Origin of the sequence: Bowmanella yangjiangensis (genome assembly GCF_017255015.1) — a bacterium.
GTDB classification, from domain to species: Bacteria; Pseudomonadota; Gammaproteobacteria; order Enterobacterales; family Alteromonadaceae; genus Bowmanella; species Bowmanella yangjiangensis.
This window is the reverse complement of the sequence record NZ_JAFKCS010000006.1, coordinates 171,488-229,158: the sequence shown is the minus strand read 5'-3', so window position 1 is coordinate 229,158 and position 57,671 is coordinate 171,488. Positions and strand designations below refer to the sequence as shown.

50 protein-coding genes and 1 tRNA gene (2 of these 51 running past the window's edge) are annotated in these 57,671 nt (G+C 50.1%); 27 read left to right on the top strand and 24 right to left on the bottom strand.

Annotated elements, in window-relative coordinates:
* The 11 genes from ftsH to J0A65_RS08940 form a co-directional block, all read left to right on the top strand.
* A protein-coding gene (gene ftsH, locus J0A65_RS08990; protein ID WP_269814645.1) for an ATP-dependent zinc metalloprotease FtsH crosses the window boundary here: on the top strand, nucleotides 1-410 show its end. The gene continues 1,525 nt to the left of window position 1, outside the view; only the last 410 of its 1,935 coding nucleotides appear in the window; its start codon lies off the left edge, out of view; its stop codon occupies nucleotides 408-410.
* Between the two features lie 63 nt (nucleotides 411-473).
* Nucleotides 474-1,304 carry a dihydropteroate synthase gene (gene folP, locus J0A65_RS08985; protein ID WP_206593827.1) on the top strand — a complete coding sequence of 277 codons (831 nt, stop codon included), beginning with the start codon at nucleotides 474-476 and terminating at the stop codon, nucleotides 1,302-1,304.
* Nucleotides 1,305-1,343: 39 nt separating this feature from the next.
* Nucleotides 1,344-2,693 (top strand): phosphoglucosamine mutase, encoded by a 1,350-nt coding sequence (gene glmM / locus J0A65_RS08980; protein ID WP_206593826.1) that lies wholly within the window; start codon nucleotides 1,344-1,346, stop codon nucleotides 2,691-2,693.
* 92 nt (nucleotides 2,694-2,785) lie between these two features.
* Nucleotides 2,786-3,532, top strand: a complete 747-nt coding sequence (tpiA, locus tag J0A65_RS08975) for a triose-phosphate isomerase (protein ID WP_206593825.1) — start codon at nucleotides 2,786-2,788, stop codon at nucleotides 3,530-3,532.
* Between the two features lie 13 nt (nucleotides 3,533-3,545).
* The gene (gene secG, locus J0A65_RS08970) at nucleotides 3,546-3,884 is read left to right on the top strand and encodes a preprotein translocase subunit SecG (protein ID WP_206593824.1); all 339 of its coding nucleotides are present in this window, start codon (nucleotides 3,546-3,548) and stop codon (nucleotides 3,882-3,884) included.
* A gap of 15 nt (nucleotides 3,885-3,899) precedes the next feature.
* Nucleotides 3,900-3,984 (top strand) — tRNA-Leu (locus J0A65_RS08965).
* Between the two features lie 167 nt (nucleotides 3,985-4,151).
* Nucleotides 4,152-4,535, top strand: coding sequence for an MmcQ/YjbR family DNA-binding protein (locus J0A65_RS08960; RefSeq protein WP_206593823.1), 384 nt, complete (start codon nucleotides 4,152-4,154; stop codon nucleotides 4,533-4,535).
* A gap of 248 nt (nucleotides 4,536-4,783) precedes the next feature.
* Nucleotides 4,784-6,910: a polyribonucleotide nucleotidyltransferase gene (pnp, locus tag J0A65_RS08955; RefSeq protein ID WP_206593822.1), complete on the top strand. Its 2,127-nt coding sequence runs from the start codon at nucleotides 4,784-4,786 to the stop codon at nucleotides 6,908-6,910.
* A gap of 233 nt (nucleotides 6,911-7,143) precedes the next feature.
* Nucleotides 7,144-8,049, top strand: coding sequence for a lipoprotein NlpI (nlpI, locus tag J0A65_RS08950; RefSeq protein WP_206593821.1), 906 nt, complete (start codon nucleotides 7,144-7,146; stop codon nucleotides 8,047-8,049).
* A gap of 7 nt (nucleotides 8,050-8,056) precedes the next feature.
* Nucleotides 8,057-9,520, top strand: coding sequence for an SEL1-like repeat protein (locus tag J0A65_RS08945; RefSeq protein WP_206593820.1), 1,464 nt, complete (start codon nucleotides 8,057-8,059; stop codon nucleotides 9,518-9,520).
* A gap of 102 nt (nucleotides 9,521-9,622) precedes the next feature.
* Nucleotides 9,623-10,543 carry a TlpA family protein disulfide reductase gene (locus J0A65_RS08940; protein WP_206593819.1) on the top strand — a complete coding sequence of 307 codons (921 nt, stop codon included), beginning with the start codon at nucleotides 9,623-9,625 and terminating at the stop codon, nucleotides 10,541-10,543.
* Nucleotides 10,544-10,585: 42 nt separating this feature from the next.
* On the opposite strand, the gene J0A65_RS08935 is transcribed toward J0A65_RS08940, so the two are convergent.
* Genes J0A65_RS08935 through J0A65_RS08920 form a run of 4 tightly spaced genes read right to left on the bottom strand, consistent with a single transcriptional unit; the run spans nucleotide 10,586 to nucleotide 14,397 of the window.
* A complete protein-coding gene (locus tag J0A65_RS08935) occupies nucleotides 10,586-11,824 on the bottom strand; it encodes an ABC transporter permease (protein WP_206593818.1) in 1,239 nt (412 codons plus the stop codon).
* Nucleotides 11,817-12,485 carry an ABC transporter ATP-binding protein gene (locus tag J0A65_RS08930; RefSeq protein WP_206593846.1) on the bottom strand — a complete coding sequence of 223 codons (669 nt, stop codon included), beginning with the start codon at nucleotides 12,483-12,485 and terminating at the stop codon, nucleotides 11,817-11,819. Before J0A65_RS08930 ends, J0A65_RS08935 begins: the two co-directional genes overlap by 8 nt.
* 43 nt (nucleotides 12,486-12,528) lie before the next feature.
* On the bottom strand, nucleotides 12,529-13,692 hold the full coding sequence (locus J0A65_RS08925; RefSeq protein WP_206593817.1) for an efflux RND transporter periplasmic adaptor subunit: 1,164 nt from the start codon (nucleotides 13,690-13,692) through the stop codon (nucleotides 12,529-12,531).
* A 12-nt stretch (nucleotides 13,693-13,704) separates the two neighbouring features.
* A complete protein-coding gene (locus J0A65_RS08920; protein WP_206593816.1) occupies nucleotides 13,705-14,397 on the bottom strand; it encodes a YIP1 family protein in 693 nt (230 codons plus the stop codon).
* 202 nt (nucleotides 14,398-14,599) lie between these two features.
* On the opposite strand from J0A65_RS08920, the gene J0A65_RS08915 reads away from it, so the two are divergent.
* Both J0A65_RS08915 and J0A65_RS08910 read left to right on the top strand, forming a co-directional pair.
* Complete coding sequence (locus J0A65_RS08915; protein WP_269814644.1) at nucleotides 14,600-16,048, top strand: GGDEF domain-containing protein; 1,449 nt, start codon at nucleotides 14,600-14,602, stop codon at nucleotides 16,046-16,048.
* The gene (locus tag J0A65_RS08910) at nucleotides 16,035-17,282 is read left to right on the top strand and encodes a glycosyltransferase (protein ID WP_232849826.1); all 1,248 of its coding nucleotides are present in this window, start codon (nucleotides 16,035-16,037) and stop codon (nucleotides 17,280-17,282) included. The genes J0A65_RS08915 and J0A65_RS08910 overlap by 14 nt, the downstream gene beginning before the upstream one ends.
* A 14-nt stretch (nucleotides 17,283-17,296) precedes the next feature.
* On the opposite strand, the gene J0A65_RS08905 is transcribed toward J0A65_RS08910, so the two are convergent.
* From J0A65_RS08905 to J0A65_RS08885, 5 genes are all read right to left on the bottom strand, one after another.
* Nucleotides 17,297-17,827, bottom strand: a complete 531-nt coding sequence (locus J0A65_RS08905; protein WP_206593814.1) for a SprT family zinc-dependent metalloprotease — start codon at nucleotides 17,825-17,827, stop codon at nucleotides 17,297-17,299.
* Between the two features lie 71 nt (nucleotides 17,828-17,898).
* A complete protein-coding gene (locus tag J0A65_RS08900) occupies nucleotides 17,899-19,752 on the bottom strand; it encodes a choice-of-anchor I family protein (RefSeq protein ID WP_232849825.1) in 1,854 nt (617 codons plus the stop codon).
* A gap of 186 nt (nucleotides 19,753-19,938) precedes the next feature.
* Nucleotides 19,939-21,492 carry a glycoside hydrolase family 32 protein gene (locus tag J0A65_RS08895; RefSeq protein ID WP_206593812.1) on the bottom strand — a complete coding sequence of 518 codons (1,554 nt, stop codon included), beginning with the start codon at nucleotides 21,490-21,492 and terminating at the stop codon, nucleotides 19,939-19,941.
* A 132-nt stretch (nucleotides 21,493-21,624) separates the two neighbouring features.
* Nucleotides 21,625-22,848: a DEAD/DEAH box helicase gene (locus J0A65_RS08890; RefSeq protein WP_206593811.1), complete on the bottom strand. Its 1,224-nt coding sequence runs from the start codon at nucleotides 22,846-22,848 to the stop codon at nucleotides 21,625-21,627.
* A gap of 69 nt (nucleotides 22,849-22,917) precedes the next feature.
* Nucleotides 22,918-23,943: a site-2 protease family protein gene (locus J0A65_RS08885; RefSeq protein ID WP_206593810.1), complete on the bottom strand. Its 1,026-nt coding sequence runs from the start codon at nucleotides 23,941-23,943 to the stop codon at nucleotides 22,918-22,920.
* 319 nt (nucleotides 23,944-24,262) lie between these two features.
* Here J0A65_RS08885 and J0A65_RS08880 point away from each other — a divergent pair, with 319 nt between their 5' ends.
* Entirely contained in the window at nucleotides 24,263-25,300 is a 1,038-nt protein-coding gene (locus tag J0A65_RS08880; RefSeq protein WP_206593809.1) for an OmpA family protein, read from the top strand.
* Between the two features lie 202 nt (nucleotides 25,301-25,502).
* Nucleotides 25,503-26,129, top strand: coding sequence for a LysE family translocator (locus J0A65_RS08875; protein ID WP_206593808.1), 627 nt, complete (start codon nucleotides 25,503-25,505; stop codon nucleotides 26,127-26,129).
* A 43-nt stretch (nucleotides 26,130-26,172) separates the two neighbouring features.
* Here the strand turns inward: J0A65_RS08875 and J0A65_RS08870 are convergent, their stop codons facing one another.
* From J0A65_RS08870 to J0A65_RS08860, 3 genes are all read right to left on the bottom strand, one after another.
* Entirely contained in the window at nucleotides 26,173-27,534 is a 1,362-nt protein-coding gene (locus tag J0A65_RS08870; RefSeq protein WP_206593807.1) for a DUF1501 domain-containing protein, read from the bottom strand.
* Between the two features lie 4 nt (nucleotides 27,535-27,538).
* The gene (locus tag J0A65_RS08865) at nucleotides 27,539-29,356 is read right to left on the bottom strand and encodes a DUF1800 domain-containing protein (protein WP_206593806.1); all 1,818 of its coding nucleotides are present in this window, start codon (nucleotides 29,354-29,356) and stop codon (nucleotides 27,539-27,541) included.
* A 500-nt stretch (nucleotides 29,357-29,856) separates the two neighbouring features.
* Nucleotides 29,857-30,459 carry a Crp/Fnr family transcriptional regulator gene (locus tag J0A65_RS08860; protein ID WP_206593805.1) on the bottom strand — a complete coding sequence of 201 codons (603 nt, stop codon included), beginning with the start codon at nucleotides 30,457-30,459 and terminating at the stop codon, nucleotides 29,857-29,859.
* A gap of 111 nt (nucleotides 30,460-30,570) precedes the next feature.
* Here J0A65_RS08860 and J0A65_RS08855 point away from each other — a divergent pair, with 111 nt between their 5' ends.
* Together J0A65_RS08855 and J0A65_RS08850 are read left to right on the top strand one after the other, a co-directional pair.
* A complete protein-coding gene (locus J0A65_RS08855) occupies nucleotides 30,571-30,912 on the top strand; it encodes a 5-carboxymethyl-2-hydroxymuconate Delta-isomerase (protein ID WP_206593804.1) in 342 nt (113 codons plus the stop codon).
* 25 nt (nucleotides 30,913-30,937) lie between these two features.
* On the top strand, nucleotides 30,938-31,786 hold the full coding sequence (locus J0A65_RS08850; RefSeq protein WP_206593803.1) for an alpha/beta hydrolase: 849 nt from the start codon (nucleotides 30,938-30,940) through the stop codon (nucleotides 31,784-31,786).
* 1 nt (nucleotide 31,787) lies between these two features.
* Here J0A65_RS08850 and J0A65_RS08845 read toward each other — a convergent pair whose 3' ends face one another.
* From J0A65_RS08845 to xthA, 4 genes are all read right to left on the bottom strand, one after another.
* Nucleotides 31,788-33,035, bottom strand: a complete 1,248-nt coding sequence (locus J0A65_RS08845; RefSeq protein WP_206593802.1) for a GGDEF domain-containing protein — start codon at nucleotides 33,033-33,035, stop codon at nucleotides 31,788-31,790.
* Between the two features lie 216 nt (nucleotides 33,036-33,251).
* A complete protein-coding gene (locus tag J0A65_RS08840; protein WP_206593801.1) occupies nucleotides 33,252-34,568 on the bottom strand; it encodes a hypothetical protein in 1,317 nt (438 codons plus the stop codon).
* 1 nt (nucleotide 34,569) lies between these two features.
* Nucleotides 34,570-35,226 carry an energy-coupling factor ABC transporter permease gene (locus J0A65_RS08835; RefSeq protein ID WP_206593800.1) on the bottom strand — a complete coding sequence of 219 codons (657 nt, stop codon included), beginning with the start codon at nucleotides 35,224-35,226 and terminating at the stop codon, nucleotides 34,570-34,572.
* 6 nt (nucleotides 35,227-35,232) lie between these two features.
* Complete coding sequence (gene xthA / locus J0A65_RS08830; RefSeq protein ID WP_206593799.1) at nucleotides 35,233-36,039, bottom strand: exodeoxyribonuclease III; 807 nt, start codon at nucleotides 36,037-36,039, stop codon at nucleotides 35,233-35,235.
* A 171-nt stretch (nucleotides 36,040-36,210) separates the two neighbouring features.
* Here xthA and J0A65_RS08825 point away from each other — a divergent pair, with 171 nt between their 5' ends.
* The gene (locus tag J0A65_RS08825; RefSeq protein ID WP_206593798.1) at nucleotides 36,211-37,893 is read left to right on the top strand and encodes a carbon starvation CstA family protein; all 1,683 of its coding nucleotides are present in this window, start codon (nucleotides 36,211-36,213) and stop codon (nucleotides 37,891-37,893) included.
* Between the two features lie 59 nt (nucleotides 37,894-37,952).
* On the opposite strand, the gene J0A65_RS08820 is transcribed toward J0A65_RS08825, so the two are convergent.
* Complete coding sequence (locus J0A65_RS08820; RefSeq protein ID WP_206593797.1) at nucleotides 37,953-38,993, bottom strand: hypothetical protein; 1,041 nt, start codon at nucleotides 38,991-38,993, stop codon at nucleotides 37,953-37,955.
* Between the two features lie 377 nt (nucleotides 38,994-39,370).
* Between J0A65_RS08820 and J0A65_RS08815 the strand changes: the two genes are divergently transcribed.
* Together J0A65_RS08815 and J0A65_RS27815 are read left to right on the top strand one after the other, a co-directional pair.
* The gene (locus tag J0A65_RS08815; RefSeq protein ID WP_206593796.1) at nucleotides 39,371-39,697 is read left to right on the top strand and encodes an antibiotic biosynthesis monooxygenase family protein; all 327 of its coding nucleotides are present in this window, start codon (nucleotides 39,371-39,373) and stop codon (nucleotides 39,695-39,697) included.
* Complete coding sequence (locus tag J0A65_RS27815; RefSeq protein WP_332874318.1) at nucleotides 39,663-39,944, top strand: glutathione S-transferase family protein; 282 nt, start codon at nucleotides 39,663-39,665, stop codon at nucleotides 39,942-39,944. The genes J0A65_RS08815 and J0A65_RS27815 overlap by 35 nt, the downstream gene beginning before the upstream one ends.
* 145 nt (nucleotides 39,945-40,089) lie before the next feature.
* On the opposite strand, the gene J0A65_RS08805 is transcribed toward J0A65_RS27815, so the two are convergent.
* Together J0A65_RS08805 and J0A65_RS08800 are read right to left on the bottom strand one after the other, a co-directional pair.
* Nucleotides 40,090-41,031, bottom strand: coding sequence for a GDYXXLXY domain-containing protein (locus tag J0A65_RS08805; protein WP_206593795.1), 942 nt, complete (start codon nucleotides 41,029-41,031; stop codon nucleotides 40,090-40,092).
* Nucleotides 41,028-42,305, bottom strand: a complete 1,278-nt coding sequence (locus J0A65_RS08800) for a DUF2157 domain-containing protein (RefSeq protein ID WP_206593794.1) — start codon at nucleotides 42,303-42,305, stop codon at nucleotides 41,028-41,030. Before J0A65_RS08800 ends, J0A65_RS08805 begins: the two co-directional genes overlap by 4 nt.
* A gap of 311 nt (nucleotides 42,306-42,616) precedes the next feature.
* Here J0A65_RS08800 and J0A65_RS08795 point away from each other — a divergent pair, with 311 nt between their 5' ends.
* Nucleotides 42,617-43,858 carry a glycoside hydrolase family 18 protein gene (locus J0A65_RS08795; RefSeq protein ID WP_206593793.1) on the top strand — a complete coding sequence of 414 codons (1,242 nt, stop codon included), beginning with the start codon at nucleotides 42,617-42,619 and terminating at the stop codon, nucleotides 43,856-43,858.
* Between the two features lie 201 nt (nucleotides 43,859-44,059).
* Here the strand turns inward: J0A65_RS08795 and J0A65_RS08790 are convergent, their stop codons facing one another.
* Nucleotides 44,060-45,403 (bottom strand): hypothetical protein, encoded by a 1,344-nt coding sequence (locus J0A65_RS08790; protein ID WP_206593792.1) that lies wholly within the window; start codon nucleotides 45,401-45,403, stop codon nucleotides 44,060-44,062.
* Nucleotides 45,404-45,575: 172 nt separating this feature from the next.
* On the opposite strand from J0A65_RS08790, the gene J0A65_RS08785 reads away from it, so the two are divergent.
* Genes J0A65_RS08785 through J0A65_RS08770 form a run of 4 tightly spaced genes read left to right on the top strand, consistent with a single transcriptional unit; the run spans nucleotide 45,576 to nucleotide 47,617 of the window.
* Entirely contained in the window at nucleotides 45,576-46,154 is a 579-nt protein-coding gene (locus J0A65_RS08785; protein ID WP_206593791.1) for a TetR/AcrR family transcriptional regulator, read from the top strand.
* A gap of 13 nt (nucleotides 46,155-46,167) precedes the next feature.
* Nucleotides 46,168-46,455, top strand: coding sequence for a YciI family protein (locus J0A65_RS08780; RefSeq protein ID WP_206593790.1), 288 nt, complete (start codon nucleotides 46,168-46,170; stop codon nucleotides 46,453-46,455).
* Nucleotides 46,456-46,464: 9 nt separating this feature from the next.
* The gene (locus tag J0A65_RS08775) at nucleotides 46,465-47,070 is read left to right on the top strand and encodes a DNA-3-methyladenine glycosylase I (RefSeq protein ID WP_332874317.1); all 606 of its coding nucleotides are present in this window, start codon (nucleotides 46,465-46,467) and stop codon (nucleotides 47,068-47,070) included.
* A 1-nt stretch (nucleotide 47,071) separates the two neighbouring features.
* Complete coding sequence (locus J0A65_RS08770) at nucleotides 47,072-47,617, top strand: GNAT family N-acetyltransferase (RefSeq protein WP_206593789.1); 546 nt, start codon at nucleotides 47,072-47,074, stop codon at nucleotides 47,615-47,617.
* 203 nt (nucleotides 47,618-47,820) lie between these two features.
* Here J0A65_RS08770 and J0A65_RS08765 read toward each other — a convergent pair whose 3' ends face one another.
* The 4 genes from J0A65_RS08765 to J0A65_RS08750 form a co-directional block, all read right to left on the bottom strand.
* On the bottom strand, nucleotides 47,821-48,279 hold the full coding sequence (locus J0A65_RS08765; protein ID WP_206593788.1) for a GreA/GreB family elongation factor: 459 nt from the start codon (nucleotides 48,277-48,279) through the stop codon (nucleotides 47,821-47,823).
* A 692-nt stretch (nucleotides 48,280-48,971) separates the two neighbouring features.
* Nucleotides 48,972-49,376 (bottom strand): GFA family protein, encoded by a 405-nt coding sequence (locus tag J0A65_RS08760; RefSeq protein WP_206593787.1) that lies wholly within the window; start codon nucleotides 49,374-49,376, stop codon nucleotides 48,972-48,974.
* A gap of 52 nt (nucleotides 49,377-49,428) precedes the next feature.
* A complete protein-coding gene (ppk2, locus tag J0A65_RS08755; protein WP_206593786.1) occupies nucleotides 49,429-50,196 on the bottom strand; it encodes a polyphosphate kinase 2 in 768 nt (255 codons plus the stop codon).
* 92 nt (nucleotides 50,197-50,288) lie between these two features.
* The gene (locus J0A65_RS08750) at nucleotides 50,289-52,961 is read right to left on the bottom strand and encodes a cation-transporting P-type ATPase (RefSeq protein WP_206593785.1); all 2,673 of its coding nucleotides are present in this window, start codon (nucleotides 52,959-52,961) and stop codon (nucleotides 50,289-50,291) included.
* 177 nt (nucleotides 52,962-53,138) lie between these two features.
* Between J0A65_RS08750 and recC the strand changes: the two genes are divergently transcribed.
* Together recC and recB are read left to right on the top strand one after the other, a co-directional pair.
* Nucleotides 53,139-56,432, top strand: a complete 3,294-nt coding sequence (recC, locus tag J0A65_RS08745; RefSeq protein WP_206593784.1) for an exodeoxyribonuclease V subunit gamma — start codon at nucleotides 53,139-53,141, stop codon at nucleotides 56,430-56,432.
* Nucleotides 56,429-57,671: the 5' end (the start) of an exodeoxyribonuclease V subunit beta gene (gene recB, locus J0A65_RS08740; protein WP_206593783.1), read on the top strand. 2,300 nt of this gene lie beyond the right edge of the window; the window shows 1,243 of its 3,543 coding nt (coding positions 1-1,243); it begins with the start codon at nucleotides 56,429-56,431; its stop codon lies off the right edge, out of view. The genes recC and recB overlap by 4 nt, the downstream gene beginning before the upstream one ends.

The following is a 57,671-nucleotide window of genomic DNA, read 5'->3' as shown; positions in this document are numbered from 1 at the left end:
CCCAATGGGGTCTATCGGACAAGATGGGTCCTATGCTGTACGCCGAGGAAGAAGGCGAAGTCTTTTTGGGACGCAGTATGGCGCGAGCCAAGCATATGTCAGATGATACGGCGCGTGCCATTGATGCTGAAATCAAAGCCGTAATTGATCGTAACTATGACCGTGCTGAGCAGATTCTTCGCGACAATATGGATATCCTGCATACCATGAAAGACGCGCTGATGAAGTACGAGACTATTGATGCTAAACAGATTGATGATCTGATGGCGCGCCGCGAAGTTCGTCCCCCTGCAGATTGGGATAATGACAACAAGCCTAAGGGTGATACGTCAAACAAACCGGAAAGCAAGGCCGAAACGAAGAAAAGTTCAGATGCGGACATCAGTAAGCCGGGCGACTTACCCAGCTAAACTGCATCGTTATCTTTAAAAGGCGCTACATAGCGCCTTTTTCTTATTGGGAACATTTATCCAATGAAATTTGCTGACAAAGTTGTAGATCTTTCCACCCCAAAAGTAATGGGGATCCTCAATGTTACCCCTGATTCTTTTTCTGACGGGGGCCGTTTCAATAAGCTGGATAGCGCCTTATATCAGGTAGAGAATATGCTGGCTGATGGTGCAGCCTTTATCGATGTTGGGGGGGAGTCTACCCGCCCTGGTGCTGCTGATGTGTCGGTTGAGGAAGAACTAGCACGGGTGGTGCCGGTTGTAGAGGCTATATCACAGCGATTTGATACTGTTGTTTCGGTTGATACCAGTAAAGCTGAAGTTATGTTGGAAGCCTGCCGCGCCGGTGCTGGATTGATCAATGATGTGCGGGCATTGCAGGAAACCGGAGCACTTGAAATTGCAGCAAAAACGAGTGCTGCGGTCTGTTTGATGCATATGCAAGGTCAGCCTCGTAGCATGCAAAATGAACCTCATTATCAAGATTTGTTCATGGATGTTTTTTCATTCCTCGATGACCGAATCCAAGCTTGCACTGATGTGGGCATTGAACGTAGCCGTATTCTGCTCGATCCCGGCTTTGGTTTTGGCAAAACTTTGCAGCATAATTATCAGTTGTTACAAGGGATGGAGCGCTTCCATCACATGGGCTTGCCGCTTTTGGTGGGGATGTCGCGCAAGTCGATGCTGGGAAATCTTCTTGGTCGAGGCGTAGATGAACGCTTGGCAGGCAGTCTCGCCTGCGCGACAATTGCCGCGATGAAAGGAGCACAGATTATCCGTGTGCATGATGTGAAACAGACAGTGGACGTGTTAAAAGTGACGATGGCTGTGCTTGACCCAGATTCAATATAAAGACCGGAAATTATCCGGCAAAGCAATACAAGGAACACTATGAGTCAAAGAAAGTATTTCGGTACCGACGGTATCCGCGGCAAAGTAGGCGAGAGCGCCATCAACCCGGAGTTTGTTACTAAACTAGGTTGGGCAGCTGGTAAAGTGCTTGCTGGTCGCGGAACTAACAAGGTGTTGATTGGGAAGGATACCCGTATTTCTGGTTATATGCTCGAATCGGCGCTGGAAGCTGGTTTGTCTGCTGCAGGCATTAATATTGGTTTGTTGGGGCCTATGCCAACACCGGCAATTGCCTATCTGACCAAAACATTCCGTTCGGAAGCCGGCATTGTGATCAGTGCATCACATAATCCTTATTATGATAACGGCATTAAATTTTTCTCAGCCGATGGCTTCAAATTAGACGATGATATCGAACAGGCTATTGAGGATATGCTTGAGCAGCCAATGGTTTGTGCTGCCCCTGACAAATTAGGCAAAGCCACTCGCATTAATGACGCAGCTGGTCGCTACATTGAATTTTGCAAAGGTACTTTTCCATCAGACCTGTCATTAACCGGCATGAAGATTGTGGTGGACTGTGCCCATGGTGCTACTTATCACATCGCACCGAATGTGCTCAGAGAGTTGGGGGCAGAGGTGGTTGAACTTGGCACTACCCCCAATGGCTTGAACATTAACGACGACGTGGGAGCCACGTCAATGCAAGCTATCACGGAGCGAGTCCTGGCCGAAAAAGCTGATCTCGGGTTTGCTCTGGATGGTGATGGTGACCGCATTATGATGGTAGACCATAAAGGCAACGTGGTAGATGGTGATGAAATTGTTTACATCATTGCCAGAGATGCTCTGAAGTCAGGTCGCTTGAACGGCGGTGGTGTTGTGGGTACGCTTATGAGCAACCTTGGCCTTGAAGTCGCATTAAGTCGCCTGTCAATTCCCTTTGCTCGCAGTAAGGTAGGTGACCGCTATGTAATGGAGCTGCTGCAGGAAAAAGGCTGGAACATCGGTGGAGAAAGCTCTGGTCATGTGCTTAACCTCGCAGTTGCTTCAACCGGCGATGGTGTTGTATCGGGGTTGCAGGTGCTGACATCTATGTTACGTGCCGGCATGAGTCTGTATGAACTGCGCCGCGGTATGGAGAAATTCCCACAAACCCTGATTAACGTCAGATACAGTGAAGGCAAGTCTTCACCGCTGGAACACACGGATGTGCTTGCTGCTGTAAAGGCGGCGGAGCAAGATATGGGCGATGATGGGCGCGTGTTATTGCGGAAAAGCGGTACTGAGCCACTAATTCGGGTTATGGTTGAAGCCACCAAAGACGAACTGGCGAGCAAGTGGGCCGAGGCTATTGCAGAGTCGGTACGAAAAGTAACCGCACAGTAACATTTGACGCGCGAGCCACTTGTAACTTGTTATGCGGTTGGTTACACTCTCGCGCGCTTTGAATTGACTCGCCAGACGAGCCAGGAGTCACAATGGCTGCGAAGATTAGACGCCCCATAGTGGCAGGTAACTGGAAAATGAACGGTAACCTGTCTCTGGTTAAGCAAATGCAGGAAGCATTAGGACAATCTCAGTTAGAGAATATGGATTCGGTTGTATGCCCTCCTTTTACTTTACTGAGTGGTTTCGATGCAGAACTGATTAAACTGGGCGCTCAAAACCTCAGTGTGTATCCAAACGGAGCCCACACTGGCGAGATTTCCGCTGCTATGCTGCAGGATCTCGGTTGCCAATACGTCATATTGGGACATTCTGAACGCAGGGCGGAACAGTTTGAGTCAAACGAACTTGTCGCTGATAAAGTGCAAGTTGCGTTAGCGGCAGGTCTGACACCTATTGTTTGTGTTGGTGAGCCCCTTGAAGTGCGGCAAAGCGGCAAAGTGTTTGATTATGTTGCTTCCCAACTAGATGCCGTCACACAGGTTATTAGTCAACAAGACCTGTTAAATGTGGTGATTGCCTATGAGCCCATTTGGGCTATAGGTACGGGAAACACCGCAACGCCTGAGCAAGCACAAGAAGTTCATGCGTTTATTCGTGTCCATCTGGGCAAGTTCTGCCAGGATGCGGCAGCAAAAATAAGAATTTTGTATGGTGGCAGCGTAAATGCCGCTAATGCAGCGCAGATTTTTGCGCAACCCGATGTGGACGGTGGCCTGATAGGCGGAGCCAGTCTGAAAGTCGAGGATTTTTTAGCAATTTGCCAAGCGGCAAACTGAATTGAGGTAAAGCATGCTTTACGAAGTATTGATGGTGATTTATCTGCTGATTTCATTAGCCTTGATTGGGCTGGTGTTGATTCAGCGCGGTAAAGGTGCCGATATGGGTGCATCTTTTGGTGCTGGCGCATCTAACACTGTATTTGGTGCTTCTGGTTCTGGTAATTTCCTGAGCCGCTCCACTGCCATTCTGGCGACGCTGTTTTTTGCAATCAGTTTGATTCTGGGTGCAATGACGGCAGGGAAAGAAAAGCAGGTAGACGAGTGGGAAAATTTGGAAGTGCCTGTTACTCAGCCAGCTGATACCGACGTACCTGTTGAGAAAACACAGCCTACTGACGTGCCTAACTAAAAACGTTAAAATTTCGCGGATGTGGTGGAATTGGTAGACACGCCATCTTGAGGGGGTGGTGTCGCAAGACGTGCGAGTTCGAGTCTCGCCATCCGCACCAAATTAAAAGAACCCGGCCAGGCCGGGTTTTTTGCATTTGCGAATCTGATCTGGTTCGCTGTCACAGGGTTAATGCAATGTAAGGCCTAATCAAACTGTGCCAACCTAGTTGCAACTTTGTCTGTTTCCCGCCAGCATTTGACTCTCAAAACCCACTGAGGATAGATCATGGACTATCTGCAAGCTCGTAGTTACTTACTTGGTAAGCCTGAAGCCGTTGAGGATTTTCCATTCGGGCCGGATGTTGCCGTGATGAAAATTCGCGGCAAGATGTTCGCGACCCTGGCAAGTGAACAGGGGGAAGGGCGCATGAATCTCAAATGCGAGCCTCAGCAGGCTATGATGCTCAGAGACATGTTTAGTGCGGTCATTCCCGGCTACCACATGAATAAATTGCATTGGAACACTATCCTACTGGACGGCAGTATCCCCGTTGGGGAAATTCAACGTATGATTGACCATTCCTATGCTTTGGTGGCGAAAGGTCTTAAAAAAGTGGATCGTGTGGGGCTATTGGCGAAATATGGAGAAGCACTCCAGCTCGATGTATAGCAATTTGTAAGTGCAAGCAACGTTCAAGTTACTCATGAATATCGACTTAAACTAACCCCAAGCTAAATAAATGTTTAATGGAATTGGTAAATCTTCCTCGCTATACTATGCGCCGCGTTAAAAAGCGAATATATGAACATTCAATGTAAGAAGCCTCTGCCATGAGACAAGGGGCTGTACTGGTGAAATCAATAGTTTCCAGTCGCAGTCACTTTGTTGGGCATCAGGCTTAATGTAAGGAAAATTAAGTGACTCCAATTACTAAAACCTTCCAATATGGTCAGCACAAGATCACACTGGAAACCGGCGTTATTGCCCGTCAGGCTACTGCTGCTGTTATGGCCAGCATGGATGACACTGCGGTATTAGTTACCGTAGTAGGTAAAAAAGAAGCCAAAGCCGATCAGGATTTCTTCCCTCTGACGGTCAATTATCAAGAGAAAACCTATGCTGCCGGTAAAATCCCTGGCGGTTTCTTTAAGCGTGAAGGCCGTCCTTCTGAAAACGAGACCTTAACTGCTCGTCTGATTGACCGCCCTATTCGTCCGCTGTTCCCAGAAGGTTTCAAGAACGAAGTTCAGGTTGTTATTACTGTGATGTCGGCTAACCCTGATATCCCAACTGATGTGATCTCCATGATCGGTACGTCTGCTGCGTTGGCTATTTCCGGTATTCCATTTAATGGTCCAATTGGTGCGGCACGTGTAGGTTATAAAGACGGTCAATATATCCTCAATACCCGTAATTCTGAGCAAGCTGACAGCCAGCTAGACTTGGTAGTTGCTGGTACGCAAAGTGCGGTATTGATGGTTGAATCTGAAGCCAGCGTATTGTCTGAAGAAGTGATGCTGGGCGCGGTAATGTACGGCCACGACGAGCTGCAAGCCGTTATCAACGCGGTGAACGAATTTGCCGCTGAAGTAAATACACCTAAGTGGGATTGGCAGCCAGAAGCGGAAAATACAGAACTGAAAGCTAAGGTGAAAGCCCTGGCCGAAGCTGATATGACTGCCGCTTACCAGATTTCTGACAAGCTGGCCCGTAAAGACGCAGTCACTGCTGTGACTGATAAAGTGGCAGCACAGATTCTGGAAGAAAGCCCAGAGCAAGATGCAAAAGAATTGAAAGAGTTGCTACACGATCTGGAAAGTGACGTAGTGCGTTCACGTATTCTGAACGGTGAGCCACGTATCGATGGTCGTGACCCGCAGATGATTCGTGCTCTGGACGTAGCCACCGGCATCCTGCCTCGTACTCACGGTAGTGCCTTATTCACCCGTGGTGAGACTCAGGCGCTGGTAACAGCGACTTTAGGTACAGAGCGTGATGCGCAGATGATTGACGAGCTGGGTGGTTTAACCAACAGCCGTTTCATGCTGCACTATAACTTCCCTCCATACTGTGTTGGCGAGACCGGTATGATGGGTTCACCCAAGCGTCGTGAAATCGGCCATGGTCGTTTGGCTAAGCGCGGTATTCAAGCGGTAATGCCGTCTGAAGAAGAATTCCCGTACGTGGTACGTGTGGTGTCTGAAATCACCGAGTCAAACGGTTCTTCTTCTATGGCTTCCGTATGTGGTAGCTCGTTGGCACTGATGGACGCCGGTGTACCAATTAAGGCATCTGTTGCTGGTATCGCTATGGGTCTGGTAAAGAGCGACGACAAGTTCGTTGTTTTGTCTGACATTTTAGGTGATGAAGATCACCTGGGTGACATGGACTTTAAAGTCGCTGGTACTGCCGAGGGTGTTACTGCGTTGCAGATGGACATCAAGATCGAAGGTATCACTAAAGAGATCATGCAAATCGCTCTGAAACAGGCCAAAGAAGCCCGTTTGCATATCCTGGGTGTGATGGATAAAGCCATCAATTCACACCGTGAAGAGATGTCTGAGTTTGCTCCACGCATTTACACCATCAAGATCGATCAGGACAAAATCCGTGAAGTTATCGGTAAAGGTGGCGCGGTTATTCGTTCTATCACTGAGAAGTCTGATACCAACATCGAGATCGAAGATGACGGTACTATCAAGATTTTCGCAACCGAGCGCGCTAAGGCACAGATTGCTATCGATATGATCGAAGGCATCACTGCTGATGTGGAAGTGGGCAAAACTTACCATGGTAAAGTAACCCGCTGTGTAGACTTCGGCGCCTTTGTTGAAGTACTGCCAGGTAAAGAAGGTCTGGTGCATATCTCCCAAATCGCTCATGAGCGTGTGGCCAAGGTGAGTGATTACCTGAGCGAAGGTCAGATGGTGGATGTGAAGGTCATGGAAATCGATCGCCAGAACCGTATCCGTCTGAGCATTAAGGAACTGCTGGAAAAACCTGCAGCCCCTGCTGAGTCTCAGGCAGAGCAGCCTCAGGACTGATAATCTTTCATAACTGATTGATTAAGAAAAATAAATGGCACCCAAGGGGTGCCATTTTTCGTTTTAATTTGTGCCATGGCCTTGGCATTACGCATGCCTGCAACAATAATTTGATACAGCAAGGGGCTTTAAGCGGACAGCCAGAACAGGTATAACTGGCTGCCGGTATTTGGGCCGGAGTCTTAACAGGTCTCCCGCATTAAGGCGCACCTAAAAGGAAAGCGACAGGTTAGATGATCATTAAGCTATCAAGATTATTTTTATTAGTGGCTGCCGTCATCGGTAGCAATGCCTGCAGCACAGTACCTAATGGTCAGTCAGGTAATGGGCAGATGGGCAACCTTATTTTGGTTGAACCTATGCCGGCGAATATGCGTAGCCAGATGGCGCTGGCAAGGTACAGTCAGATTTTGGCTCAGGTCGAGCTGGATAATTCGCAGCGTGCCGATCTGCTTTATCAGCGAGGCATGTTGTATGACAGTGTCGGTTTAGATGGCCTGGCGCAATTTGATTTCAGTATGGCGCTGAAACTGCGCCCTGATATGGCCGAAGCCTATAATTTCATGGGAATTCACCACACCCAGAATATGGAATTTATCCAGGCTTATGAAGCCTTTGATGCGACTTTGGATATTGACCCCAATCACGACTTTGCATTTCTGAATCGCGGCATCGCGCTGTATTACGGTGGTCGTCCAGAACTGGCGGTTGACGACTTAAATCGTTTTTATCATCGTGATGAAAGTGACCCTTATCGCGCTGTATGGGCTTATCTGGCTGAGACGGAAGTCGATGCAACCCAGGCACTTAAAACGTTGCGGGATAGCCGCAGCAAATTAAAACAGGACAACTGGGCGGTTGCCTTAGTGGATCTGTATCTGGGGGATATCTCTGAACGTCAGTTGTTGTCCGAGTTACTGGTGGGTGTGCGCAGTCAGCAGGAGCTGGCTAATCGCTTGTGTGAAGCTTATTTCTATCTGGGTAAATACCATATGGCTAAAGGTCAGAAAGGGGTGGCGTCAAACTACTTTAAGCTCTCTTTAAGTACCAATGTTTACGAGTTTGTCGAGCACCGTTATGCCAGACTAGAGTTAGATTTGTTACGCGAGAAAACACTGCAAGACGAACCGGTACGATAAGCAAAGTATGTTGAAGTATTTGCGTTTGTTGATTATTGCTGTTGGCGGTGCCTGTTTGTCGGTAGCCAGCCAGCAACAATATATTCCCATAATGCTCAAGCAGGGGGAAAGCGACCCTGCCTCTTTGTTCCGAGCTGTGAATGTAGGCTCTGATGAAGCGCTCAGTGCACTGAGCGAATATGCACAGCAAAATCAGGATCCTTATTGGCTTAGGCAAGCAGCACAGCTTGGTGATGCACGTTCTTATTATCGTCTGGCATTAAACGAGACAGAAGAAGCGCCACATAAACGTTTGATGGCAAAGGCGGCATTGGCTGGCTTTGCTGCCGCTCAGCATGAAATGGCCTTACTCAGTGATTCTGCTGAGAACAAACGTCGCTGGCTGGAACTGGCTGCCGAGCAGGATTACTTGCCCGCGATTATTTCATTGTATCAATGGCTGCTGATTGAGGAGCAAGCTGAGCAAGCCGAAGTCTGGCTGGAAAAGGCCGCTCCGCGGGACGCTAACAGCGCACTACTGTTGGCCAAGCTGGAGTGGCGGATTGGTAAGTACAAGCAGGCTAAAAGTTGGCTTAGCCATGCCCGGGATAACGGCGTTGCAGCAGCGGGGGACTATCTAAATTGGATAAACCGTTACTGGCAGCGCAAAGGTAATGGGCTGGCCGTGGCCAGGAATCAATGTGTGATCCGCCTGCAGCCTGTGGTGATGTCATTAGAGAACATGCAACAGATGGCGCAATTGAGCCAATCCTTTAAACAGGATGAGCGACTCGAATCTCTCCCCATATGTCTGCTGGAGCCGGTTTGGGTGAAGCCCAAACAAGTAAAGTGTGATGAAAACTGGCAAAGCCATCGACGTTTGGGATGTGATGTCAGACAGTTGTCCAGATTACCCCTGGCTGAGGATTTTACCCACTTAATGGTACTGGCACCGCGTGGCAAGGCTAATGTACACAATGGCATTATGTATCTTGATCAAGGCGACACCTATTCGGTGTTTGTGCATGAATTGGCACATTTTGCCGGCTTCGTGGATGAGTATCCGCTGTCTACAGATATGGCCGAAATGGTCTGCCATCCTTATAGCGATGCACCGAATCTGGTTTTTGTGACCGAAGCAGAGGAACTACCTGAGAAGCTTGACGGTTGGCGTAAAACTGGTGAGGAATGGTCCATGGCTAAAGCCAGGACTTGCAACAATCATCAGATGCAGGCCTACAAGGGCAGCGACCGCTTAACCTTTATGGAATATCACGACCAAGCCTACATTCCGCCGTTGTATATGGCGCTATGGAAGCAGCGTCTGGAGAATCGTGCCGAACTTTTACCTGCCTTTGTTAATTTTGCCCAGGCCTGGGAAGCGGCAGGCAATGCTGAGCTTGCCGCACAATGGCGCCAACGAGCCAACCTGTATCAGTTTCCTGCGCTGGCTGACAGTTTTCAGGTGGATAGCGTCTTAAGCCCGCTTTGATCCGCGCCTGTGTGGATAGAAAGGGGAATGTCTGTTTTTTACAATTTCCACGCTTAGCATTTCACTAAACTGGTCATAGATGTTTGTTTAAAAGGACGATTTATGACCAGTTTTAAATATATTCCCTTGCTACTGCCGTTACTCTACACAGGTAAGCTGTATGCAAGCGAAGCCCTTGAAGTACTAAAGAGTAAAAACTATACGGCGGTGAGCGGGGAATTATTGTCTTATGCTGACGTAGTTGGTGAATCGCCCATGTATGTCAAATTCTGGGCAACCTGGTGTGTACCTTGTATGCAGCAGATGCCGCATTTTCAGCACGCCTATGAAGAATACGGCGATAAGGTAAAGTTCGTATCCATTAATTTGGGCGTGAATGAAACACCGGATGCTCTGGCTGAGGTTATAGATAGATTTGAACTCACCATGCCAATCCTTCAGGACAATTCGGGGGAGCTGGCGCAGGCTTTTGGACTAATGGGTACGCCCTGGCATATTTTGGTTACTCGTGATGGACGTATAGTACATAAAGGCCATGACGCCGATGCCACATTGGATAAACGTCTTGCATTAGTCTCGGCTCGCCAGCCCAGCGAGCTACCGGCGATTACGCTGGTTGATGGAGAGCAACAAAATCTGGACATCCAGAAGCAGGGCACGCAGATGCTGTATTTTACTGCCACTTGGTGTGATTGGTATCTCAAAGACTCCAGACCTGAGCAAAGCCAGAATTGCATCGCAGGCCAGCAGTTTTTCAATCAACTAAGCGAGGCATATCCTACTGTGCATAGCCTGGGTATCGTATCTCGGCTATGGACCGGGCAGACTGACTTGAATGAATACAGAGAGAAGTTCGCGGCTAAACATCCTCTTGCCATCGACACTAGTCTGGATGCGGCAATCGGCTACGGTATTAATCAAATGCCAACGCTGGTGATCATTAAAGAGGGTAAGGAGGTTTTGAGAATTAACTCCTTTGCTTCTCCTGATAAATTGTTACAGCAGATACAAGACGTAATGTAGGTCGAAAAAAATGCCGCGCTTAGCGTGGCATTTTTATAAGTGTTATTCGTAACGCAAGGCGTCGATGGGATTGAGCTTGGCGGCTTTGACCGCTGGCATCAGGCCGAATATCACGCCGATCGCCGTGGTAAAACCAAAGGACAGGGCAATTGCCCAACCCGGTACCAATGCCCCCGGCATGCTGGGCATCAGCATGGAGATAAAGACTGCCAGCCCCCAGCCGAGCAACAAGCCAATAATGCCGCCAAATAATGATAAGACCAGGGCTTCGACCAGAAACTGCAGCATAATAAAGTTGGGAGTGGCCCCCAGCGCTTTATTGATACCAATCTCACGAGTCCGCTCGGTAACCGATACCAGCATAATATTCATCACACCGATACCGCCCACCAGCAGGCTGATACCCACTACACCACCGGCTACCAAGGTTACCGAGGTTGTGACTTTGGCAAAGCTCTCTTTGGTTTTCTTGGCGGTGATAAATTCAAAGTCATCCTTATCGTCACCGGAAAGATGATGGCGTTTACGCAGAATTTGCCGGATTTGGGTCTGCACATTGTCCAGATCCGCTCCCGCTGCGGGTCTGAACAGAATATCAATGTTCTCTGTTACTCTGGCGCCAGCCAGGGATGCCATAGTAGAGAACGGAGCAATAATATAGTTGTCCTGATCAAAACCAAACAGTGAGCCTCGCTCTTCTGCTACACCGATAATGCGAAACCATTCCCCAGACAGGCTGATAAATTCACCTATGGGATTATCCGGAAGTTTTAGCTTCTTCCGTGCTGACTCGCCAATAAATACCACTCGGCGGCGACGATCATCGTCCGTGCTACGAATAAAACGTCCTTGTTGGGGGAACACTTTAATCACCTTCTGATAGCCAGAGTCGGTGCCTATTACCTGGGTTTGGATGGTTTCACGACCGTAGCTGACGGTGCTACCAAAGCTAAACGCCTGCATACTGGCGCTCATATCCTCCACGTCTTTGACCTTGGCTTTAAGCACCAGAAAGTCGTCGTAGCTCAGTTTGTTAGAAAACCCCAGCATGGCTTGTTCCTGCGACGTGGTGGCACGTAACGTCACCATATCGCTACCAAGATCATCAAGCTGTGCATCAATACTGGAGCTCAAACCTTCCATGACCGCCACTACGGTAATCACTGCCGCCACACCGATAACAATGCCTAAGGTGGTAAGCGCACTTCGCATGGCATGGGCACGAATGGAAGCAAGCGCTGCCCGGGTGCCTTCAATGGCGGCATGTAGTCCGCTAAACATGCAGTCTCTCCCTCTGTGCAGCGTCATTGCGACTGTCTTTGGCCACCTTGCCGTCCACCAAGCGGATGACCCTTTGACAATGGTCGGCAATTTCCTGCTCGTGGGTTACTAGCACTATGGTATGGCCTTCCCGATGCAGTTCATCAAACAGCTTCATAATGTCCTGGGTGGTTTTACTGTCCAGATTACCTGTCGGCTCATCACCCAGTAAAATCGCCGGCTTGGTGACCAGCGCGCGCGCGATGGCTACTCGCTGGCGCTGACCACCGGATAGTTGGTTGGGGAAATGCCCGAGTTTATCGGCCAGCCCGACCCGCTGCAGGGCCTGTTTAGCCATATTCTGCCGTTCCGACGTTGGTAGCATGCGATATACCAGTGGCTGCATGACATTAGCGAGCACAGTGGCGCGAGGTAACAGATTGAAACTCTGAAAAATAAAACCGACGCTTTGGTTACGAATTTTCGCCAGCTCAGCTTCATCCATACTCGCCACGGGCTGGTCGTCCAGCAGGTATTCGCCGCTGCTGGGAATATCCAGACAGCCAAGTATATTCATCAGGGTCGACTTGCCTGAGCCCGACGGACCGATGATCGCCACATAATCGTTGCGAGTGATATGCAGATTGATGTCACGCAAAGCGTAAAACTGCTCACCGCCCATCTCATAGCGCTTGCTGATATTGCTCAGCTTGATTACCTGGTCGTCATAGGTCACTGTCAGCACCCTGCTTAAGTTGTACCTGCTGTCCTTCCTTAAACTGACTGAATAGCCGCGATGGTCCCACCACCACTTTGTGCATGTCCTGCAAGCCGGATAACACAGCCTGCTGGATGTCGGTAGCCATACCGGTAGTCACCCACACCTTGGCAAGGCGGTTATCATCATCTACGCGCCAAACAAAAGACTTACCTTGCTCTTCCTGAATAGCAGCGACAGGTACGTTCAACGTTGCTTCCCCCTGACTGGTGATGATTTCTGCCCGACAGCTCATTCCGGGATACAATTTATGCTCACCAGGGTTAAGCAATACCTTGACCCTGAAAGCCAGTCCTTCGCCGCTGGATAGGCGCTTAGCCGACGTGCCGATGGAAATGACTTCGCCGGTAATGGGGGTTTTGGGCAGAGCTGCGGCAAAAATTTCTGCTGTTTGTCCTAAGGCAACCCTTGAAATATCCGCCTCATCGACCCTAAGCTCGGCCAAAATGGCACTGGGATCAGCCAACACCATGAGATCTGAGCCTACGATATTGGTGGTGCCGGCAATCACGGTTTCGCCGGTTTTAATATCTACCGAGGCTAACAGCCCATCCATGGCGGCGACGAATACGGTTTTGCGTAGTCGGTCTTTGGCCAAAACCAATGCGGCTTCGGCTTGCTCAAGTTGTGCCTGGGCAGCCTCTGTATTGATATGCGCAATATCCAGTTGGCTTTGCAGGGCATCCACGGTTTCCTGCTGAACCAGCTTTTGCGCCAGTAAACTGCGATTGCGTTCAACCTGGCGCTGCAGATCGGCTTCTACCGCCTGAGTGCGCTGAATTTCTATGCGCCGCGCATCAACAGCAGCCTGGTAACTTTCCACATCGGCATTAAAAGCGGTAGGGTCGAGGCGCATCAGCACCTCGCCTTGTTGTACTTGCTGACCTTCCTCTACCAGTACGTTCTGAACCGTGCCTGTTACTTCAGAACGGATCTGAATTTGTGATTTAAACACCAGATTTCCTGAGGCCAGAATGGTATCACTCAGTACTCCCTGGCTGACAGAGGCAGCCTCTACCGTTACCTGGCCCTGATTGCCGACAAAATGCTTATAGGCAACCAAGGCTCCCAGACCGCCAATAATGGCGGTCAGGATGACTAATTTTTTCATATTGGAATCCGCTTAGATCAAGGCGAACAGTAGCCAGATACCCATGATCAGGGTGAAGGGCAGTCCGGCAAACACATAAGCGGTAACCGGCTTCATTTTCGCCCAGATCTGTAAACCCGCAGCAGCAACCACTATGCCCCATACACTGAACAGGTTTAAGGCTTCGGTCCATGCGTATAGAGCATGCTCAACAGGTAAGTTCAGTACAAGTTGATTTAAAGAAGCATAGTTGGCGAAGTTCAGCGGAAGGTCAGGGCTGTCTGCCAGTAAAACCAACAGTGCCAAGCCCAAGGCATTGAAAAACATTGGCATCATGGCCCACAGACTAAAGCTGTACCAATCACCATAGCTGAATTCATCGGTGCGACTGACCAGTTTCAGATAGCCGGCATATAAGGCATTCATTATCAGGGTAACCAAAATAATGCTAATGGCGGCAATAGGTGCAGTGTAAGGTGCACTGTCCTGCATAAAGTTGCGAGCTTGATCTGCTTCGGCGGGGCTGACATCCCCCATCTGCGCAATTTGTTGTTCGACAATCCATTCCGAGCTCATGCCACTATATAGCCAGTAGGTGACTAGAGCGTAAAAAACGGTTGAAAAGATAAGTGCAATCCATCCCCAGCCTTTGGCTTCTTTTAAGTCCTCAAACAGGCTTTTGGGGGCCACAAAAACGTTGATTAATGCATTGGAAAGTGTTGCCACAAATTGTCTCCCTTGATTTCTTATACTGGGCGTTTTCCTGAAAGGTGTGTCGATGAAGTTAAGCTTCAAAATCACTGAGCACCCTATGCTAGTCGCCAGCAAAGCAAATTTATAACAAAAAAGATGTAAAAAGTTTTCTTGGTTTTTCAAATACCTCTTTGCTGGTATTGGCAGCTATGGCAAGGTGCCATTACACTTAAATATGTCGTCAGGTATCAGGGAAGGGCTTGTCCGCCAAATTTCTCTTGTTTTGAAAGGTGGTACTCTGAAGTTTCCTCGACTCAAATGGTTGCTATCTGCGGCCGTCTGCTACTACTTGACCGCGTTGTTGGGCATGACCATCTTGTCCCTTCCTCCCGGCAACATCAGCTTGTTATGGCTGCCTTCCGGTATCGGACTCATAATGTTTATGCGTACCGGTTTGCTGGCAATTCCTTTCGTATTTATTGCCAGTCTGGCTGCCAACCTGCCCCAGATGGATGCCGCTATGTTAAATCACGGCGCATATCATGCCGTTGTGGCAGCCTTCATCGATACATTGTCATCTGCTTTCACTGCCTTTTTAGTACAGCGATTTTTACCGCAAGGCCTGCGTAAAAGCTGGGATGTGGCAGTTTTTGTTCTGTTCGCTTGTATTGTGCCAATGGGAATGACCTCGCTGCTGCTATGCGTCAACCTTTGGTGGGGGGGCTATATCGGACTCGAGCAAGGAATGGACTATTTCCAAGCGTTGTTTCTGGCTGATAGCCTGGGAGTATTGTTGGTTTATCCCCTGTACCTGAGCCTGCAAAACCTTTCATGGAAGGCGTTGAGCTGGCCAAAATCAATTCTGCTTGTTCAGTTGTGTGCATTATTGGCCGTGGTGGTGGCATTTTTATGGCTGCCCGGTGTGATTTATTTGATATTCCCATTACTGACCTTCATTGCACTGCGTGGCTGTCCTTATCATTTGGGTATAGCGCTTATGTTGAGTGTCATAACCTCTCTAATGATGGCATCAATGGGTCTCGGCCCCTTCGCACTGGCGGAGCAAAACGCTGGCATTGTATTGTTGATGTCTTTTGTATTCTGCATTGCTTTAGTATCGCTGGCGGTAATGCTACATCAGCAAGAGCTGAATGACGCCAATCGAATTCAGGCATTCTGGCGTGAAAAAGCCATCCATGATGACCTCACTGGCTTATACAACCGGGTGCATTTTATGCGTCGGCTGGAAGAGGAACGCCAGCGCTGTGAGCGCACTGGCATTCAATACGTTGTGGCTCTGATGGATTTGGATTGGTTTAAAAAAATCAATGACCAGCATGGCCACATTGTGGGAGACAGGGTGTTAGCGGGGGTGGCGGCATTACTACAAAAGCAGCTACGACAAATTGATGTGCTGGCCCGTATTGGTGGAGAAGAGTTTGCCCTGCTGATGCCTGGCATCAGTATTGAGCAGGCTGGCCAAGCCCTGGAAAGACTGCGCAGTACTCTGGAGTTGCAGGGAATTAGTGTCAATGGAACGACCCACAATATCACGGTGAGTATTGGCGCGATGCAGGCAGATGGTACGCCGGTAGAGATACTGCTGCAAAAGGTTGATAGACTGCTGTATCACGCTAAGCATCAAGGGCGAAACAGAGTGGAGATGTATCTTGCCGGGCAATAGTAAAACCTTGTTGGTGATTGGCTATGTGTGGCCAGAGCCTAATTCTTCGGCTGCCGGCAGCCGCATGTTACAACTGTTATCTGTGTTTCGTTCGGCCGGCTATCAGGTGGTGTATGGTTCGGCTGCAGAAAGCAGCCAGCATGCGGTAGACTTGGCTGAGCTGGGCGTAGAGGCGGTTACTCTGAGCCTTAACTGCGCGTCTTTTGATGATTACATTCGCCATCTTAACCCGGATGTGGTGATGTTCGACCGCTTTATGATGGAAGAACAATTTGGCTGGCGGGTGGAGCAATATTGTCCCGGTGCCTTGCGTATTCTTGACTCCGAAGACCTGCATTTTCTCCGCCATGCCAGGCATATGGCAGTTAAACAAGGTGAGGAACTGAGCAACGCGCATTTATACAATGAGCTGGCTAAGCGTGAAATCGCCGCCATTTTACGTTGTGACATCACCCTGGTTATTTCCGAATTTGAATGGTCTTTGCTGCGTGATGTCTTCAATATTCCGGCTGAGATTTTGCATTACTGTCCCTTTATGCAAGGGCAAATGTCTGTGCTTGAAACATTGGAGTTTGAACAGCGCGAACACTTTGTCAGTATTGGCAACTTTCGTCATGCGCCTAACTGGGATGCCGTGCTGTATTTGAAAGAGCAGATCTGGCCGCTTATTCGTCAACAACTTCCGCAGGCAGAGTTGCATGTTTATGGTGCTTATCCGCCACCCAAAGCAACGGCTTTGCATAATCCAAAACAAGGTTTTCTGGTTAAAGGCTGGGCCGAAGACGCGCTGAGTGTCGTTGGGCAGGCGAGGGTGATGCTGTCTCCGCTGCGATTTGGGGCAGGATTAAAGGGCAAGTTGATCGATGCGGCGTTGTGTAAAACGCCGGCGGTCACCAGCAGTATCGGGGCGGAGGGCATGTATGGCGCGCTACCGCCTGGATTGCTGGTGGCCGATGATGCCCAGGCCTTTGCTGAGCAGGCCATTGGTCTCTATCAACATAAAGCACAATGGCAGGTGCTAAGCGAATATGCTGGTCAATTGTTACCAGCGCGCTTTTCTCAAGCGGAACACGGCCCCAGATTGTTGGCCTGTATGGAGCATGTTGCGAGCAATCTGGAGGCACTGCGTCAGGCTAATTTCTTTGGCAGCATGCTGCGTCATCACAGCCTTAAGAGTACCCAATATATGGCGCAGTGGATTGAAGCCAAGAACCGTCTGAAATCTCTGTCATAGTATTTGAATCAAGCTTAATGGTGTGTCGCCACCAAGGCTTGTTGGCAGCGACGACAATGATAGACAACGCCCTTTTGAATGCGGTTGTGGCGTCTAATCGACAGTTGCACAGGGCCGCACTGACAATGATAAGGAAATTGCCGGCCTGCCACTTTGCTGATATCCATTCGATGGGTAGATGTGCCATTAAGATTAAACAAAGACTTCATCAGGCCTTTCCACTGCGGGCCATGTGGACGCACCCGTCCAAATAGTGAGCCACGTCCATGCAACTGCCAAACCAGTAAATGGCAGAATTCATGGGGGATCACTTCATGCATAAATTCATCTGGATTGTCCGCCAATAACACGGCATTCAAACGAATATGGTTGCTTTGCAGGTGAGCGCTGCCGGCAATTCGACCGCGTTGGTCAAAGCTCAGGGTGGGCAAGGGAAAACGCCGCTGTAATTGCTGTTCAGCTAACTGATGACAATACTGAAGACGTTGCTGTGCCTGTAATTTGAGATCGTTATCCAAGCGAGAGAAAACCCAAAACCATGACATTCTGGATCTAAGTGTATCAAAGCGGTGTACGGTAAGGCCAACAGACCAGCAAGCTGTTGGCCTTTGGGCGGTTATTTTTCAGTGACTTGATAAACCGTTACAGAACCACTGACTTCGTTACCTATCAGCAGCAGTGGATTGCCGTTGGGGCTGTGCTCTGCACTGATAAACTTGATACTTTCCGGTCCTAGATCGCCAGCATTGGGGACTTCGCTACAATCCATGCCTTCGCCTTCATCGCAGGGATTATCCAAGTCGTCATCCAGTTCAAAATCGACATCGAAATTACGATTATTGTAATGGGCAACAAAGGCAGCCTGAAATGGGTTGGTAACATCATAAACAAACAAGTCGCCGGAACGCTCCTGGCCAATAAAGGCATAAGTGCGGCCTTCAATTTCACCCACATCAATGGCCTCAGGTTCACCGCCTTTATCGTCTGAGCGGTTGTCACCCTTATTCTCAGTATGGGCGCTGTTGAAGTTGTTACCTAACACGGCGGCACTGATTCGACCAAAATCGTCACCAGAATCAAATACCAGGTTAATGTTTTGATCCCAGATTGAGAAAGAGCGGGCGCCATAAGCGTAGAGTTTTTCCACGACTCCGTCGTTATTGGGATCGAGCCTGGCGGAAGTCACCTTCAGACGTCCCAGACCGTCTTTACCGCCGGTTTCATCATATAGCGCCTGTAATGCGGTGGAGAATGTCAGGTTGAATTCGTCCGGGTCGACAATATCCTTCACCCGGATATCTTCTGAATAAGCATCCCAGTCTCTGGAGTCCCCTTCATTAGCGGATAGGATAAAGGTCGCGCCATTCCAGCGATAGGTGGCGATGCTGTCCGGCTGGTACATACCGTATACATTGGGGAGGGTTCTGAACGATGCCACTTCATCTTCATTGGTAAAGTCAATGCCGTATAAACCCCAGTCTTTAAGGCCCAGTGCTTTGACTTCAATGCTCATCTTAGTTAGGTCCAAGATACCAATGGCATTTGCTTCCTGCAGTGATACATAAGCGGTTTTACTATCCGCGGCAACGGCAATGTACTCTGGCTCAAGGTTTTGTGCCACTGTGGTGCCGAGTGGACCTGCAAACTTAACTCCGCTGGCGCTAAGTAAACTGCGACGTTTAGCATCCGTGTCGTAATCTTCAGCGCTGAGAAGATCCGAACTGAAGGTCATATCTGTGCTGAGGTTGATCTCATCTGCCAGATCGGCGGGCGTGCCGCCAGTCATGCTGATGACACTGATAGAACCCTCGGGATCAAGGTTGTAATCCGTATCGGGCTCTCCCTCATTGGCAACCAGAAGCTTGCTGCCATCCGGCGTAAAGGTGAGCATATCCGGCAATGCACCGGCCGCGACGGCTTTTATGAAACTGCCCTGACCTGTGCCATCCAGGGTGTAGAATAAGACAGCACCTGTGGCGGTTTTCTCTTTACCGGCCACGGCAATGGCCAGAATGTCATCATAAATGGCAATGGAATTAGCCTCACCCAGAAGAAGATTTACTGTTGTGCCTGCCGAATTTTTTACTGACACGGTATCCGGGAAGGTAAAGGCGGTGGACGACAGACTGCTGTCATTTACCGGGCTGCCTACAGCGGCAGTGGGCAGGCTGGCCAGTGAAATAACTTCAATGTGGTTGTCGTCGGCATTAATGGCAAACGCCGATTTAGAGGCAACGTGAAACTGCACGATTTCAGCCGCAGACTTGCCGTAGATGCCGGTGTTGAAACGCCCAACCACGTCAATGTTCAGGTCTCTGGGCAGATCCTTACCTGCATTACCATCCTGACCTGGGGCACCGTCCTGACCCGGTGTGCCGGCAGGCCCTTGGCTGCCATCGTCGCCATCCAGCGAACAGCCCGTCAGTATCGACATTAAGGTTAAGGTGAGTAGCGCGTGTTTTAGTGTCATTCGTGTTCTCATGCTGTTGTTTTTAGAGAACAAAATCTAACCGTGGTGAAATGACCATAGGATGACAGTTATATTGCCGAAATATGACGTGTTGGCGTTTAGGTGGTGACAAGATAACCGAGAGAGACTGATGAGACAGCCCGTTAAGTTTCAGTAGGCTAAGGTGATTGTCCTAGTTCAACCTCATTACCAAATACTCGCCAACTTGTAGCTTTGCTTTTGCTTAAGTTCAGCACGACCAGAAATACTTAAGGATGTGTAAGGGCGCGAGGGGAAAAACCGCTCTGTCATACTAAGTTGTCCATCATTGACAAAGACTTCCACGGCGCTGTGATCCAAAAACAGTCGGATTGACAACGCGTTGTCTGAGATTATCAGCGGTGCCCTATGCTTGGTGGCAAACACCTCAGAAAAATCCGCGCGTCCAGCTTGCGAGCGGTCGATGTAAAACTGTCCTTTATCTACCCCCAGCACTAGCTTTTCGCCCAATTCATTGCTGAAGATAAGTTCAAGGATGCTTTCCTGCTCAGGCAGCCTGAATTCAAACCACCATTCCGATTGCATGATGTCGGTTTGACTTTGCATGGTCAGGCGGTTGGCCTCACGATGTTCAGTCAGGGATAAGGGCTGTCGCAGGGATTCCAGTTCTGCGACTGGACGAGATTTAAGCCTTAGTCCTTGTGCGGTACTGACCATATCCAGCGTTCTTGGCATAGTCATACTGCTTCGCCAGGGATGCGTTGGGAGCTGTTGTCCATACAACCAGTTGCTCATCCAGCCAATAAATAGGGTGCGCCCGTCTTCTACCCCTGACCAGGTTACGCCGGCATAGTTATCCGCACCATGGTCAAGCCATACGGCCTCCTGGGACTGCAAGGTGTTGGCAAAGTCCGGATCCAGAGAAAAGGTCTTACCATCAAAATCACCGATAAAATATTGGATCCCCGAACCCCCTTGTGGGCCGCCGGGGTTTAGGTTCAGCAGCAGTGCCCAGTGGGTCTGATCAGAGCCGGGCAGGGTAAAGGGCAGCAGATCTGGGCACTCCCATACACCGCCTTGGGCGCCCAGTCCCTTGCCAAAACTACTTTGATACTGCCAATCAATCAGATTTTTTGAGCGCCAGAACTGCACATGATCTGTCACCGATAATGCCATGATCCAATGCTGACTGGGTGCATGCCAGAATACCTTAGGATCACGGAAATCCTGGGTTTCGCCAGGGTTAGGTATCACTGGGTTGTTGGCATACTTTTGCCAGCTACGGCCATTGTCCAGGCTAAATGCCAGCCCTTGTGACTCATGGTTACGAGTGTTTTGAGCTGCCGCTTTTGGGTCATGGTAGGTAAAAAGGGCGACCAAAGGGATAACCCCATCTTTGCCCAGACCGCTGGTATTGAGGCGGTCAGCCACAATACTGCCGGAAAATATATAGCCCTTATCATCAGGTGCCAGTGCGATTGGCAGATGTTGCCAATGTACTAAATCTCGACTGACGGCATGACCCCAATGCATTGGGCCCCAGCGGGTGGCATCGGGATAATACTGGTAAAACAGGTGATATTCACCCTGGTGATAGACCAGGCCATTGGGATCATTCATCCAGCCGGATGGCGGGGAAAAGTGCCACTGAGGACGATAGGGCTCCTGATAATCACCAGCCGTAAGCTCTTGTGTATGGCCAGTCAGACTAACCAGCCATACCATCAATATAATGACGCCCCACCGCAGCTTTGGTTTCACTTGTTGCCTTTACGCATTTACTAAACAGACCTACTGCCAATATTGAGTACGGAAAGCCGGTTGTCTAGATTTTGGGCAATGAATACGAATTCATCGCCCAAATGAAGCGAAGGTGGCCTGTGATCTGCGCGTCTACTCTGGTTTTGGGATCTTAGGTTTCTTTGGCTTCTTGGGCTTTTTCGGTTTCAGGGGGCGTAAGTCCAGCTTGGACTCAGGTAAGGGCTGTTTGGGTTCAAAACCCACCACGGGCTGACGCGGGATTAGCTGGCCTATTAGCCGTTCGATGGCACTTAGCTCAGCAAACTCTTCAGCACATACCAAAGAGATCGCCTGACCGGCGACACCGGCGCGACCTGTCCGGCCAATGCGATGCACGTAATCCTGGGTGATATGTGGCAGATCGAGATTGACCACGACGGGTAATTGTTTGATATCCAGTCCGCGTGCGGCCAAATCGGTCGCTGCCAACACCCTTACTTTACCCTGATGGAAATCGTTGAGCGCACGGATTCGGGCACCCTGGCTTTTGTCGCCGTGAATAGCGGCGGCAGAGATTTGCTGCGCCGTCAGGTTTTTGGTCAGGCGATCCGCCCCTTGCTTGGTGCGGCAAAACACCAAGACCTGCTGCCAGTTATGTTGCTGGATTTGGGTAATCAGCAGCGCATTTTTTCGCGCCTTATCAACGGGAATCAGCCACTGTTCAACTTCTGTTGCTGCGCTGTTGGACGGGTGAACCGATACTTCCTCTGGGGCCTGTAATAAGGTGGCGGCCAGCTGGCGGATATCTTCTGAAAAGGTTGCCGACAACATTAGGCTTTGGCGCTTACCCGGGAGCAGGTGCAACACCCTTTTTACCTCAGGTAAAAATCCCAGGTCCAGCATACGGTCAGCTTCATCCAGCACCAGAATCTGCAGCTGTTTAAAACCGATAGCATTGCATTGGTGTAAGTCCAGCAAACGCCCGGGTGTCGCCACCAAAATGTCGCAGCCTGAGCGCAGCGCCTGCATCTGCGGGTTAATTTTCACCCCGCCGTATACCGCCAGCACTTTTAAACGGTTTTGTCCGGCGTAGGATTTCATATTGTCGCTGACCTGGATGGCCAGTTCTCTGGTCGGCACCAGAACCAGTGCTCGGGTCTGATTAGCCCGTACACTGGGGCCTGATAGTAAGCGTTGAATAACCGGCAGCGCATAACCTGCGGTTTTACCCGTGCCCGTTTGCGCGGAGGCGAGTAAATCTTTTCCAGAAAGTACCACGGGAATGGCGAGCTTTTGAATCTCGGTGGGGGTTTGATAGCCGAGTTCTGCCAATCTGTGCAGCAGGGCCGGTGTCAGGCCTAACGCTTCAAATGTCATAGATGTTCAATGCCTTGCTGTATGTCATGCACTAAGTTCAAAATGGGATGGCTGAAGTGGCCTTTGCGATCAGTTCGCCAGGATTTGCATGGGCAACTGCAAAATAGGATGCTCTGCATCGGCAAAGGCGTAAATCACCGCAACATGGCCGGCCAGTGTCAGTATGTACCAGAGCGCGGAAAATATCCGGCCATAGCTGTCCAAAGGAACTAACACAGATTGGTGGCGGGTGCGCCATTCGAGCAAGATTTCAATCGCGCCAAAGAAGATGAAGAAAACCAGCAGTGCCAGCCCGAATATCCATGCAATACCCAGTCCCAGCGCCATACCTGCGATACACACACTCAAGCCCAGCCAGGAGCGCATGGAAAAGCTGATGCTTTTGATCACATGGCCGCCATCCAAAGGCAGGATAGGCAGCAGGTTAAACAGATTTAACAATGAGCCTATGACTGCCGCCCCGGCAAAAAGCTCCTGGCCGGTCAGGGCATAGAGCAGCAAACAGCCAAGCGACATCAGCAATCCAAATACCGGTCCCATGATGGAAATCACCACGTCCTGCCAGCGGGTGGTAAGTTTGTCATCAGACAGCGCCAGCCCGCCAACAAAGGGGATAAGGTAAATGCCTTTGGTTTTGATACCGAAATATTGCATAGCCCGCACATGGCCATATTCATGTACAACCAGGCAGGCAACTAACACCAGGGCAAACTCGATACTAAACAGCCAGCTATAGCCAGCCACAGAGGCAGCAGCCAGAGCAGCTTTCACCACCTTGGCACTTTTAAACAGCTTAAACCCCAGCGCCAGTAGGCCAATGGTTCCTTTGCTGGTCGGTTCCGAAGGTAGCAAAAACTCCTCACTTTGCACCTCCTCACCATCCAGGCTCAGCTGGTAACGCATCTTTGGGGTACCCGCAAGCATGGTCAGTTGCAGTGCTACCCTTACGCCATTGGCCGCGACAAAATGATGCTCGGTCAGTTCTTCATGAGACGATGTGCTAACTACCTTACCTGAATAGCTCAGATACTGCTGGTTATCGCGAATTTCCAGACTCAGAGGCTGATCATACAAAGTGGCGTGAAGTAGTTGCATCTTATGTTTCCGAACTGAAGGGGCGCTATGGTAGCCAAGTTCATTTGAATGGGAAAGGCGTTGTGTTTGCTAAGGGGTTGCACGAATAGCTCAAAATATCGTCTTTTGCGCTTTTTGAGACCCTCTTTCTGACGCTGTAGACGTTATGTACAACTTATTGATTTGTAATTATTTCCCTTCTAGTGGTCAGCTTTGATACAATCTCGCGCCGAATTTTTCGGTTTGTCGGTTTTTTGCACGAAAATTATTACAACAGAGGCTGATACCGGCTTGGTTAATTGGTATTTCTGCTTATTACGCGCACTGTAAAGGGATCATCATGAAATTGAACACCATTGTTAAGGCTGCATTGCTTAGTCTGTTACCTGTTTCCAGCTTGCTTGCTCAGGAAGCGCCGCAATACGGTGCCTGGGTTGCAGGCTTTGGTGAGTACTATAAAGTTGATAACGACAAACCCAACGCTATGGATAATTTTGAGGATGCGTCCGGGGTTGGTGCGGAATTAGGTTTTCGTTTTACTCCTGAGTGGGGCGCCCGCTTGGAATGGTCTCGTTTGAATTTTGATTCCGAGTCTGGCCTGAACGATCGTGATGGCGATCGTTTTGGTATTGATGCTTTGCATTATTTTGATAAAAAGCAAACCTACCTGTTTGCTGGTTTTAAGCACCAGAATCTGGGTGAGAACTACCGTCTGGTGAACTTTGGTCTGGGTCGTCACTGGGATCTGAGCCAGGACTGGAAACTGGTTACTGAAGCGGCAGCTTATTATGACTTCGGTCAGGATTTCACTGATTTTGGCGTGAAACTGGGCCTGGCTTACACCTTTGGCGGCAATAGCAGTGGCGGCAGCGCTGGCGCGAATTCTGCTGCTCAGACCGTGGCTGAGGTGGATAGCGATGGTGATGGTGTAAACGACAGTCAGGATCGCTGTGCCAATACGCCAAGCACAGACAGAGTGGATGCCTTTGGGTGTACTTTGTTTGATGAAAAGACCGTGTCCAGTGCCTTGGACATGTTGTTTGCTCACGACAGCTACAAGATTGCCAATCCGCAGTCTCAGCAGGTAAAGAACTTTGCCGATTTTATGCAGCAGTATCCAGATACCCGCGTGACTATTGAAGGCCATACCTCATTGGTCGGTACCGACGCCTATAACCAGACACTTTCTGAGCGTCGTGCTGATGCGGTGAAACGTCTGCTGGTGGAACAATACGGTATCACGGCTGAGCGCATTCAAACAGTTGGTTATGGTGAAAGCCGCCCACTGGACAACGCCGATAATGAAGCGGCGCATAAAGCGAACCGCAGAATTCATGCGCAAATCAGTACTACCAAAAAGGTTAAACTGAACCGCTAAGAGACAATAGAAAGGCGCCGAAGGCGCCTTTTTTATGCCCCTCAGATAATCTCTTATCGCATTGAACTAAGCCACTTCGGGCTAATTTTGCCCGGTACAGTTACCTTGCCTAATATGCAAAGGTGGATGGTTGAGCATAAAGCGGGAACCAAATCCCTATTCAAAAGGTCCACCCAATTTATTCACTAACAAGGAAGGTATGATGTTCCCCATCGATGTTTGGCTGACCTACAGTCTGGCTTGTGTTTTGCTGGTACTGTCTCCTGGCCCGGATAATCTGCTCGCCATTGGCCGCGGTTTAAGTCAGGGCAAGTTGGCGGCGGTTTTTTCTGGTTTATCTTCCGGTACTGGGATCCTTTTTCATGTGCTGGCCGCTACCTTTGGTTTGACTCTGCTGATTAAAACCTCGGCTCTGGCGTTCTACGCGGTGAAGATTGTCGGGGCCGCTTATCTGATTTGGCTGGGGATTAAGGTACTTCGCTCACGCAGCCTGTTTAGCTTGGAGCCGGTAAAAAAGCAGTCCCTGACCACCATCTTCAGTACTGGCTTTTTATCCGCCGCGCTGAATCCTAAACCCGGTATGTTTGTACTGGCCTTTGTACCCCAGTTTGTAAACCCTGAACTCGGTTCTGTTACTGCACAGATGCTGGTTTATGGCGCTTGGTTTGCCCTGTTAACCGCCGTTGGATTTGCCTTAATGGGGATCTTTGCAGCCCGGCTTAGCCATTGGCTGCAGGCCCGTCCCAAAGTAGTGAACGGTTTAAATATTGGCGCAGGTATCACCTTTATCGGCTCCGGTCTGGCAGTGGCCGCCATGAAGCAGCGTTAATCTTAGCGCTCTGGGTCGTTGTTTTCGTTGCCCAAGGACGCAGTTAGTTCAAAAAACCAAGATCTGAAAGGTTAAAATTGCGCAGATTGGGTAGCAATTGATGCAAATCCTGATTGGCAATACCAAACCAGCGGCACAGTGTGGCACTGTATTGCTCAAAACTGGTGGTGGGAATAATCCTGCCGCGGCCGAGATCATCGTCACTGTCAATTTCCAGGGTTGGTAACTGACCATAAATTTGCTGGCCATCTACCGCGCCACCCAACACCATATGATGGCTACCCCAGCCATGATCGGTGCCATCACCATTACGGGTCAGCGTACGCCCAAACTCTGACATGGTGAACGCCGTTACATTGTTTTCAAGGCCCAACGCTTCGAGGGCCTGATAAAAGAGCCCAAGACCTTGGTCTAGTTGCATCATTAATGGTGCATGCTGGGCCAATTGGTCGCGATGGGTATCAAAACCACCAAGATTGACATAAAAGACTTGCCGCTTAACCTCAAAGGCATCCCGCGCAGAAATTAACCGCACAATCATGGCCAGGCTTTGTACAAAACTGCTGGTGTGAGTCGTGGCAAACAGGGGCAGTGCTGGCAAGATCTGACTATCGAGGATATCAGCCACGTATTGCGCAGTCCCCCAGGCATCCATTTGCAACTGTGAGTAATAGCGATGTAAAAGGTGCACTCGCTCACTGCTGAGGAACTGCCGATAAAGCTTGGCGCGTGAAGCCGAGAAGGACGCCGGATCAGTTTCTGACAACTGTTCTATCATGTTAACGCCGCTGCTGCGGACTGTGTAAGGCAAGGTGTCAACACCGCGCTGTAAATAGTTGTCACCGGATAAACTTATGTTCATGGCCAGGTGCTGGTTAATATTGTTGTGCGCCATAAGTTCCGCTACTCTGCCAGCCCAGCCACTGCTTAGTTCACCTTGGTTTAGGGTGTGAGCATACAAAGTTTGGTCATGGTGGGAAAACAAATGCGCTGGCGGTAATGCAGTCTTCTCAAAAAACGCTTGTTTGTTGATGGGTTCATGTAAATTTCCCACATTAGACACTATGGCAAGCTTTCCCCGATTAAACAGTGACTGTGTTTCACCGAGCAGATTGTTGACGCCATAGGCTTGTTGGCCTTTGCTGTTAAGCGTTAACAAATGCTCGTGTGGTACTGCCAACTCCTGACGAATTGCCGCATAGCTGTTATAAGCTGACTTACTCATTGGTACGAAGCAGTTAAATGCATCGTTGCCCCCCTGCAGATTTATGCATACCAGTGCTTTATAACCATTTGTACTTTGCGCATTCGCAAGCAAGGGCAATAAGCTACTGCCTATCGCTGTACCAGCCAAGCCTTTGGCCACAGATTTAATGAATTCTCGACGCGGGTTATTGGTTTTCATGGCCTTACCTTTGGATCGCATATTCAGGCGAAATGGCTATCAGGAAAATGCTTTCATAAACACGTTCTAAGGGATCATGTAGCAAGCTGATATGCTCAGCAATCAATCTACTGTGTGGTTCGCTGATCTGTCCCTGTGTCAGTAACAAATTGACCCGGTCAACCAGTGCGATGGGGTTGTCGGCCAAAGTCAGCTCAACGTCCAGGTTCAGCAAGGCTTTAACCGGCATATTGTTCCAAAATATATTTCCTCCCCAATCTTGCCCCGTGCCTCGGTAGCGCTGCTCGTCAGCGTAGTGGCGGCGGTAAATCAGATTAGTTAACAAATTCGCCTGGTTGATTGCTGCTGCACCTCCAAAGACCTGAAATTCCGGCGCGTACAACTTTCTCTGTGCCAACACGCCTGGCGGAGCGTAGTCGGTCTGATAAAAATTGAATACCGTGGGTGCATATAAAAACGTTTCTTCTGTGGGTTCGTTAAGCAAGTACTGTATGGTTTCTACTGCTACGTTGTTGGGACCTGTGACCGGCGTGCCGCGCGCTTTAAAACTTCGCCAGATCCCGGCTATTACCAAGGGAGATTCTTTACGTTTGCCAAAGTATTCATGGGACTGGCCTGGGTTTAACAGTAGTTCTTCATCCAAATAGATGGCCTTAATTACGGCCTTCATATCGCCTTTGACACCAGAACCATTGTCGTTAAATACATTGGCTACCCGTTCAACATAAGCCGGGCTGGGATTACTGGTAATCAAATGCTGGATTAGTTTCTTACTAATAAACGGCGCGACATTTGGGTGTGCCATAATATTGCCGATGGCTGAGCGTATATCTTGGATGGGCGTTTGTCCGGAGGGAATAATTTCACCATTCAGCAAGGTTTTTGGCCCTGAATCGTGATACTCGGCGAATGCCTTCATGGGCTCGACATTGCTGATAGGTGTGCGCCAATAAGCAAACTCTCCACCTTCAGCAAACTCAGTATTGGTGGAAAAGCTCCACCCGGTAAATATCCGCGCAAACTCATTGATAGTGTTCTGATCATAGGTGGCAATACTGTTACCCTTCGAATCCCGCTTGACTGAACCATCCAGATTTAATTCCTCTAAACCTATACTGAACAACTGCAGAATCTCCCGCGCGTAGTTTTCATCAGGATAAATGCCACGTTGTGGATCGGCTTTAGGATTGTTAATGGCGCTGAGGTAAATACCCATAATCGGATTTAGACTTACCTCCAGCAACAACTGTTCGTAGCTGCCAAAGGCTTGGTCGGCAAGAATGTCGGTATAGTTGGCAAAGCCGCGTTCACGGGCGTACATGCCGGCCCCTTGATGCGACACCACTAGAATTTGACTCAGGGCCAGCACGACGCGCTGGCGCAGTTGATCCGAACCCCACACCACAGTTTCCCACCACACATCCTGTTTGGCGACCATACGGGCCCACTCACCGTTGCTGGCCGAGTCGTAATACATACTAGGTGGTACGGCAAGGTAACCATAAGCTTCAACCCGCTTATCCAACTGCTCAACCTGAGAGGTTAGGGGGGTTGACAGTTGTTGTTCCAGCCAGGCTTCTTTGCCCTTATCGAGGATAAATTGAATATCCTTGGCCGTGACACCAAAACTAGCCCTACCTAGAAAATGTGCTGCCTCGACGGCCCTTTGCCAATCCGCTGCTTGTCGAGAAGGTAAAGCCGGGTCTGGCTGGGTATCTGGTTTCAGTACCAATGTTTCGCTGATTGGGGGCGTCGGGGGCGTGACGACATGGTCGTTTTCCTTGATGTCAGTTTCGTTGCCGCTTCCGCCGCAAGCTGCCATAAAAACGGCAGCACTAATAGCTGTGATTAGTTGTTTTCTGTATCTGATAAACATAAAAACGAAATGTTAATAAATAACAAAAATTATTGATTTTGTGTGATAATAATTACCATAATTTGTGTGTATTGCAATCAGTTTTTTGCGCTTCATAGGACGGAATTTTCTTCGTTAACTGCTTTGTTGTTTTGCCATCAAGGGAAAAACCGGGCAATACTTGCTGTTAAGGATATTGAAGCGCAGCTATTCGTTAGCCTAGTGCCATGCATTTGTCGCGGCAGGTAGCAAAGTTTCGTATGATTCTCAACTTTCAGCCAGACTTGCGGCACAAGGGGTCTCAAGACGTTGATCGTCCTGCTTCAGTGGATATCAGTTTCTGGTAAGGGGTTGGTACCTGAGGGGACATCGTGATTTATTGTATTCGGGGTAGAGCGCCCCGATTTCTTATTACAGCCAGCGGTGGGTTTGCTGGCGGATAAAAAGAAAGCAGTAAGCTTAGATCATCAAGCGCTTTCCTTAACCTCGGTTAAGCCCATACGGGCGCGAATGCGAGACAGTGCGACATCGGTAATACCTAAGTACCGGGCGACTTGATAGAGGGGGAAATGCTGGGCGTCGTTGCCGTATTCACGCAAGAATCCCTGATAGCGCTGCTGCGCGTCCTGCATTAGAAAGCTGGCTTCACGGCGCTCTTTTTTTATTGCCAGCCCTTCCAACAACATGCGGGTTAAATGATTCCAAGCGCTGTAATTGTCCGCCAGTTTTGTCATGTCACGGTAACTGATACAGGCGGTGAAGTTGTCAGTTAGCGCCTGAGTGGAGAATGGACTGGGTTGATTAGCGATCAAACTGTGCATACAGGCAAACAGACTGCCAGGACGGGTTAGCGACTTATTGCACTCTTTGCCTTGTGGGGTCAGGTAGTAGTAACGACCAAAGCCTTCGAGAATAAAATACAGGCGTCTGGGTGTTTCACCGGCGCGGAAAATATGTTCACCGGCCTGCCAGGGTTTGATTTTGAACAGTTCACTGGCGGCATGCCAGGCAGAATCGTCCATTTGTAAGTGACGACCCAGAGCGTGGCGAAGTTTTTCCAGCTGCGGCATAGCGATCCTAATTGTTTGATTTTTGATCCGCGGCCGTACAGCTTATGTCAGTTGCCAAACGCTGTCATTGGATTTATGTTGTGGCTCCGTTTTTCGACCTGAGATCTCCACGTGCCGCATTGTATTGTTGAATATTCCAAGGCTTTAGAAGCCCGTATTATGCCGGAAAGCTTGCTACAGGCTGTTTATCAGGGGGCCGTAGACTCCGATTTGTTTACCCCCTCCGCCATTAAAAGCCGCGCTATTGCCTGTGATTACTATTTAGTTGGGGATCAAGTTGCGGATTTTATTCATATCAGCCTGCGAATTTTATCCGGCCGGACTGATGAGCAGAAAAGCCGCTTAAGCAGTGCGGTCTTGGCAAGGGTCATGGCATTGAATCTAAGCCAGCTATCGTTATCGGTTGAAGTGCTGGATATACATACTGAAAGTTATGCTAAGGAATTGCTGTAATTTCACTGCAACAAGGAGTTGTCATATGAAGAAAGTCTTATTCAAACGTTCCGCGTTACTTTTGGCAGGCCTGTGGTTTTCAGCGGCGCAGGCATATGTGGTTGAGGTTGTAGAGATCCCCAGTCAGAGTATGGCTAAAGCCCATAAAGCCACAGTGGTGCTGCCTGACAGCTATCAAGATTCTGCTAAATCTTACCCGGTGTTATATCTGTTGCATGGCCATGGTGGTGACTATAGAAACTGGGCCGAACGCACCGAGGTTGAAGCCCTGGCCGATAAACATCAGATGCTGATTGTGATGCCGGACGGCAATATCAACAGCTGGTATGTGGACAGCTCGTTTAAACCCAACAGTAACTACCAGCGCTATGTTGGTGAGGAGATACCTGCCTACCTGGACAGCCATTATCGTACCTTAGCTCAGCGCAGTGGCCGGGCTATTACAGGGTTGAGTATGGGCGGATTCGGTGCGTTGAATATTGCGCTGGCTTATCCCACGCAGTTTATTGCCGCTGGCAGCACCAGTGGTGGTGTTGATCCTCGTGGCTTTGAAGGCAAGTGGGGGCTCAATGAGGTGTTAGGTGATCCATTGGTGCATCAGGATGTCTGGATGCAAAAAGCCATCATCAATCGGATTGACGGCTTTAAACAACATAACCTGGCCTTGATTGTGGATTGCGGTGTGGACGATTTCTTTGTGGCTGCCAACCGGCGTTTGCATCAGGCTTTATTGGATAAAGGCATTGCTCACACTTACATTGAACAGCCCGGAGGTCATAACTGGCCATACTGGGCAGCGAGTATAGGCTTGCAGGCCGAGTTTTTGTCCCGCTATTTTGCTGTTTTTGACAGCCCTAAAAACCCCGCGCCCTGATTCAGGCGCGAATTTTGACACAGTTCCGACCGGCTTTTTTTGCGTCATATAAGGCCAGGTCGGCCTGTTTCATTACGGCCATAAACTCGCTACTGGTTTGACTGCGCTGCGCTGCGCCGAAACTACAAGTCACTTGCACGCTTTGTTTGCCAGATGAAGTCGTGGGTTTAGGCTTGGCCTTGCTGCGAGACTGAGCGGTTTGTTTGGTTTTCTTTGCCGGACGGTCCGGGCTTCGGATCACCATCTGGTAATTGGCAATGTCTTCGCGCAGGGCTTCAAGATGGGCCTTAATCTCACCTGGCTCTTTGCGTGGGAAGATAATAGTAAATTCCTCACCACCGTAACGAAATGCTTTGCCTCCGCCGGTAACTTTGGTCATACGGCTGGCAACAAGGCGCAGTACCTGATCGCCCACATCATGGCCGTAGGTATCGTTAAATGACTTAAAGTGGTCAATATCCGCCATCACCACAACGTATTTTTTGCCCAGGGTTTGCACATATTGCATTAAGGCGCGACGTGAAGGGATACCGGTTAACTCATCACGAAAAGCCATATTGTGGCTGTCCATAATCACGCCGATTAAGAACACGATGGCTATTGTGAGTATGGCTAACTGCCCGATTAAAAGTTGTTGTTTACCGGGATATTGCAACATGGGCAGCAGCAACAGACTGACAAACAGCGCACAATGGTTGTTGCTTGGGCTCAGTGCAACCCGGACAAGGGCTATCATCAGTAAGCCTGCATATAGCCCTGTTTCCAAGGGACTGAAGGCCGACAGATGGAGCTGCGGAAGCCAGGCAATTAGATTTGCCAGCCAATCCAGTGGTTGAGCACTAAGTTGCTGGAATACAAAATAAATAACAGCCGCAGCCAGACTTATCTGGGCAATACTCAATAGCGCGTTGGGTAGGGCAAATCCGCGGTCTTTATCCCAGATAAGCCACACCATACAGGCCATAAGCAGTAAAGATAGGGGCGGGGCCTGTAATTGCAGCCAGCTGATCTCGGGCCATAACTGGGCGGCGTAAGGCAGCATCAGCATCAGGCTGAATAGCGCCATACGACTGCGTGAAAACTGCAATGCGATAAGGCCGGCAATCGCCAACGCGATCAGCGGCAGATAACTGAGTTGGCTGGACCATTTAATCAGCAAGGGATGGGCGCTTTGCGCCAGCAGGGTGCTGATGTACAGCAATATCAGGGCAGGGATGGCGCGTTTGGCCAATAGCTGCAGCTTTTGCACCAGGCTCTCCTTAAAGCTTCACGGTTCGCAGGGGCATAATGCGGCCTCATTTTAAAGTAAGTGCGAAAATAGTCTAACCACTTCGTGTGACTTGACGGGTACCTGAAATGCCAATTTCATACCCTTAGGCGTGATATTCCCTTGACCTTAGTAGCGTTTAACAATCTGGCGCGCCAAGAAACCAAGGGATAACGCACTTCTGCCTGAATAAAGGGGCTAAGGTCGGGCGAGCAAGGTAGCCATGCCGTTGTCCAGCAAGGCCTGCAATTTCATGGCCGCCTGGTTAACCTGCCATTCTTCGTCGCCATCTACCCCAGCTTGTGCTGCCAGCGTAAATGCGCGACCGCCTTGGTAGTCGGGTAGGCATACCTGGGCCAGCATCACCATCTCTGCACGTTTGCGTGTCTCACTGGGACCCGAGCCTAACTTTTGAAAAATCCGCCATTTGCCGTCGCTAATTTGATTGAGCTTGCTGTTACTGTCACCAGGGCCATCTATTTGCTTGGCAATGGCATCGGCCAGCAGGTTTGAAATCCCCATCAACATGCCGCCATATTGGTGCGTCACATCAGAGTGTCCCACCCCATAAAACAGCGTGCGGATGTCTTCTTCTTCAAGGCCCGGATGACGTGTTGTTGGCTCGGCAACATGACTGGCCAACCGTTTTAGCCATTCAGCCTGGGCTAAAGTCGTCATGGGTTTATTGCCCGTCAGGCCACAGTTATCACAGCGATAGGGCAAATAGCCAGGATCCTGCTGATTGTCGGTCAGGCGAGACATGCTCACGGATTTTTTGGTGCTTCTGTCCTGCCAAGTATCGCTGCCGGGATCAAACAACACACTGCCATAGGCCCCGCGCATAAATATGTTCGGATTACTTAGCTTTAACCAGGCATCGTGGAATAGGCTGGTCAGATAATCCCGGCCACTGACATTAATAAAATATGAGGCGATAGCATTGGAATTGCCATCGGCCATACCAAAAGGGAAATAGGTGTGGATACTGGTGATCAAATCCGCTATAGGCACGTCGCCAGCCAGGCTGTTTGCGCCAACGCCGGATTGACGGGCTTTACTGACCGCCCCCGTAAATGCCATCACCTTGGAAGAACTCCACGGCTCGTAGAGTTCGTTTTGGCTGTTGCCGTTGGCCAGGTATCGATAGCTCAGGTCATTTTCTGTCAGTCTGTGATCGATAACCAGTAGGCGGCCATTCTGACTGTCATTGCCAAAAAACTGCCAATCAGCGGCTATGCGTTGCTCCCAGCCCGGCGTTGCGTAGTCGGTTTGCGCCGCGCTTTGGTATTGTTCCGAAGGCGCTTGCACAGTAAGCGGGCAATCAATATAAGGCTCACTCAAGTCGGCCGGCAAATAAGGAAAAACATCCACGCTTTGTTGATAAAAGACTTGGTCTTCCAGACGGGGAAGGGGGGATGTCTGTTGCTCCTGTGGTTGCTGCGTGGTTTGCGGTGAGGGTTGGCAGGCGCTCAGTGCAAGCAAGCTGGAACACAGCAACAACGGGCGTTTCAACATGTCATTTATCCTTAATGTAATATTTATCGTAAAAGGTGTAGACCCAGGTAGGGCAATAAATGATAAGCAAGGTAATAGTCATACCATTAAGCATGGCTTCTGGGAACAGCATTAGTGGGATCAGCAACAGGTAGTTATCTACGACTACGTCCCAGCTATGAATGCCGTCCAGAACGAAGTAACCGCCCATCAGAAACATCTTTAAGGTGATAAGCATTGCGCCGGGAATAAAGGCGCACAGAAATATATAGATAAAGACGTGTCGTGGTAGCTTGTGAAACGACAGGTTATATATGAGGTACGCCAGTGCCAACGGCAGGCTAATGCCCAGTAGGCCGTTAACCCCGAACATGCTCCAGCTTTCTTTACCCACTAAGGTGATACCGGCCAAGGCTAAAAAACTGCTGAGCAGGGCGCGTCTGAGGCCGAGCACTAGGGTGAGGGCCGACAACCACAAAAAGTGCACGCTTAATCCGTCATAGATACCGGCGCGAAACAGCCACAGCACAAACAAACAGGCTGCCGAACCAAAGATCAGGTGCTGACTATGCTTGTCATGCAACAACTGGCGAAGCGGGGCATTTTTAAACAGGCTTAACATCAGGCCCAGGTAAGCCACCCAGGCCAGGCTTTGCAGTGCGGTCAGATTTTCTAACACTTGATGTTACCGATACACAGCCCAAATGGGCGCATGGTCAGATGGCTTGTCGATACCGCGCAATTCGTAGTCAATACCCGCTTCAACCAATTGTGTGTGCAAACTGGGCGTGGCCAGAATCAGGTCAATACGCAGACCGCGATTGTCATCAAAGCCTTTGGAGCGGTAATCAAACCAGCTGTATTGGTCCACAACTTCCGGGTGCAGACTGCGAAAACTGTCGGTCAGTCCCCAACTTAACAGTCGGTTTAGCCATTCCCGCTCTTCAGGCAGGAAGCTGCACTTACCGGTTTTCAGCCAGCGCAGACGATTGGGCTCGCCAATGCCGATATCCTGATCCTGATGCGAGATATTTACATCGCCCATCACAATGAGTCGTTCCTCGGGGCTGTGATTGTTAGTCAGGTAGTCTTGCAGGTCAGCATAAAATTTGCGCTTGGCCGGGTACTTGGTTTCGTGATCCTGACTTTCTCCCTGTGGAAAATAGCCATTTAACACCCGTACCTGAGCGCCATCTTCCATCTGATAAGTGGCCATAATCATGCGACGCTGAGCTTCGGGATCATCACCGGGAAAACCGTATTGTACTGCCAGTGGTTGCTGCTTGCTGAGCAGCGCCACACCATAATGACCTTTCTGGCCGAAGAAGTTTACGTGGTAGCCCATGGCTTCAACTTCCTCGCGGGGAAACATATCGTCATGTACTTTGGTTTCCTGCAAACCGATAACATCCGGCTGATGTTTGTCGATTAATGCCTGAAGCTGATGAAGTCTTGCGCGTAGTCCATTGATATTAAAAGAGATAAATTTCATGGCGTGGTCACTTGGAAAAGGATGGGCCTATGTTAGCAAATCCCGTCGGCGCCAGTCACCCCGAAAAGCCGTTGAATCAGCTCTTGAGCGTTCAGCAGGTATGACCAAAGCAGCAGAGACATTTTTGCTTAACCTGATATGGTTAATTCAGGCTTTCACAGGAATGTTGTTATGCAATCCGTCACTATCGTGTTACTCGGCTTGGTCGGCATGTTGTTCGGCTGGCTGGTTTATTCCAAGTTCATTGCTGAGAAAATCTTTGCCATGGACGACAGATTTATCACCCCTGCCCATGAATTGCAGGATGGCGTGGATTATGTGCCAACCAATAAGGTGGTGCTTTGGGGCCACCATTTTACCTCGGTAGCCGGGGCCGCCCCCATTGTCGGTCCAGCCATCGCGGTTTACTGGGGCTGGGTGCCCGCCGTGCTATGGGTGGTGCTGGGTACTATCTTTTTTGCCGGCGTACATGACATGGGTGCGCTGTGGGCCAGTGCCCGTAACAAGGGTAAGTCCATGGGAGCCTTGTCTGAATCCGTGATTGGCAAGCGCACCCGCTCGCTGTTTATGGTGGTGGTGTTTCTGGTCTTGCTGATGGTGAATGCGGTGTTTGGGGTGGTAATTGCCAATTCCTTTGTTTCACAACCTAACTCGGTATTTCCTGCCTGGGCCGCTATTGTGGTGGCCCTGGTTATCGGCCAGTTGCTAAAACGCAAGGTGCCGTTGATTCCGCTTTGTCTGGTCGGGGTCGGGATACTTTATTACAGCATTGTGGTGGGCAGTGACATGCCCCTGGCGCTGCCTGCCGAGATGTTTGGTCTGAGTGATAAAGCCAACTGGATCATTATCCTGTTTGTTTATGCGGCCATTGCTTCCTTATTGCCGGTGTGGATGCTGTTGCAGCCGCGAGATTTTATCAATGGTATGCAACTGTTGGTGGGCTTAGTGCTGTTGTATGGCGCGGTGTTTGTGTCCATGCCCGACATCACCGCACCGGCCTTTAATACCCAGGTGGCGGTGGATACGCCCAGTATTATACCCCTGCTGTTTGTCACTATAGCCTGCGGGGCGGTATCGGGCTTTCACGGCATAGTGTCATCCGGTACCAGTTCCAAACAGCTGGATAAAGAAACCGATGGCCGCTTTGTGGGCTATCTGGGGGCGGTTGGTGAAGGTTGCCTGGCCCTGATTACGCTAGTGGCAGTAAGCGGAGTGATGCTGGCCGCGTCACCCGAGGAATGGCACGAGGTATACAGCCATTTGGGCGCCGGTAGCGTGAATGCCTTTATTACCGGCGGTGCCAATCTTATTCAAAGTGGTTGGGGCCTGTCCGTGGAAATTTCCTCCACCTTACTGGCGGTGATGGTGGTGCTGTTTGCTGGCACGACCATGGACTCAGGTGTACGCCTGCAGCGTTATATTATTCAGGAGTGGGGTGAGATTTATCAGGTAAAGGCACTCAGAAACGGCATCGTTGCCACCTTGCTGGCGGTAGCCTGCTGTTTGCTGCTGGCTTTTGGTGCTGGTGGTTCTTCTGGCAGCGGCGGCATGATTATCTGGCCGTTGTTTGGTTCAACCAATCAGATCCTGGCCAGCCTGACACTGCTGGTGATTTCGGTGATGCTGATCAAGGCCGGTCGTCCCGCGATTTATACCCTTATTCCCATGAGCTTTGTGCTGGTAATGGCGTTTTTCGCCGGAGTAATTAAGCTCGGCGAATACTACCAGCAAGGTAACTGGCTACTGGTAGGGCTGGATTTGATCGTACTAATCGTTAGCGTATTGGTAATGTTGGAAGCCTGGTCGGTGATTGTTAAACACAAAGCCAGTGAGGCGGCGACATCCCAGGAATAACCTGTTTTAAATGCTGGCCTACGGGAAGGTGAGATGGCTCACCTTCCCCTGATGCTGACCTAATTGTAGTGATATCCCTGCAGTGTGCCTCTGATTGTCTGCGCATCCTCGCTTCGATACACCACCACCACCTTGCCACGTAAACCGCCTATTATCATTCGGTCTCGGCCATCTAGCTGATCAGCGCGGCCTTCCGGCGCCCTGCCATTTTCGGTGGGATCATTGAATTCAGGATTATGCAGGCGTGTATGCTTAGTGATATCCCGCTCCAGCTTGAATTGTAGATCGCCTCCTTCCTCCATTTCTTCTCGCTGCCAGCTGCGCACAGTTCTCTGCATGGCAGAACGACGTGCATAATCGCTGATGTAAACGTTTTGATGTTGATCCACTATTCGGTATTTGGCGAAGGTGAGGTGGCGATTGCTGGTTAGCTGCGCATTGGACACCGCAAAGTCCTGAAGCTTTGCTGTGTAGAATCCTCCCCAGTTGTAATAGATTGCGTAGTCATCCTGGCCTTCACGATAGTAACCAATAATGGCAATCCAGTGAGCGGCTTCTCCTGTTTTCTGGGTGGGTTCGCCCTCAGTTACGTCATCCACCGAAACGTCATAGGGCACGATAATCGGGCATTCCCATTCAAGCAATCGCTTCACCAGTGTAGTGAAATTCTCGACGCTAACATCTACGACATTACCATCAAACTGACCCGCATACTGCGAGTTTTGGCCTTTAGCTACGCGGACCAAATCCATGGCATTAAATACCGAGCCTAACACTGTTAATCCATGGTATTTACCGTATTGCCTTAGGGATTTAAATTGGCCTTTGGCTGCCAGTTGATTTCTCTGCTGCCTCTCAGTGTTAGAGCTGGGAGTTTGCTTTGGTCCGTCCATATTGCCGCGCGGTGGAAGAGGGGGTTGTACAAGGTAGTCCCCGCCAAACTCTTCGAAGCGGCTATGCCAATAATTCAGTACATAACCCAGGGCGTAAAATCCGCAACTTGGCCCCCGTTGATTGGGTAGTAATTCGGGGATGGGGTAGATAGCCTGGGCATGCTTTTGCGCAAGCAGATCAATGATATCTCCCTCGTATTTGCTCATACCTGCCTTCTCCTGTTTTCTGCGTCTGAGCTGTTCCGAAACGTTGTCGGGACAGATAACTTTGCTGGAAAACGGATGATGACGGCCATAAAACCAACATCCATTTCGGTTATGTCAAGCCTGATGGCTGACTTGCTAACTATAGCTGAAGGCGCGACGAGTAGTTGAGTTGTTGAGTGAATTACTCCGATAACTTCTCATAATCACCTTGAAAGCCAATAGACGTGATGGGTGAGCAGAGACAGGGTTTGTGACGTAACTGGTAAATACTGGCTACTTCACGTAGTTTGAGGTTTTCCTGAAAATTAGCTGAAAGATAAAGCATTAAAAGCCGTTCAAAACTTGCAATAACAACCTTTCAATAAGGGAACAATGTGATGTCGGATAATCAGTCTGTGTTTCGTGTCGATAAATTTATTGTGCCTCAGGCCTCGAAGCAGGAGTTTCTGCAGCGGGTGTTGGCAACCCACGAGATTTTACGCAAGCAGCCGGGCTTTATTCAGGACCAACTGCTGGAACAAGTGGCCGGTCCGGGCCGTTACAACATAGTGACTATTGCCCAGTGGCAAAGCCAGGCCGCCATCGATGCCGCCAAGGCGGTGGTGATGGAAGCCCATCAAGCCATGGGATTTAGTGCTCAGGAGACCATGCAAAGGCTGGGAATAGAAGGTGACATCGGTAACTATCAGGTTATCGGGGGCTAATGCGTTGCAGTTGTATATTGCCAATAAAAATTACTCGTCCTGGTCATTACGCCCATGGCTACTGATGTCGACACTGGATATTCCATTTGAGGAAGTGCTGGTGCCATTTGGCGGACAGACCGCATCACATGCGTTTCAGCGTATCGACGGTCTTTGGCAGCAGGGCTTGCACGCGTACGGCGGGCCATTTTTAGCCGGTGAGCAGTTTAGTGCGGTGGATGCGTTTTATGCTCCCCTGGCGAGATGAAGTGCATGAACAGGAAGCCAGACAAGCCGGGGTGTGGCTGGCTGATTTGCGCGCCTCCTGACAAAGCTGTGACTTTTTGCCACGCTCGGGCATGCCGGTGGCCACTCACGTGGCCGCTAAACAGGAACAGGTGGATAAGGCGGCATCAGTCGATGCCGCCTCGTCTGAAAAAGCGAGCCGATATAATTTGTTCGCCGTCGTCTGCACCACTTTGGTCACGATAGAGCAAACGGAATCCCTGCCAGGCACCGTCTACACCCGCTAGTGATAAGGGATCAGATTGACCTTTAACCTGCCATTGAGGTTGCGAGAGGTCGATAGTGACCTGATAGGTCGCCCCGGCTGATAGTTCGGTTCTCTCCAGCGCCGCTTCGCTGCAATCCCGGTTCAATGACACCGGTCTCAATGTCTCGGCGTGCACCAACGTAAACCCACAGTGTATTTTATTGTCAAAAACTGAAAGCGTGGCTAGGTTGTTGTTTTCAATGCTGAATTCAAGATGTTGGGGCGACCTATCCCGCTGTGGCAGCGTATCTTCCAAGTCGGCAAAGCGTGTGCGGGTACGAATCGGACTAAAGCGATGGCCGGTGATCACCGGTGTACCGTCTTCACCCAGCGCCACCTGCACCTCCAGCGGTGTTTGCCAGGACTGTGCCTGACCGCGGAGCGCTTCCAGTTCTTTTCCCGCGCCCTGTTCGACAAAGTACTTTTCAATGCCCAGCCGTAATTGCGGTATTTCACTGTAATTAACCGTATTTGAAAATCCTCGAATAAACAGCCCTTCTTGTGGCTTATTGCTATCCACCGAAACCAGTTGGGCCACACCACGCTTGTTGGGCTGCAGCCTGAGATAGGGGTTGTCGGTGCTGATGTTGTTGTTCTGTATCACTCCCTTTGCCTGGTGCACTAGTTCATAATCCAACACCACGTAGTCGCCACGAAAAATATCCCTGGGGTCCACCGGCATGGTTTTCAGATAAACCACGTCACCGTTTGCCATAATACGTTCACGTTTACCGACAATGGCACCCAGTATCAGTAGCTGCGCGACTAGTACCACCGGCAGCCAAATATGTGCTTTTTTCATGCCTTTACATCCTTGTTTCTTTGATAGTACCAACCCACCAAGAACAGCCCCAGCCCCACTGCAACAAAGGCCAGGGAACGCAGTAGCAGGCTATCAAACAGATCCATAAAGCGGGCAAAAACCACAATGGCCAGCAGCAGGGCAAAGAAGCCAACCATCAGGCCGCGTTGCTGGCGATTGCCCTGACGAATAAACAATATCGAGTGTGTGGCAAGGATCAGACTGAACAGCAGATCCAGTATCTGGCCGGATAGCCACTCAGGGAAGTAGGCCAGGCTCAGAGCCAGGGCATTGCTTATGGCTAGCAAAACCAGATGCCAGCTTTTCTCCAAGGTGCTGTTGTCTTTCTGATTTCGCAGCATAAACAAAGTGACGAAGGCCAAAACGATGGCGGCTATGGTGAGCAGGCCAAGCCAATGTGCCGGGGTTTCCCCTGGGCTCCAACCTGGTTGCTTGGCGTCAAAACCAAAGGCCAGCAGCCACAACAACACCACAGTGTAAGCTGGATATAGCAAACCCAGCCGCAATTGGTATTGGCTGGTTGAAGTGCCTCTGGCATAGCCCAGGCTAATCACTAGGCTGCAGGCGGCCAGCACCATAAGTTCGGGGTACTCGCCACTGGCATTATAAAGGCCGGACAGCAGCATCAACAGGTTGACGTATGCGCTAAGTAACAGCAGCCAGGCTGGTTGAAAGCGCCAGCAAAACACGTAAAGCCCCAATAGGGCTGCCTGTGCGGGGTGCAAGGTGGCATTAAATTCCCAAACTTCAGCACCTGCCCAAACGCTTAACAATATCAGCGCCAACAAGCTGTGCATCCAGTTATTCAGGATAATAGCCAGGGCTAACGCTGACAGCCCCCACAACATGAAGAAGTTCGGGTAATGTTCATCAATATGGTAAATCTGCGACACCAGCCAGATAGCCGCGCCAAACAGCATACTCCAGAGTAGTCCCATGCCGTTGGCCAAGGGCGGGGGCGGATTTTTTCGTTGTAAAGTCCAGGTGAGGGTGGCTACACCAATGCAGGCTGCGGCTATTACCAGTAACTTGAGGTAACGATGCATATCCTGCCAGTTGTAAGCAAAAAACAGAATAACCCCCAGGCCAAGGATAACGCCGGCAAAGGCATTGATAAGCCACTGGCCCCAATTGCTGTTGGGTGGTTCAGGATAAAGAGCCAGTATGGCCTGTTGTTGCTGTTCTGAGATGATGCCGCTGGTGTGCCATTGCAGTGTTTGCTCACGCAGCCAACGGATATAAGCATTCTTCATTGTCCTCAATCCTTTTGCTTCAGGGCATAGGGGCATTCCAGCTTGGCTGGCTTGCTGCCAAGCCGATACTGTTACCCAGGTTTTGGCCTGTCTAGTGTCGGCTTTGTCTTCCCTGACGTCATGGTGGCAGCCCAGAATGAACCCTGGCTGACTTATTGTTCCTGTTTAGACTTGTTCTTAAAACCGGTGCAGGTTATCACAATCAAGAGGTATCTGATTGGTGTAAGAGGATTTTTAGCCAACACGCCCTTGCTATTTAACATTAAACTAATTTATTTTGGTTACTTATTAACATTTGATTGAGGGACAATATGCGTGTGACTAACAGGATACTAAGCGTTCTATTTTGTGCTGTGTTACTAGCCTGGTGCAGTGAATCTGCTCTGTTTGCCGCTGACAAGGACTCGTCTGCATTATTATCAACATCGGCCAAAGCCGAGCAAAAGGTTGTCGGCTACTTTCCACTTTGGGAGCCTGAACGGGGCTATCGGGTTAAGGACATTGTGACCCGTGGCGCAGCCGAGCAGCTTACTCATATCTTGCTCGCCTTTGGTGGGCTAGCCGAAGGTCAATGTGTGCTGGATGAGATACCTGCCAGCATTGAACATCACTATAGTGCACAAGACAGCGTGGATGGTGTGGCTGATAGCGAGGATGCCAAGGTTAAAGGCGTTATTGGCCAGTTGATTAAGTTCAAAGCCATGTATCCAGATGTGAAGCTGCTGTGGTCTATTGGTGGATGGACAGGTTCGGTCGGTTTCATCGAGGCCGCTAAGGATGTTGAGCGATTCGCCGATTCATGCCATGCGCTGCTTAATGACCCACGCTGGGCGGGCTTGTTTGATGGAATAGACATTGATTGGGAATACCCCAATGCCTGTGGCGTTGAATGTGATAAAAGTGGCCCAGATGGCTATTACACCCTTATCAAAGCGGTACGGGACAGGTTTGGTCGCGACAGCTTAGTTACCTCGGCCATTGGGGCGCCGCTATCTATCCTAAGCGCTGCGGACTATGCTAAGGCTGCGCCTTATCTCGATTTCTTTATGCCCATGACTTACGACTACGCTGGTGCCTGGTCGCCGCAAGGGCCAACCTATCCCCATTCCCCTTTGTACCCGGTTGATGTTGCCAAAGGCACCACTCATGAGAAAAACAACGCTGATGATTCTATTGCTTACATGCTAGCCCAAGGTATTCCGGCAGATAAAATTTTGCTGGGTATCGGCTTTTACGGTCGCGGCTGGGCAGGTATTGAGCAAACAGAAGCGTTAGCAACCGCGACAGGGCCTGCTCAAGGCGCGAAGGAGCCGGGTGGTAACGCCTATCATGTGCTGAAAACACATTGTCCCGCTACGGGGATTTTGGGTGGCACTGCCTATGGCTTATGTAATGGGGAGTGGTGGAGCTATGACACGCCACAAACCATTTTGGGTAAAATGGACTACGTGAAACAAAATGGCTTAGGCGGTGCGTTTTTCTGGCAACTTAGCGGTGATACTGAACAAGGAGAGTTGCTGGATGCCATTGTTTCCGGACTGAGAGCAGAGTGAATGAGCCAAGAGTTAGCGCGCTGATCATCCTTGATATTGTTATGATTTGTTAAAAATCCTTCCGCTAGTGTTGGAATATCTGCTGTCTAACATAAATTAGCTAGGATTGACGTCTGGTTGAGTAAGGATATCCCCCCCAAGGATAACGCCACCTGGTAACTTGTGCAGTGGCGGTTTCCTGCCCTGGGGGCTTACAGGTTTTTATTCTGTCAGCATCTTCAGGGTAGCTTTGGGGTCATCCAGCTTTTGCTCGGTAAGCCCTAATAATTGATTATATAAGGGGGCGGGCAGATATTGCTTAGCTACTTGCCAAAAGGTGACAGCGCCGGCTTTTTGACCTTGACCGACCCGTTTCCGATAATCTTGCCATAAATCGAAAGTCGTCAATTTATCCGCGCTGTTGTTCTGCCATGCTCGGTCAATGGCTTGATGAATCAACATGCCACAACTGTAGTACAAGTGAAATTGTCCCTGCTCAGCAGCGTCATGCAGTCCTATCTGGGCCAGACCTTTCTGACAGGAGGTCCTGGCCTTGGCAAAGCGCTCGCTGACATAATCTGCGAGTTGTGGATGCTGCGCCAGCAGAGCCTGAGACGCCAGATAATCAGCATGGCCTTCATGCAACCAGGAGGCTTCGGCATCTGCATACACCTGCTCTTGCGAGCCATGCTGGTATAAATGCGCCACTTCATGGGCGAAAAACCACAAGGTATTGTTCTGAAACTCAGGGGTGGCATCCTGCGCGCTTAGATCATCACGATTCCAGTGCATAAATATTTGGTTAGGTAAGGTACCGCCTTGGGCGCTGCCATCCTTAACTTTGGCATAGGATGCAAACAGCATGGGCTTTTCTCCCATGAGTTTACCCAGTTTAGCCGCAAAAAAGTCCATAAAGGCCGGTATGTCGCCGGCTAAGGTGCCTTGTAGTTGAGGCGGTAAGCCTGAATCTACTTGGGCAATGACGTGCGATGTGATGATCGGCATCTGGTTGCCAACATAGACATTTCGGCCATCGTCGTAATCCTGCCAATGTGCCTCGCCACTGATGACTTGTCCAGCCAGCAGCATGTGCTCATTTGGGGGGATGGTCAGGCTGATTGACCAGCCGTTGATATCACTGGTGCAACGCTCAATACAGGCAAATAACCTACCCGTATAAATAAGATTTCCGCCATCAGAATAGGGGGAAAAAGGCGCATAATCCTTACTCAGGTGCTTATAGGTAGGGGTTAGCCTCAAACTCACCTGGGTAAACGGGCTGTTATCCTTGCGTTTAATAAACTCTTCATCTTGTTCGTAGATGATCTCAAAATCACTTTGTAGCGGCTGCCAACGTTGGGTGCGCGATGCATCGGGATTGCGCACAAAGGCCAGGCGTGAGGCTGGACGCGTGGTTTGGTAGGTCAGGATCCAGGAATTGGGCAGCGACTTCTCTATTTGAATCGCCACATCGGCTTCTTGGCGGGCCTGAGTTATCGCGCTAAAAAGGCATATGCCAAGTATCCAGCGCCAAGTGATTAAGTGCGATAGACGAAAATTAAGCATGTCTATTTCCTGAATGTTTTTGGCATTTTGCCCTAGGTAACTGGTTTTTCCATTGGCTTGAATTGCAAGTAGATGTGTCGACTGTATCAAACAGATAAACAGCGATTAGGTTTTTTCTTGCAAGTCTAGGGCAGTTGTCCTAATTTCTAGGTCAAATGTCCTAGAGGGAGTCATGTTGCTATCCAAACGTGAGCAAATAGTGGCCGAAGCAGACCGACTTTTTTACCAACAAGGTTTCGAGTTCACTTCTTTTGCCAACATTGCCGAGGCGGTGCAGATTTCCCGTGGCAATTTCTACTATCACTTTAAGTCTAAGGACGAGATCCTCGAGGCGGTTATAGCCCGACGGTTGGCGAATACCCAGGCAATGCTGGACAGCTGGCAGCTACAGGGGGATTCGCCGCGAGCCAGAATCGGCTGTTTTATCCAGATTCTGATCGCCAATAGTAGCAAGATCTTAAAATTTGGTTGCCCCATAGGCACGCTCAGCACTGAATTGGCCAAACTGAATCATCAGGCCCTGGACCGTGCCAATGGCTTGTTCAGTCTGTTTCGCCAATGGTTAGGTGAACAGCTTATGGCCATGGAATTTACCCCACAGCAAGCCGATACCCTGGCCATGCATCTGCTGGCCCGCAGCCAGGGCATTGCGACCCTTGCCAATGCTTTTAATGATATGAGTTTTATTGAACAGGAGGTCGAGCTGCTGAATCAGTGGCTTGATCTGCAGATTCAGTCGCTACAGAGTTAATCAAGGAGTGTTGATGTTTATTGTGTTATTAAAATTTGCCAAGAACCGCGCCGATGCAGGGCAATTTATGCAGGCTCATAAGGATTGGATATGCGCCGGGCTGGAAGATGGCGTTTTTATACTGGTGGGCAGTCTTAAGCCTGCCCAGGGAGGCATGTTGCTTGCCCACAATACCAGCCTGGAAGCCTTGCAACAGCGAGTGGCAGAAGATCCTTTTGTGCAGCATCAGGTGGTTAGCAGCGAAATTATCGAAGTGGCACCCAACCAAGCCAATCAGCGTCTGGCCTTTTTACTTAATTAAGGAGTGCGTGTGAGTACCTATATCGAGCCTATGGATGGTCAGCCCCGTTGCAATTGGTGTGGCGGCGCACCTGAGTTCTTGCCTTACCATGACAACGAATGGGGTTTTCCGGTAGAAGACGATATCCGTTTGTTTGAAAAGCTGTGTCTGGAGTCTTTTCAGTCGGGCCTGAGCTGGCGCACTATCTTGAACAAGAGAGAAAATTTTCGGGGCGCTTTCAAGGGCTTTGATTTTCATCAGGTGGCCGGTTTTGACGAGCAGGATATTCAGCGGCTGTTGCAGGATGCGGGCATTATCCGTCATCGCGGTAAGATTGAGGCAGTAATCAATAATGCCAAACGAGCCATTGAGCTAATAGAGCGAGAAGGCTCGTTAGCCAGTTATTTCTGGCGTTTTGAAGAAATAGAGCCGGATACTGAACAGCTGCAAATGCGTTCTACCAGTAGCCAGTCAGAAGCCTTATCCAAAGCCTTAAAAAAGCAGGGCTGGAAATTTGTCGGGCCGACCACTGTGTATGCTTTTATGCAGGCCATGGGGCTGGTCAATGATCATGCGGCTGACTGCGTAACCCGACAAAAAGTGGCGCAGGCCAGGCAAACTTTTAATAAGCCCTAACATGAAAATCACCATTAGACCTTACCAAACAGATGATGTGGAGCCCTTGTTCGAAGCGGTGCGTTCATCTATCGCGCATTTGTCGGCGTGGTTGCCTTGGTGCAGCGAAGCGTATTCTCTGGAGGATGCCAGATCCTGGGTGCAAGGGGCGGCCAGAGTCTGGCAGCAAGGCAGCGATTATCGCTTTGTGATTGTTGATGCCGTCGCTGGTCGGTTATTGGGTGGCGTGGGACTCAACCAAGTCACCGAGCAGCATAAGGTGGGCTGCCTAGGCTATTGGGTACGTAGCGACATGTTAGGCAAGGGCATTGCCAAGCAGGCCGCGCACCTGGCTCTTAACTATGGTTTTACGCAGTTAGGGCTGGCGCGTATCGAGGTGCACGTATTGCTGGATAATGTTGCCAGCAATAGGGTGGCCAGTGCTTTAGGCGGCCAGCTTGAGGCGGTGCAGCGTAATCGTCTGTTTCATTTTGGACAGCCGCGGGACGCTAACTGCTATGCCATTATTCCACAGGATATAGAGTTGCAGGAAAAAAGGAGCCGGTAGCCGGCCCCTTTTTGTTTTCACAAGGAAAAATTATCAGAATTAGCCGTTATTTAAGCGCTTTTCCTTTTTATCCCGGCGTTTTTCTTTTATCGATTTAGTGGGTTTTTTCTTGTCTTTTTCTTTAGACATAACCAGATATTCTCCGAATAAAGTGTGGCTAACTAAAGATGCCGCTGACTTTAGTAAAATAAACTCAGCATAAGTTAATGCTGGGGCAAATTTCTTGGCGGCATAATTGAATCTTCAAAGCGTTTTTCTCCATTGTTTGTTAGAGGTTTTTCATCCTGAAAATTTAAGATGCTTAGCAAACGAAAATGGTGTTCTTTATGTAGGACCGATACCTTGCAATAGCTGCCTGGGTGTTTACCAAGCAAAGCCATGCCTAGTCCGGAACATACGGACAGCAGTCCTTGCTTAGGGTTGGAGTGTTGACTGGCTATCAGGGTTAGTTTCAGCAGGACTTTATTCTGTAAGTCCCATACCAGAACTCTGTCACCCACAGCAACAGTGGCTGAATGTTCAGGGCAGCGCTGACACGCAACTCGCTCTAAGGCTGCCAGCAGTTCGACAGGTGAAAGAATGAAAATAGACGGACTATAAATAAAAAAGTATTGAATACGACTGGCTACATAATTAAATAGCCCAAGAAAACATGCTTTCATCGAACTTCCCCATAAAAAATAACAACGATTTTTTATTGCCGGGAAGCGTAAAAAGACTCCCCGGCTTAAGCCGGAAAGGGGGATTGATAATTTGAGAGGTGCCTGAACATGATAACTCCAATTTTCACCGGTTTAGCTTCTCCTGGAAAATAATCCAAAGGCTGGTGAAATCCGGTATAGATTTATCAGAAATAGCGCGAAGATACTGGTGTATTAGACCAACCACTGAATATCCTCGACAACTGCCTTTTTTAAAATGAAAACAAGGTGGTTGTTCTTACGTGTCTTCCTCAACTACTACTCGCTCGGGTTGACCTTATTGGTGTAAGCGAAAAATAATCAGGCTTACCCCTTCAGCGCCCGTTATGGCGGTATGAACCTGTTTTGGCGGTACCTTAACTGCGTCGCCCTGGTGATAGCGCCGTTTCTTTGCCTGGCTGTAGGAGGTGTAGGAAGTCAATACCTAGGCTAATCGTGTTGACGCAGGGCGCTTGATATCATCCTGGCAGGTGAGACTTTTTTAAATAACGGGTTGGAAACCTTGCACTCATTAAAACGTCCTGGCAATGCCAGCTGGGACGTTTTTTTATCTGTCTGTGTTCGGATTGTCTCGCTTGCTCACTCTCCCTATATTGTTGTTCATCTAGGCGCAAAGTGCTGCGCCGGTATTTATTCTAGGAATGCAAGCCAGGTTACTGATCCGGTCCATTGTCTGAATACTGCGGGAGATTATCGCCAATATGGTGCCAGACGGGCTGGCTGGTGGTCCAAATATGGTATTGGGGTTTTACCGAGTCAGGGTTATCCAGAGAGCACAAGGTCACATCCACTGTCTTGGCGGCCTGTTGTTTGCGAAATACCACAGGCGTGCCGCAGGTTGGGCAAAACTCTCTTTGGTAAGCAGGGCTTGAAGCAAAAATGCCGGGTGTACCCTTTGTATAACTAAAGGTGTCAACGGCTACCGTTAACCAGGCCAATGTCGGCGAGCCACTTGCCCGTTGGCATAGTCGGCAATAACAATACCCGGCGTCATGCAAAGGACCGTTAAGCGCGTAACGCAATTGGCCGCATAAGCAGCCGCCTTGTTGATTAAGCATGTCAGCACCTCAATGTGGTTTCAGCTTGTCAGTCCAACGTCCTATTGATGATTTAAAAAGGCTCTGGAATGCGTTTAACTTTATCCGGGATAGCTAGATCCCTATGATGTTCTTCCATGCCGGGCAGCTCCACTTTGGGAAAGGGGAGTTGCTGGTAAGGCACCAAAGATAAAAGATGGCTGATACAATTCAGTCTGGCCTTTTTATCGTGGTTTGCATCAATAATGTACCAAGGGCTGTCCTCGGTATCTGTGTGTTTGAACATCTCATTACGGGCTTGGCTGTATTCGCGCCAGCGGCTGCGTGAAATCAGATCCATATCGGAAAACTTCCAGCGTTTTAACGGATTATCCAGTCTTTCCTGAAAACGCTGCTCCTGCACATCTGCAGAGACACTAAACCAATATTTCACCAGGCGAATACCTGAGCGGATCAACATACGTTCAAACTCCGGGCACGCGCGCAAGAACTCCTGATGCTCTTCATCATTGCAAAAGCCCATGACCTTCTCTACACCTGCTCGGTTGTACCAGCTTCGGTCGAACAGCACGATTTCGCCAGCGCCGGGTAATTGCTCCACATAACGCTGAAAATACCATTGCTGGCGCTCCTTATCCGAAGGCTTACCTAGCGCCGCAATCCTTACAATACGAGGGTTTAACCGCTCACTGATGGCTTTTATCGCGCCACCTTTACCCGCAGCATCCCGGCCTTCGAAAATCACCACCAGTTTTTGGCCGCTGCTGGCTACCCATTGTTGTAGCTGAATAAGTTCTACCTGCAGGGTTTTTAGCTGTTGCTTGTATTCTTGTTTATCCATTTTTCACTCCTCTTGGTTGTTATACCAGTAGTTGAGTGAAGTCTTAAATTTTTTACCGGTAGGGGCCAGAGGTAAAGGGTGTTGAATATCCATCATTTGGTCTTATGCAAAAGACGGTGGCGCAGTTGTTTCTCGGCCTCCAGCAAAATGAATAACAAGATACCCACAACCAGTATCAGCAGTCCGTCCTGCCAGCTTATACCGCGGGTACCAAAGACCTTTTGTAACGGGGGCATGAAGGTAATAGCCAACTGTGCCAGCACCACGGTGATGACCATTGCCCAGACTATGGGCGTAGCCTTAATTATCTGCCAGTTTAAGCTTGTGCTATAGAGATTGCGGATAAAGAACAGCTGGAAGATTTCCATAACGACCAGGGTGTTGACCGCCATGGTGCGGGTGAGTTCGACCTCATAGCCTTGGCTGGTGCCATAGTAGGAAACCCCAAATACGCCACAGATAAACAGCAAAGTGACCAGGATAATCTGCCAGGCCAGTTCGCCGCTTATCAAGGGCGCACTGCGCGGTCTGGGGGGCCTGGTCATTAAATTGGCTTCGCTTGGCTCAAAGGCTAAAGCAATGCCCAGGGTGACGGCGGTAATCAGGTTTACCCACAGAATCTGGATGGCAGTAATGGGTTGAGTCATCCCCAGCAACAGAGCCAGCACTATAATGCCGGCCTCACCACCGTTGGTTGGCAGGGTCCAGCTGATCACTTTCTTAATGTTGTCATACACAGTGCGGCCTTCGCGCACTGCGGCGGCAATGGAAGCAAAGTTGTCGTCAGCCAGAACCAAATCCGAGGCTTCCTTTGCCGCCTCGCTACCTTTGCAGCCCATCGCAATGCCCGCATCGGCGCGTTTAAGTGCAGGGGCATCGTTTACCCCGTCACCTGTCATTGACACTACCAGCCCTAATTCCTGCAACGCCATCACCAGGCGCAGCTTATGCTCCGGACTGGTACGGGCAAACACATCGACGTCTAAAATCTGCTCGGCCAGGGTGGCTTGGTCCATGACTTCCAATTGCGCACCGGTGAGTACTTTATCAGCCTGTTTCAGGCCGACCTGGGTAGCGATTGCGGCGGCAGTCTTAGCATGGTCACCGGTGATCATTTTTACCCGGATGCCGGCTTGCTGACATTGATGAACCGCCTCAATGGCGTCCTGGCGTGGTGGGTCAATCATTCCTACCAGGCCTAGCAACACCACATCTGCATTAAGATCGGTGAGTTCCAGGGCCAAATGCTGGGCATGAGTAGTTTTTTGTGCCAGGGCGAGCACTCTTTGTCCCTGCGCTGCCAGGCTGTCGGCTTTATCATGCCAGTAAGACGGCACTATAGGTTGTTGCGTATTGTCAGGGCCTCGCTGCCATTGACATAAAGACAAAATCTTTTCCGGGGCACCTTTGAGTAGGATTAGGCCATGTCCTTGATGATCGTGATTAAGGGTTGCCATAAAACGATGGGTAGAATCAAAGGGGATGAGGTCGCTGCGTGTCCAGACTTTATGTTGTGCTTCTGTAAGGCCGCTTTTAGCGGCAAAGGCCAGTAACGCGCCTTCCATGGGATCGCCCTGTACCAACCATTGTTCATCTGCCTTAACCAGTGTGGCGTCATTGCACAGCTGGGCAGCCAGTCCAATGGCAAGGAGTTCGTCCGATGCAGCGACATTGGGGCCTTGCAGTCTGCCAAAAGGCTCATACCCTTCGCCTTCAACCTGATAATCCCCGGCACTTACGGCCGTGCTCACCACCATCATTTCGTTACGGGTCAGGGTGCCGGTTTTATCGGTACAGATCACAGATACGCACCCCAGGGTTTCAATACTGGGCAAACGTCTGACGATGGCATTGCGTTTGGCCATGCGTTGCACGCCAATCGCCAGGGTGATGGTGAGCACTGCCGGTAAGCCTTCGGGAATAGCCGCAACCGACAGCGCCACAATGTTGAGAAACAGGGTTTGTAGTTCATAACCCATCAGGGTGACACCTGAAATCAGCAAGGCGGCGGCCAGCATCAGTATGACCAGGGTCAGCCATTTGGCGAACACGCCCATTTGTTCGACCAGTGGGGTGGTGATTTGGGTAACATCCCTTAGTAAGCCGCTAATCTTGCCTATTTCGCTTTGTTGGCCGGTTGCTACCACTACCCCTGCGCCCTGACCGTTGGTAACCAATGTGCCACTAAATGCCATGCAGGTGCGATCGCCCAGGGCGGCCATAGCATCAACAGCTTGAGTTTGTTTTTCCACGGGTACCGACTCACCGGTCAGCGCTGCTTCCTGAATTTGCAGGCCATGGCAGCGAAAGAGTCTGAGATCCGCAGGCACTTTATCACCCGCTTCCAGTAATACCACGTCTCCCGGTACCAACTGACTGGCCTGGATATGTTGCCGGGTGCCTGCCCGAATCACGGCTGCCTTGGGAGCCAGCAGTTGCCGGATAGATTGCATGGCCTGTTCGGCTTTCCCTTCCTGAATAAAGCCCACCAGCGCATTGACCAGCACAACCGCCAATATGACCAGGCTGTCGGCCACATGACCTAACCACAAGGTAATAACGGATGAGACCAGTAGCACATAAATCAGGATGTTGTGGAACTGCAATATAAAACGCTGCCAGGCCGGCTTGCTCTTAGCCTGTGGGAGCTGGTTAGGACCGTATTGTTGCAAACGCTGTTCTACCTGCGGTGGGGCCAGGCCCTGCTGATCACTGTCAAGTTGCTGCCATAGTTGCTCTATATTGAGCTGATGCCAGTTATCCATGTCGGCTCCTATCGTTTAACCATCCCATCCTTACCTTCGTGGTCGCGCTTACCCCGGTCTACTTTGGTGTTTGTACCCAAGCTCAGTGTAGCCTAACAGCAGTAACAAAAATATGTCGGCATAGGCATTGGCCAGCCCTGTGGTACCATGGCCTCAGGACAATAAAATCAACGCCTTATGCTGCACCTTGTTCAATCAAACAAAATGGAAGTGTTGGCTGCCCAGCTATGCCAGCAGTTAGCCAGTGACAATCGGACCCTGGACAACTTGTTCACCCCTCAGCCTATTTGGGTGCAAAGCCCCGGCATGGCGCAGTGGTTAAAGTTACAGGTGGCAGAGTCCTTGGGCATTGCCGCGAATTTGGAATTTCCATTGCCTTCCAGTTTTATCTGGAATCGTCTGTATCTTAGGTTGTTGCCGGACTTGCCCAAACAGTCGGCATTTACCAAAGACAATATGACCTGGAAGCTGATGGCGATTTTGCCAGACCTTTGCCAGCAGCCCGCCTTCGGCGCGGTAGCGGGCTATCTGGGTAATGTCAGTCAGCCTGAAGGGTTAAAGTTATTCCAGTTGTGCCAGAAAATCGCCGACTTATTTGACCAGTACCTGGTCTATCGCCCCGATTGGTTGCAAAGCTGGGAGCAAGGTGCACGGGTTGACAATCTGCCTGACAGTGAACAGGAATGGCAGGCACAGTTATGGCGTGCGCTGGGCAACTACACCGAATCTTTGGGGGAGTCACCCTGGCATCGGGGCAATCTGCACCATAGTTTGCTGGAAAAGTTGCAGCAGCAGGATTGTCGCAGCTTTTTACCCTCCACTTTACTGGTGTTTGGTATTTCCGCGCTGCCAGCACAGCAGTTGGAAATCTTAGACGCCCTGGCCCGACAGATTGAGGTGGTGATTTTTTGGTTTAACCCCAGCCAGCAATACTGGGGGGATATTGTTGATGAGAAGCGCAAAGCTCGCGCAGAACTGGCAAAGCTGACCCAAGGCAACGATCTGGTTGATTATCTGGATGTGGGTAACCCGTTGCTCGCCTCCTGGGGAAAATTGGGTCAGGATTTTCAGGATATGCTGCTGGAGCGCTCACCCCAGCAACATGACTTATTTGTGGAGCATCCACCACAAAACCTGCTTGAGCATATTCAGCATGAGATCCTTAATCTGACCTTGCGTGGCAGCACCGAGCCGCTAAGCGCCGAAGCGCTGCTGGGGCAGGATAGCTCCTTACCCAGAGTGCAGATAGAGGACACAGACAACAGCCTGATGTTGGTCAGTTGTCATTCCAGGCTGCGTGAGCTTGAAGTGTTACATGATCATTTGCTGGCGTTTTTCCGTGAGCATCCGGATAACCACCCAGGAGATGTTATCGTCATGATGCCGGATGTGGCCGCTTATGCGCCGCTGATCCATGGGGTATTTGGCGGGCACCGTCAGGAGTTATCCGTACCTTATGCCATCTCTGATCGCAGCTTGAGTGAAGAATCGCCGCTGCTGAATAGCTTTATCAGCCTGAATAAACTGCACTTGTCGCGTCTGAGCTTGGCCGAGGTGTTGGATATTCTCGAAGTGCCAGCGATCTTGCGCCGTTTCGAGCTTAGTGACGCCGAGTTTGCACAGCTACGCCGCTGTTTGCTGGATGTGGGCGTGCGCTGGGGCCTGGATGGTGAGGATAAACAGCGCTGGCAGTTACCCACCGATGAACAGAATACCTGGCTGTTTGGCCTCAAACGCTTGATTAGCGGTTACGCCATGCAGACAGAGCTGTATGTGGAATCGCTGCAGGGTAAGACCAATATCATTGCGCCTTATGCTGAGCTGGAAGGCCAGAGCAGCCAGGTACTGGGCAAGCTACTGCTGTTCTTGCAACAACTAACCGACTGGTTGGGTTTCTGCCAGCGTCAACTGCCCTTGGCGGAGCGCATTGACTGGGTACAAATACGCATCGAACAAATGTACGAGATTGATGCGCAAGATGAAGGTGTGTGGCTTGGACTGCGTGAGGCACTAAGTGAATTGGCCGGGCATCATCGGCACTATGCCGAGGCGATTGACCAACAAGTGTTTTGTCAGGCGGTGCAGCAGCGCTTGCAGGAGTCTGGGGTTGGGCAACGCTTTTTAGCTGGCAGTGTGAACTTTTGTACCCTGATGCCGATGCGCAGTGTGCCCTTTAAGCTGGTGTGTTTGCTGGGCATGAATGACACCGACTATCCTCGCCAGGTTACCCCGGTGGGTTTTGATTTAATGCAGCACAGTGCTGGTCGAAAAGGTGACCGTTCACGTCGCCTCGACGACAAATACCTGTTTATGGAAGCCCTGTTGTCGGCACGTCAGCAGTTGTATATCAGCTTTCAGGGACGCAGTGCCAGAGATAATCAGGCGTTGGTGCCCTCGGTTTTGCTGAGCGAACTGCTGGATTATTGCCGCCTGGTATACTGCGATTCGCAAGGTAATCCGCTTGGTGATGAGCTGATTAAGGCTCAGCATCTACAGCCCTTTCATCCTGATTATTTTCAAGTCGAACAGCCGCGTAGTTTTGACAGCTATTTGCTGACACTTGCCAAAGGCCAGTCGCAGCCTCCCGAATCCAAAGCTTTTATGAGCCAAAACCTGGCGACCATCGAGGTTCAAGGTACGTTGGGTTGTGAGGAGCTTATCAGTTTCTTACTTAATCCGGCGCGGGGCTTTTTCCAACTGCGCTGGCAGGCGCGTTTTGGCTATGCAGCAGACAGTTTGGAGGAGGATGAACCTTTTGTACTGGATAGCCTGCAGCGCTACCAACTGCTCGACCGTTTGGTCGCCTGGCAACATAGCCAGGCCAGTGATGAGGTGCTGACTGCCCGTCTGCGTGCCGAAGGTCTGTTACCCGGCGGGCACGCCGGTACATTGGCGCTGCAGGGCGTGATACAACAAGCGAGCACTATACGTGATGCACTTATGCAGTATTGTCTGGATCATCAACCCAAACGCGAGTTACTGCACCTGGAACTGAATGGTATAAGCATGCAGGGCTGGCAGGATCATCTGTATGCAAACCAATTGGTATTGTGGCGGGCGGGTAAAGTGCGAGCCAGGGATAAGCTGTCATTATGGCTGCGTATGTTAATGCTTTGTGCCAACGGCTATCCACTTTGCTCGGCTGTGTATGTCGGTACCGACTCCGGCACATTTGAGCTTAAAGGGATGCCACAGCAGCAAGCCCTTGAACAGCTATCTATCTATGTGCAGGCCTGGCAAAACGGTCATAACCAGCCCTTGTTGTTGCTGCCTGAGTGTGGTTGGTTGTGGCTGGAAAAAGGCGATATGGACAGAGTACTGACCAGCTATATGGGTAACGACTTTGCCAGAGGCGAGGGACAGGAAGCGCATACGGGACGTATTTGGCCGGATCTTGCGATGCATCAGGACGAGTTCATTGCCGTCAGCGACGCCTTGCTTGGCCCTTTATTTAACTGGAGTCAGGCATGAAGCCACTTGATATCGCCAGTTTCCCCCTATCCGGTCAATCACTGATCGAAGCCAGCGCGGGTACAGGTAAAACCTTTACCATAGTGCGACTGTACTTACGTTTGTTATTGGGCGTGGGCTGTGCGCCATTGAGCGTTGAGCAAATTCTGGTGGTGACCTTTACCAATGCCGCCACCGCCGAATTGAAAAGCCGCATCCGCGCTATTTTGGCCAAGGCTAATTTGGATATGCTGATTGGTCAGAGCGACGATCCTATTATTGCTGGTTTGATTAAGCAGGTGGACGATAGGACGCTGGCGTGCAGGCGTCTGCAACTGGCAATGAGGCAGATGGATGAAGCGGCGGTGTTTACTATCCATGGATTTTGTCAGCGTGTATTGACCCGTCATGCATTTGAAAGCGGTAGTCGTTATCAACAGGAGTTGATCCTGGATGAGTCACAACATTTACATCAAGCCATCAAAGACTTTTGGCGGGTCAGAGTATTGCCGTTATCCGCCCCGTTACTGGAAGTGGCACTTGGCCTCTGGCCTCAGCCATTAGCCTTGTTGGGACAGGTGCGTAGCCTGCTGAACCAGCCATTCAGCAGTCAGGATAAGCCCGTTGCCCTGGAAGAAATATTGGCAAAGTTTCAGTGGTTAGTGGCGGATACTAAAGCCTGGTGGCGAGACAACCAGGTATTGGAACGCTTGTGGCAGGCCAATCTGAATAAACGCTCGCGTCTGGGCAAGGGTGATGTGCTGACGCAGATGGACAGTTTTTGTGCCGGTAATGGGCTGTTTTTGCAACAAGGGGCTGAGTTTGCGGATTTCCTGCCAGAGAAAATCGCCAAGGCGCTGAGTAAAAGCAGTCCGGATATATCTGACCTGGATTTTGCCCGTTTTGAGCAATTAGTGAGATTGCAGGAGCAATTGCAACAAGGGGTTAAGGTTACCCTTTGTCTGGAAGCCATTGACTGTCTGCGCAGGCAGGTGGCGAGCAGCAAATATGCTTCGAATCAGTGGAGTCCGGATGATTTGCTCAATCATCTGGCGCTTGCCCTGCAAGGTGTGAATGGCCAGGCCTTACAGGAGGCCATACGACAGGCTTACCCGGCGGCCATGATTGATGAGTTCCAGGACACCGATGAGGTGCAATACCAGATTTTCAATCAGTTGTATCCGACTGGGGCGACCCATTGCCTGATTATGATTGGTGATCCCAAACAGGCTATTTATGCCTTTCGTGGTGCCGATATTT

What these genes read in the sequence shown, in the direction of transcription:
- folP (WP_206593827.1), top strand. Translation starts at nt 474, where the DNA reads ATGAAATTTGCTGACAAAGTTGTAGATCTTTCCACCCCAAAAGTAATG.
- glmM (WP_206593826.1), top strand. Translation starts at nt 1,344, where the DNA reads ATGAGTCAAAGAAAGTATTTCGGTACCGACGGTATCCGCGGCAAAGTA.
- tpiA (WP_206593825.1), top strand. Translation starts at nt 2,786, where the DNA reads ATGGCTGCGAAGATTAGACGCCCCATAGTGGCAGGTAACTGGAAAATG.
- secG (WP_206593824.1), top strand. Translation starts at nt 3,546, where the DNA reads ATGCTTTACGAAGTATTGATGGTGATTTATCTGCTGATTTCATTAGCC.
- J0A65_RS08960 (WP_206593823.1), top strand. Translation starts at nt 4,152, where the DNA reads ATGGACTATCTGCAAGCTCGTAGTTACTTACTTGGTAAGCCTGAAGCC.
- nlpI (WP_206593821.1), top strand. Translation starts at nt 7,144, where the DNA reads ATGATCATTAAGCTATCAAGATTATTTTTATTAGTGGCTGCCGTCATC.
- J0A65_RS08945 (WP_206593820.1), top strand. Translation starts at nt 8,057, where the DNA reads ATGTTGAAGTATTTGCGTTTGTTGATTATTGCTGTTGGCGGTGCCTGT.
- J0A65_RS08940 (WP_206593819.1), top strand. Translation starts at nt 9,623, where the DNA reads ATGACCAGTTTTAAATATATTCCCTTGCTACTGCCGTTACTCTACACA.
- J0A65_RS08935 (WP_206593818.1), bottom strand. Translation starts at nt 11,824, where the DNA reads ATGTTTAGCGGACTACATGCCGCCATTGAAGGCACCCGGGCAGCGCTT.
- J0A65_RS08930 (WP_206593846.1), bottom strand. Translation starts at nt 12,485, where the DNA reads ATGGGCGGTGAGCAGTTTTACGCTTTGCGTGACATCAATCTGCATATC.
- J0A65_RS08925 (WP_206593817.1), bottom strand. Translation starts at nt 13,692, where the DNA reads ATGAAAAAATTAGTCATCCTGACCGCCATTATTGGCGGTCTGGGAGCC.
- J0A65_RS08915 (WP_269814644.1), top strand. Translation starts at nt 14,600, where the DNA reads ATGTCGTCAGGTATCAGGGAAGGGCTTGTCCGCCAAATTTCTCTTGTT.
- J0A65_RS08905 (WP_206593814.1), bottom strand. Translation starts at nt 17,827, where the DNA reads ATGTCATGGTTTTGGGTTTTCTCTCGCTTGGATAACGATCTCAAATTA.
- J0A65_RS08900 (WP_232849825.1), bottom strand. Translation starts at nt 19,752, where the DNA reads ATGACACTAAAACACGCGCTACTCACCTTAACCTTAATGTCGATACTG.
- J0A65_RS08890 (WP_206593811.1), bottom strand. Translation starts at nt 22,848, where the DNA reads ATGACATTTGAAGCGTTAGGCCTGACACCGGCCCTGCTGCACAGATTG.
- J0A65_RS08885 (WP_206593810.1), bottom strand. Translation starts at nt 23,943, where the DNA reads ATGCAACTACTTCACGCCACTTTGTATGATCAGCCTCTGAGTCTGGAA.
- J0A65_RS08880 (WP_206593809.1), top strand. Translation starts at nt 24,263, where the DNA reads ATGAAATTGAACACCATTGTTAAGGCTGCATTGCTTAGTCTGTTACCT.
- J0A65_RS08875 (WP_206593808.1), top strand. Translation starts at nt 25,503, where the DNA reads ATGTTCCCCATCGATGTTTGGCTGACCTACAGTCTGGCTTGTGTTTTG.
- J0A65_RS08870 (WP_206593807.1), bottom strand. Translation starts at nt 27,534, where the DNA reads ATGAAAACCAATAACCCGCGTCGAGAATTCATTAAATCTGTGGCCAAA.
- J0A65_RS08865 (WP_206593806.1), bottom strand. Translation starts at nt 29,356, where the DNA reads ATGGCAGCTTGCGGCGGAAGCGGCAACGAAACTGACATCAAGGAAAAC.
- J0A65_RS08860 (WP_206593805.1), bottom strand. Translation starts at nt 30,459, where the DNA reads ATGCCGCAGCTGGAAAAACTTCGCCACGCTCTGGGTCGTCACTTACAA.
- J0A65_RS08850 (WP_206593803.1), top strand. Translation starts at nt 30,938, where the DNA reads ATGAAGAAAGTCTTATTCAAACGTTCCGCGTTACTTTTGGCAGGCCTG.
- J0A65_RS08840 (WP_206593801.1), bottom strand. Translation starts at nt 34,568, where the DNA reads ATGTTGAAACGCCCGTTGTTGCTGTGTTCCAGCTTGCTTGCACTGAGC.
- xthA (WP_206593799.1), bottom strand. Translation starts at nt 36,039, where the DNA reads ATGAAATTTATCTCTTTTAATATCAATGGACTACGCGCAAGACTTCAT.
- J0A65_RS08825 (WP_206593798.1), top strand. Translation starts at nt 36,211, where the DNA reads ATGCAATCCGTCACTATCGTGTTACTCGGCTTGGTCGGCATGTTGTTC.
- J0A65_RS08820 (WP_206593797.1), bottom strand. Translation starts at nt 38,993, where the DNA reads ATGAGCAAATACGAGGGAGATATCATTGATCTGCTTGCGCAAAAGCAT.
- J0A65_RS08815 (WP_206593796.1), top strand. Translation starts at nt 39,371, where the DNA reads ATGTCGGATAATCAGTCTGTGTTTCGTGTCGATAAATTTATTGTGCCT.
- J0A65_RS08805 (WP_206593795.1), bottom strand. Translation starts at nt 41,031, where the DNA reads ATGAAAAAAGCACATATTTGGCTGCCGGTGGTACTAGTCGCGCAGCTA.
- J0A65_RS08800 (WP_206593794.1), bottom strand. Translation starts at nt 42,305, where the DNA reads ATGAAGAATGCTTATATCCGTTGGCTGCGTGAGCAAACACTGCAATGG.
- J0A65_RS08795 (WP_206593793.1), top strand. Translation starts at nt 42,617, where the DNA reads ATGCGTGTGACTAACAGGATACTAAGCGTTCTATTTTGTGCTGTGTTA.
- J0A65_RS08790 (WP_206593792.1), bottom strand. Translation starts at nt 45,403, where the DNA reads ATGCTTAATTTTCGTCTATCGCACTTAATCACTTGGCGCTGGATACTT.
- J0A65_RS08785 (WP_206593791.1), top strand. Translation starts at nt 45,576, where the DNA reads ATGTTGCTATCCAAACGTGAGCAAATAGTGGCCGAAGCAGACCGACTT.
- J0A65_RS08780 (WP_206593790.1), top strand. Translation starts at nt 46,168, where the DNA reads ATGTTTATTGTGTTATTAAAATTTGCCAAGAACCGCGCCGATGCAGGG.
- J0A65_RS08770 (WP_206593789.1), top strand. Translation starts at nt 47,072, where the DNA reads ATGAAAATCACCATTAGACCTTACCAAACAGATGATGTGGAGCCCTTG.
- J0A65_RS08765 (WP_206593788.1), bottom strand. Translation starts at nt 48,279, where the DNA reads ATGAAAGCATGTTTTCTTGGGCTATTTAATTATGTAGCCAGTCGTATT.
- J0A65_RS08760 (WP_206593787.1), bottom strand. Translation starts at nt 49,376, where the DNA reads ATGCTTAATCAACAAGGCGGCTGCTTATGCGGCCAATTGCGTTACGCG.
- ppk2 (WP_206593786.1), bottom strand. Translation starts at nt 50,196, where the DNA reads ATGGATAAACAAGAATACAAGCAACAGCTAAAAACCCTGCAGGTAGAA.
- J0A65_RS08750 (WP_206593785.1), bottom strand. Translation starts at nt 52,961, where the DNA reads ATGGATAACTGGCATCAGCTCAATATAGAGCAACTATGGCAGCAACTT.
- recC (WP_206593784.1), top strand. Translation starts at nt 53,139, where the DNA reads ATGCTGCACCTTGTTCAATCAAACAAAATGGAAGTGTTGGCTGCCCAG.